The organism is Paraliobacillus quinghaiensis, from assembly GCF_003426025.1.
Taxonomy (GTDB): Bacteria; Bacillota; Bacilli; order Bacillales; family Amphibacillaceae; genus Paraliobacillus_A; species Paraliobacillus_A quinghaiensis.
In genome coordinates, this window is the sequence record NZ_QJSH01000006.1 from 1 (window position 1) to 57,671 (window position 57,671).

Consider the following 57,671-nt stretch of genomic DNA (forward strand, 5'->3'; position numbering starts at 1 on the left):
GAGTAACTAGGAACTTATAATTTAGTACATATCTTTAGATGGAACGCGGAGTGCTGGGAAACTAGCACGCTCCGTGTGGAGCAGGGGAAAAGCTGGAGATAACCTCAAATGCTTACCTATTGCTGACGATTGTTTAAGAAGACATTTTAAAATTTAGATAGATGGGTGTGATTAGTACGGGGACTAATATCGCAATTATTACTGATATTCATGGGAATAGTTCTGCATTAAAAGCTGTTTTAAATAGTATTGATAAAAATAAGCAAATAGAGCATATTTATTGTCTCGGTGACTTAATAGGTATTGGTCATGAAACAAATGAAGTTTTAGAATTATTGCTTTCCCGTAAAGAAATCTCTTTTGTGACGGGAAATCATGACGAAGCTGTTTTGAAAATTATTGAGGGAAAAGAAACAAACAGTGTTGGGGAGGAAAGGGTGCATCATGAATGGGTTGCATCAAGATTGGATGAAAAATTTATTCCCTTTTTGAAAAGTATTCCAAAGAAACAATGTGAGAGAATAAATGGAAAAGACTTTTTGTTTTTACATTATCACCTAAATGAGAAAGATGAATTTTTATCAATTGATAATGAACCTAATGTTAATAAACTTGACAAATTTTATGAAACCTCCAAAGCAGATGTTATCTGTTTCGGGCATCATCATATTGTTCATCATTTTAAATCAAAGGAAAAACTTTACCTTAATCCAAGTTCATTGGGATGTAGTTACAAACCTCTTGCTCCATATGCTGAAATGCATATTGGGGATTCAGGTCAAATAGACGTTGCTTTTATTGAAGTTCCTTATGATAACAAGGAATTTTTACTATCATATCAGAAGCTAAATGTTCCTGCTAAAGATTTTATTTTAAAGATTTTTCATGGTGAACAGCATTTAGATTATATTTAATTCCTTATTACGCTAACGGGAGCTTATTTTCAATAAGGATTTGCACCCTTGTTCAATTAAATGGCAGTTTAGTTGAAGAGTATTAAGAAGGAATAAACAAACTTAATTTTATTGGGGGAATGTCGAGGTGATGAATTATTTTAAAGATGTAAATCCAAATTGGATTGATGAAAGCTTTGATTTGCGTAAAAGAGAAGACCCTGATGCTAAATCAAAAAAGTTATATGAGGATTTAGTAAAATGGTTGTTGGATAAGAAGGAACTCCCTAATGGAAATATAATTAAAGTAGAAGACGAGGTTGTTTGGATAGATAAATATGGAACCTATGAAGTACGTATTGAGATTTTGAATGGGGGAAAGTCACTTTATCGAGTTGGATTGGGTTCGGATTATATTGGTGCGTCAGTATATTGGGCGATAAAAGCTAAGATTGGGAAAGAAGAAATTGTTGATTTTTTGAAAATATCGCGAACAATAGGTGGGCATATGTTTTTTCCAAGATGGATAAAGGATTATACAACAACTAATAATGAATTTCACCACAGTTTATCTATTAATAAAGCTAAAGGTGGTCGAAATGATTTTTATGATAGATTTGATTTGTTTTTATTCGATTTGAATTCTTGGTATTTAGGAAAGGAATCCAAATTGAAAGATGTTTATGATAAAAATAAGATTTGGTTAAATCAATTTGAGACTTTCCCCCAATTTATAAGTTTTTTTAAATTGGATGGTTTTACAAATGGTAATAAAAATGAAAATAAGATTTTAATTAAAAATCTGTTAACGTTTAATCCTGAAAAAAAAATAATTGCTTATTTGGATAATAATAATTCAACAATTCCTACTGAAAAGGTTGCTTACATAGATTATGCCAGACACTCTAATAGCGTAATATTACTTAGAAATAATAAGTAATAGCAATTTTATTTAGTGTGATTGCAGTGCTAATCTACATTAGTGGGTACATTTTTTATGATTTGTTGCAGGAAAATGCTTCCTTTTGTCGAAGTGTTTCGATGAGAGGGAGGTGAAACAAAATGGAAAAGTCACTAACAAAGAAAGAACGTCTAATATTAGCTAATCAATACGAAATATTATCTAAACTTACTGAAGATGAATACGAAAAAAAACAATACGAGAATATACGCGATGCTTTTCGTGAAGGTTTCACTTGGGGATATAGCTTAGCGACAGATGGTTTATCTGAAGAGGTAACCGGCCAAGAATGTTGTTTTGTACTTGATGTTCTTGACATGTACAGCTCTTTATATTTTTCAAGAGAAAAAAGCAAAGAAGCTAAGGATGCTATAAATGAAAAAGAAGTATTGTTTGTAGGATTTGATTTAAATGATCTTCAAGAATGTAGATATTTTTCATTTTATAAATTTTTAGTAGAGGATCTTGGCAGGTTTAATGAATACAAAGAGTGGATGGATATCGGTAAAATAGAAGGTTTTAATTCTCACGGTTCAGGTCCATCTATGGAAAAATTATTGCGAATGATACAAAAAGAAAAAGAACTAAAGCGTATTAGACATGAAAGACACGACTTATATTTTACGAAAGAAGAAATACAAGAGATCTTGAATGCATAAAAAGAAGCACCAATCGTGGTGCTTCTTTTATTTATGGGATACGTGAAGGGAATCGTAGCAATAGGCGGGGGTTGCTACATAATGTCGAAATAAACCACTTCTAAGCAGGAAAATTATTCTATAAGTTAGAATATAAAGTTAAGGGAGTGGATATTGATGACTAACACAATTTACTGTAAATTAGCTATTTTTGTTTTAGGTACAATAGGTGCTTTGGGAATTATAGGATCATTTGATTGGGATACTTGAAATGAATTTAATGAGCACAAAAATCTTTATGAAGCAGAAATTGAAATGTTAAAGCCACAATTAACAGATATGTGGATTAGGGCACTAAATCCTTTTGTAGGAAGTTTGGTACTAGGATCTGTACTAATGGCGCTAGGTAAAATTGTCGAGGTATTAGAAGATCAACTTAAAGCAACAAAAAATCTTCAAAAAACATTAAAAGATATAACATCCAAATAGGGTGTCTTTTTTATATGGAGTTGAATAAATGGAACTTCAAAAGATTATGTAGCTGATCAAAGAAGATAAACTCATTAAGTTTTATCAATGTAAGGCTTGGTATGGTAAAGATGGAATATGGATTAAAGCTTTAGAACGAGATAATTACGAATGCCAGGAGTGCAAACGAGAAGGTAAAGTTAGTTCAGCACAAAACGTTCACCATCTTAAAGAGTTAAGACACATCCAGAGTTAGCATTGGTATTAGATAACACAGAGTCTGTTTGTATTAGTTGTCATAATCATGAACACAAGCGCTTGGATAAATACATACGTAAGAAAAAAACAAAATGGAATGATGAGAGGTGGTGAATAGCTATGCTTGATTTAAGACAAAGATTTTTGGAAGAAGGATTTGGCAAATATATTGGAACACCAGTGAAAAACATTGATTTAGTTTTTACGGCTGTAAAACTTCCAAACGGAGCTATTGAAACTATAACTAACTATCAAGGTATTGAACAAAGTTAGAGTACTTACGAGATGCTTATGACGATATGTTTTGTCTGAAAGCTAACATTATTTCTGCATCGATATTTCCGATTCCCTCTGGCCAGCGTAACTGTCTTCCTATGTGTTCAGCCATTAACCGCATTAACTAGCGTCCAGCATCGTAAAAGTACACTTTAATCACAATCACTTTACCATTGTTTGTTACGTCCATTTTAACCTCTTCCTTGAATAAAATCTTTAAACGTTAAATTTTATTTTTTTGTGATCTTTTATTATAAGATGCTCATGTTTTGCTCATGTTTATGTTTGAAATGAGCAATCTGTAATGAATTCATAAAGATAGAAGTATTGTTCTTATAGGCTTTTTAGAACATATTTTTATATATTTCCCCCATTATTACACGGGCGGCATGATGTAAGTTTAGGAAGCGGAAAGGGCTTGTCAGGCGCGACACGCATAAGCAGAGCGCCGTAAATGACCTTTACTTTGGTCATTGAAGGTGAACTGCTTATGACGTGAGCGACTAGCCCTTATAACTAGACTGTCGTTCAAACCCCTTGATAAGTAAGGGTTTTATGTAAGACTAGATTGAAATGCTAACATTGAGTTTTTCTGGAGGCTTCTCATTAGTTCACTGAACTTTTGGGAAGCTTCTTTTTATATTTATTTAATTAAATGGAAAGAAAGGGCAGGTTTAAATTAATGAGGATGGGTAAAAAGTTATTCCAAGACTTTCTTATTAGCTTCAAAAAAGTTAAACAAGAGTCAACAGTTGATAATAGCCCTGTAGATGTGTTAAAGCTTCGTTATGTACAAGGAGAAATGAACAAATTTTAAAGAACTTATAGGTGAAAAAGTCGTCTGATTTATTTCAGCGGTTTTTTGATTTGATAATGTCTCTCAAAAGTCTCTGTCTAAATCGTCGTTTCTAAAGAGCTTACAACATATGAGACCAATATAAAGTAATTTTACGTCACACTATTCAGTCATGTTCATAATCCTTTAAGTCTTTAAGTGGGTTGGAAAAGTCATGGTTCTCCTCTCCATGACCATCATGTTGATTAACATTGTCTCTAGGGAATACTGGTCCTAGTTGATTAAAAGTAACAAAAAAGGTAACTATTAAAATGGCCATTACCACGTGATTGTGCAGAATAGATTTATGGTTGATACCTAGTTCTTGATTTAGAATATAAAATACAATTAAGAGAGTAAATACAAATAACAAGAACATGAGCTTAACTAATATGTCTCTATAATCAGATAACACCATTACTCCTAGCATTGCTCCCATCATTCCACCCATTGCACCGGAAAGTAGCCCATCTAAAACCGCCATCATACTTATAGTTAACCCGGGTAATACACCCGCAATAATACCTATTAACATTCCAAGTACAGTCGATGTAAATATATTGCTAGAATAATTTATTCCAAATATTATTCCAATTATTATTCCTATACTCATTCCTAATGCCATCGAAATCATCATGCCCGTCATACAAGTGATTCTCTTTCTATGTTTAATTGTTTTTAACAAAAATATCAGATAAAGAACAGATATTGTTAGTAACATAACTGTTAAAGAAGTAGTCAATTAAATCCCTCCTAACCTTGTCCATTAATATATGTTGGTCTGTATTTAGATATGATTGGAATTAATTAAGTATTTTATTTATAACTGTATTTTCTTTTAAAGTTGATAATTACCAATTGCACAAATGCTGATAGCCTATTTTAGGTTTTTACACATGAAAATAAATTACAATTGAATAAAATATGTATAAAATTCTAGTTCCAGTAAAAAATAGAGTTATAGATTAATAGGAGGTGTCCGCATGATAAAAAAACTTAACATGAAAAATTGGATAGTTGTTTTTATTTCTATGTTAATACTAATTTGTTTCTATGGAGATAATAAAGTAAATGCTGAAGAATATAAACAAGATGGATTATTACTATTAGATGCATTTGAAGGCAGCAACATTAAAGTAGATAAAACCATTTTGAATTATAATGATGTTCTTAAAACTTATAATCAATATAGTGAATTAACAGGATTGAAAACAGAATTGGAGAGACTCTTTTCAATAGATTTAATTTTAACCTCTGAGACTGATAACAGAGAGGTAGTTAAATACGAAGGAAAAATTAATATTAAAAACTTACCAGAAACAGCTATACAAGTGGGTTTAGTTGGAGTTTATCATGAAAATGACACATATCAGGCGCATATTATTATCTTTTTAATGAGTGATCATTCAAATAAGGAAACGTACATTAGAAGCTTTAATTATTTAATGAACAGACTAAAAAAAATAACTATTGAACCTGAAATACAAGTGAATATACAAGGTGCCATTAATAAAAATTTGAATCACAAACAACAAGAAAACGTAATGCAAGGTATATTTGAGCAATTAGGTGGAACTACTGCATCTGGAGGAGTGAAAGAAAAGAATATGATAAGTCTTACTGGATATTCTAGTCAACTTCATTCTAAAATACAAAGTAATGAGCCAATAAATATACAAATTGCAAGTCGTTATTCGTCATGGAACGATAGAACAACTTTCACCATAGGTTCACCAATTATTTCAGCTGAATATTAATGGTTTTGCTGCCTCTTTTAACATTCGTTTTATTAGAGAATAATTAAATTTTAAAATGCATAGAATCTTGACAATTATAGAGTATTATTCTAATAAACTAGTGAAATTTTATATGAACTAGAAAAATTAGAAGCGAGGGTAAAAGTTGAAACCATTAATTAGTTTAGGACCATTTAACCTTTATTTTTTTGGATTCATGATAGCTATAGGCGCGGCAGTCGGTATATTCTTATTTATTAGAGAAGCAAAAAAACAAGGGATGAATCATAATCAATTATTAGATGTTGCAATTTATTCCTTGATAGGTGGGGTAGTCGGAGCAAGATTAATTTTTGTTCTTATTTATAATCCCTCTTTCTACTTCTCAAATCCATTAGAAATATTTTTTGTTCACAATGGTGGACTTTCAATTCATGGAGGATTATTAGGTGGATTATTGACAGGTTACTTACTCCTAAAACACTATAAAATTCCTATTTGGAAAACACTAGATTTAGTTGCTCCTTTTCTTATATTAGCACAAGGAATAGCTAGAATAGGATGTGATGTGTTTGGAGGTCCAATCTCATCAAGTTTACCTTGGGGGATGGATGTAAATGATCAATATTTACATCCGGCTCAAGCGTATGAGTTTATACTGGATTACATATTATTTGGGTATTTATGGTTGAGATTAAAACGTGTTACGTATACAGGTCAGGTATTTCTACACTACATAATAGGTTATATGATTATTAGAGCAATTGTAGAATTTTCAAGGATTAATCCGGTGGTTTATGGTCCATTTACTGTAAGTCATCTTATGAGCCTATTAGGAATAATTATTGGAATTATTTTAATCAAGTTTCGTAAAAAATCAGGGTTGATAAAAAAACAGGAGTTAATTAACTTAAAGCAAAGTGATTTTATAAAGATTACTTTAATCGTACTGGCTTTAATAGCAGCATCAATACTTATCTATAATGGTGTACAGGGCTAAGTTACACTTCTATTAGTAAACAGAGTGAGGAGTGGAGATTTGAGGAAAATAGCATTTTTGATAATGTTTGTTGGTATTATATTTTTGAGTATAGGTGGTTATCAGTTGATCAATATGAAAGTTGGTGAACAAGCAAGCTTACTTGAAGCAAAAAGTATTCTAGATAGTCAAACTCCTGTTGCTAATGTAGAAGATACTGAACTCCAAATTGATAAAGCTAAGTCTTTTGCTCCTGAACAAGGTGATACGGTGGGAATATTAGAGATTCCTAGCATAGATGCAGAATTTCCAATTATTGAGGGGACTGAAACGAAGCAGTTAGACAAAGGAGTTGGGCATTATATTAGTAGCGCATATCCAGAACAAAGCGACCAGATTGTATTGTCTGGGCATCGTGATACAGTTTTTCGTAATTTGGGAAAAGTAGAGATTGGTGAACAAATTGTAATTAAACTTCCATATGGAGAATTTACTTATGAGATGGTAGATTATCAAATTGTAGAAGCGGATGATCGCACGGTAATTAAGTCTACCGCACCAGAAGAAGTGTTAATCTTAACAACTTGTTATCCGTTTGGTTATGTTGGTGAAGCACCACAAAGATACATCTTAAATGCCAAGCCTTTGGTAGAAGGTTAACTGGTACATTATATCTTAAATATGAGATGAAAAGTGAATAGCGAACAATATCTTGTCCTCTATGGTCAAACTCAAGAAAGAGCGTAAATTTATGTTCTTTACAGTTTAACTTTAGGGGACTTTGTTCTCTTTTAGGATGAAGTATATTATTCTCTATGATTTATGCAGAGATAATTACATTGTAAGTATACATTGGTTGTATACTACTAATGTCCAAAATTCAAGGGATATGAAGGGAATACTGCAATAAATCGAAGAATTTGTATTAAATATTTTTACATATAGATTACAAATTAACAAGCATATTACACTAACAAAACTTCATAGTTTTTGCACATTTCTAAGGTAATATCAGTAAATAGATATAAAAGCTAATTTAGAAAGGTGAAGTCATGAATAAATTCCTCGTTTTTTCTTTATCTATTGTTCTATTCATTCAATTTAATATTCCGAAAGTAGAGGCACAACAAGAAGTCGTTCTACCAAACATACTAAGTGAGTCTGCAATTTTAATAGATGCTACGACAGGTGAAGTACTATTAGAAAAAAAACCTAAGAAAGTAATGTATCCTGCTAGCTTGACCAAAGTAGCTACTGCCATTTATGCAATTGAAAGAGGTAACTTGGATGATATTGTTACAGTTAGTCAAAATTCAAATGGAACAGGGGGCTCAAGTGTTTATTTAGAAGAAGGTGAACAGGTGAAGTTAAAAACTTTAATACAAGGGTTATTGGTTAACTCGGGTAATGATGCTGGAGTAGCTATTGCTGAACACCTTGATGGAAGTGTTGAAAAATTTTCTTCTAACATAAACCAATACTTAAAAAATACTATAGGCATAAATACCACAAATTTCATGAACCCACATGGTTTGTTTGACCCTAAACACACAACAACTGCATCTGATTTAGCAAAAATAACGCAGTATGCAATGCAAAATGGAATCTTTAAAGATATTTTTGGAATGAAACAATTAGAATGGAACGGTCTGTCATGGAACACAACATTATATACACATCATAAATTAATGAGAGAAGTACCATATGATGGAATAAATGGAGGAAAAACAGGTTATGTTAATGAATCGGGATTCACCTTAATTACAACAGCTGAACGTGAAAATATAAGCTTAATAGCTGTTGTATTAAAAGGATCACAACCGACCGCTTATAACGATACAACAAAACTATTAGACTATGGTTTTAAAAACTTTGAAACGAGTAAAATTGCAAAAGGCAAGGAATATGTGAATGTGTTAGGAGAAAGGTATGAAGTCCCAAATGATCTTTTTTTTACAAATAGGATAGGAGAAGAAATTGTTCCAGATATATTAACCAATGGTAAATTGGTTATAAATCAACAGAAATCAAAATTTAATAGTACCTTTGAGTTAAAAAAGAAAATAGAAGAAGTGGAGGAAATTCAACCGGAACTATTAGTAGAAGAAACGGTTGCTGAATCAGATAATGATGGAAATTTCCTAATTAAGTTAATAAAAAAAGTGATAAGTTACATTTTTAATTTAGGGGAAAAAGTTGAATCTGTTCTAAACTCGTAATAAAGAGTAGAAGTATAAATAAGAATATGACAAAATGATATATTTCCAAAAAGTAATGTCAATATTGATTTGGGGAATTAGTATGCATGGTGAACAACAGGTTGCCTATGGATTGTGGATCTAAGACCGGATAATTCTGACCTAGAACGGATGTTAGAATATATATAGTTAAAGGAAAACCAAAGATCTCGCTAAATAATGCCACTAAGAAAGCCGTAAAAGCTCCAAAAGTTCGCCAATCTCTACGTCATCCTCAATATAGCGGCTTTATGTTGGCAATTATAGGATTTCTAGTCCAGTGGCCAACTATAGTAACATTACTAATGTCACCGATATTAATGTTTATTTATGTAAGACTAGCGAAACAAGAAGAAAAAATGTTGATTGAAATGTTTGGAAGCGAGTATATACAGTATATGGATCTTGTACCTCGATTTTTACCGAAACTTAAAAAAAGTAATTATCAATATTCATAATTAGTTAAAGTTGTTACATAAGGAAGTAGTGAAAAAGTTTTTTGAGGAGATAAACGATGAACAAGAAACTGATATCTTTTCAATTAGAAGAAGTAGAATTTCAATTAAATAATTTGCAAAAAAAGGTAATGTGCGAAGAAGATGGCAAAGAAGAGTGGTTGAACGAGTTAACAATTGCTCAATTTAAAATGGGAAAAATATCAGGGTTATTAATAGAAAGTTATATTAGACAATACATGGATGAAGCAGTAAAAACAAGAAACAAAGAAGTTGCAAAAGAGATATCAAAACTTCTGAAGTATATATAGTATAAATCTCCTGAAAATGATGTTGATATAGATATTTATACTATTTTATAAAGGAGCGAGTCAATGCTTAATATATTAAAAAAATACAAGTTAGAATTAATACTGCTAACAGTTGTTGTTGGGGCTATCATACCAATTACATTAAACTTTGTTGCTGCTGGAGAGCAAGATTCAACCATAGGGAAATCTGTAGAAATATCAATGTCAGGGTATAATCCATCGACCATTAATGCAAATGTAGGAGAAGAAATAACGATTAAATTAATAAATCCAGACAATTCCGCACACTTGGATGGAGGTGGATGGCATCAATTTGCAAGTGATGAATTAGATTTTGATTATAGATTAAGTCCTAAATCAACAGAGGTAATCACACTAAAAGTTAACAAGCCTGGAGAGTACGAATTTTATTGTGATATTTGTTGTGGTGGCCGTGAAAACCCATCGATGCAAGGTAAATTAATTATTTCATAGATTAGGATTGATCACTTTGAAAGTATCATTACTAAAGTTAATGACTAGTTTATTTCTTTTTTTCTTAGTTTTCTTCATTTCTTTTTTTGTTGATCAAAATATAATTGCAGACAACGTAGCTACAACATCTATTATACTTTTAATTGCAATTATATTTCTTGCAGGTATATTGGATGGGTTTAATCCATGTGCTTTTAGTACCCTGCTTTTATGGAGTGGTTTTCTGTTACATCGTTTTGGTGCAGGAATAGATGGCGAATTAACTGTAGAAAAACAACGAAAAAAAATATTAAGTTACGCATTCTTTTATGCGTTAGGTATTTTCTTTATTTATTTTTTATTAGGTGTTGGTATTTTAGAGTTGTTTCGACTCACTGCTATACAAACAAGACTATTACTGCAAATTGCTGGTTTCATCATAGTCGTTCTAGGTGTTTTGATGATTCGAGATGTTTTTGTCATACATAAAAAAGCAATCATAAAAATGCCTGCATTTCTTCATCCAATCTATAAGAAGTTCAGTGAACCAGTTTCTAAAATTGGCAGTTTTTTAAGTGGTATTGTCATTGGCCTCTGCAGTGTACCTTGTGGAGGTGCAATCTATATGGCAGTTTTATTAATCATCCAGGAAAAAACGTTTACTGTAAAATATCCGCTTTTATTCTTATATAATTTAGGGTTTGTTTTACCTGTATTCATATTAGCGTTTATTCTATCAAATAAGAAGTTATTAACCAGTTTAAGCAGAGATTTTATTTTATCTCGAGGGAAGCTGAAACTAATTATTGGAATAACAACTATATTATTGGGGTATTTATCAATTTTGTTGTCTTGATTATTGATTGGTGAATTAAACTATAATGTGGGTTTTATACTTTATAAATCGAAAATGGAGAGGTGATTCAATTGTTAGCAGTTAAGTTAAAAGGAAACCGAGCAATTATTGATGTTCGAGTACAAGCAGCAGCTGGGGAACATCCAGGTAATGATATTTTAAAATATGTTGAAAGTGCACCTAAGGATATTGAATTTGAAATTCATGTGCCTCATGAAGCAAAACCACTTGTCAAAAAATTAGAAGGCATCGGAATGAACGTTACTACAAATAAAGTTGATGAAAATCATTATTACTTAATCGCAAATCTTTAAGTGAGATAGTATTTATAGGCGATAATTTTTTAACGACTTCTTACTCATTCAGTAGGTTCTAAACTTAAATGTTTACTATTTGTAGAAAAGGCAATAAATAGTTGTAAACAAATTACTTGAGGAGGGTAAATTATGAAGCCATATTGGAAATTTGCAGGAATGGTAATTTCATCAACCATCATTATGTTCATCTTTAAGTATTGGAGCACTTTTAAAGTGGAACACATATTTTTCAGTGAAACAAGAGCCTATATGGCCTTATTAATGGGTGCAACTATGGCTGTCATCATGCTGCTTTTTATGACACATATGCTAAAGAATCGCAAAGTGAATATTGGGATTTTAACGGGAAGTATCGTAGTATTTGCCGTCTCGCTTTTCTTACTTCGAAGCCAAACATTTGTTGATGACGTAGATTATATGAAAGCCATGATTCCACACCATTCCATAGCTATCTTAACAAGTGAAAGGGCTGAAATTACTGATCCACGTGTTAGAGAACTGGCAGATCAAATTATAGAGGCGCAACGTGAAGAAATTGCAGAAATGAAGAAGTACATTGATGATTTAGAATAAGAATAGTGATTTAATATGGAGTCAAAAATATTGTTTATAAGAAAGAAAAACCTAAAAGGTGTGAATTAGTTTGCTAATTCACACCTTTTTAATTTTTTTAGGATTTAAATTAAAATTATGCACACTACCTAAAGATGTGACAGATTTATGAAATGGTTTTAATTTAGTTGACATTTAACGTTTACAATTGTAAACTAACATTAATCGATTACAAATGTAAACGAAAAAGAGGTGTTTAAATGGAAGATAAGTCACAAATAACCGATGCAGAATGGGAAGTTATGCGTGTAGTTTGGACGCTTCATCAAGCTACTAGTAAAGACATTATAGAGGTGTTACGTTCTAAGAAAAATTGGAAGCAAGCAACTGCAAAAACGTTAATAGGTCGATTAGTTCAAAAAGGGTTATTAGAAACAGAACAAGATGGAAAACGATACCTATATACTGCTGCTGTTGATGAAACCGAAAGTGTCAAAATGTTGGAGCAAAGGCTATTTGATCGTATCTGTAATAAAGAAGTAGGTAAAACCATAGCAAGCATGATTTCAGAATCCACTTTGAGTCATAATGATATCGAATTGTTAGAAGAAACTTTAAATAGGAAGAAAAGTGAAGCGGTAGAAGAAGTGAAATGCAATTGTGTACCAGGGCAATGTCAATGTAAAGGACATCACCACTAGAATTATTATTAATATAAGAGGAGTGTTTAAGAAATGAAAAAAGTAACTTTAGATATTACAGGTATGAGTTGTGGACACTGTGTAAATAAAATTGAAACAGCATTAAAAGAGCAAAATGGTGTGGAGAAAGCTAAAGTTAATGTAAAAAAAGGTACAGCTGATATTAAATATAATGAATCCATACTAACCTTGGATAAAATAACAGATGTGATAAGTGAAGTAGGGTATAGTGCAAAATTAGTTAATTAATGAGAGGGTGAGTAAGATGGTGACAAAAACATTAAAGATAGAAGGAATGACTTGTGCATCGTGTGCACAAACGGTGGAAAAAGGCACGAAAAAGTTACAAGGGGTTGCATCGTCGAGTGTAAATTTAGCAACTGAAAAATTAAGTGTTGAGTTTGATGAGAATGAAGCTTCTATAAAAGACATTCAAGCAGCAGTTGACAAGGCAGGGTACAAGGCAATCTCAGATGCAGAAAAGAAAACTTTCTCTATTTCAGGAATGACTTGTGCATCTTGTGCCCAAACGATTGAAAGAGCAACTAGTAAGTTAGATGGCGTGATTGAATCAGATGTAAATTTGGCAACTGAAAAAATGAATGTCCAGTATGATTCTTCTACTGTTACAGTTTCAGATATTGCCGATGCAGTAGCAAGTGCGGGATATGAAGCGCGTGAAGATGTCGGCTCATCATCAGAATCAATAGATGAAGATCGTGTGAAGAAGGAAATGGAAATTAAAAGTCTTTGGAAGAGGTTCTTGATTTCTGCAATCTTTGCTGCACCATTACTCTATATTGCCATGGGGCATTTAGTCGGTGCACCATTGCCACGATTAATTGATCCCGAATTTAATCCTGAAGCATTCGCGCTTATTCAAGCAATATTGACTTTACCAGTAGTTATTGTAAATAGGAGTATCTATTCAGTAGGTTTCAAAACATTATTTCGCGGTCACCCAAACATGGACTCTTTAATTGCAATCGGAACAAGTGCAGCTGCGCTTTATGGCGTATTTGCCACTGTTATGATTTACTCTGGAGATACTAGTTATGCCAACGATCTATACTTTGAGACAGCAGCAGTTATTCTAGCGTTAATAACGCTAGGAAAGTATCTAGAAACATTGACCAAAGGCAAAACATCTGAGGCAATCAAAAAATTAATGGGTCTCGCTCCAAAAACAGCTAAGGTTATTAGAAATGGGCAAGAAGTAGAAATATCGATTGATGAAGTAGAGGTAGATGATATTGTAGTTGTCAAGCCAGGAGAGAAACTGCCTGTTGATGGTGTGGTAGTAGAAGGTATGACAGCAATTGATGAATCTATGCTAACTGGCGAGAGTATCCCTGTTGAAAAGAATATAGGAGATAATGTAATCGGCGCAAGTATCAATAAAAATGGGACAATTCAATATCGAGCAACAAAAGTTGGAAAAGACACTGCACTCTCACAAATTATTAAATTAGTGGAAGACGCTCAAGGTTCCAAAGCACCTATTGCTAAAATGGCTGATGTGATTTCTGGTTACTTTGTTCCGATTGTAATTGGGATTGCTATTCTTTCTGGATTAGCTTGGTATATCGGTGGCCAATCTGTAGTTTTCTCACTTACGATTTTAATTTCTGTTCTTGTAATCGCATGTCCTTGTGCTTTAGGGTTAGCCACTCCCACAGCAATTATGATTGGAACTGGAAAAGGGGCAGAGAACGGTGTATTAATAAAAAGTGGTGTTGCACTTGAAACCACTCACAAATTGCAAACTATTGTATTTGATAAGACAGGAACGATAACAGAAGGAAAACCAATCGTAACAGATATTGTTACCGCTAATGGTATATCAGAAGATGAATTATTATCATTAGCAGCTTCTGCTGAAAAGGGATCAGAACATCAATTAGGTGAAGCAATTGTAAAAGGTGCTACCGAAAAACAACTGAAATTAATGAAGACAACGGCTTTTAATGCCATCCCTGGTCATGGTATTGAGGTAACAATAGATGATAAAAACTTATTGTTAGGTAATAAGAAATTAATGGATGATCGTAATATCTCATTAGGTGAACTAATGGAAAATTCTGATCAATTAGCAAATGAAGGTAAAACCCCGATGTATATTGCGATGAATGGTCAAATTGCTGGAATAATAGCTGTAGCAGATACGGTTAAGGAAAATAGTGTGAAAGCAATCGAAAAGCTACACCAAATGGGGATCGAAGTAGCGATGATTACTGGTGATAATAAACGAACAGCTGAAGCAATTGCTAAACAAGTGGGAATTGATCGTGTACTAAGTGAAGTGTTACCAGAAGACAAAGCTAGTGAAGTGAAAAAACTTCAAGAGGAAGGTAAGAAAGTAGCAATGGTAGGAGATGGAATAAATGATGCCCCAGCACTGGCTCAATCTGATGTTGGAATTGCAATTGGGTCTGGTACAGATGTAGCTATGGAATCAGCAGATATTGTTCTGATGCGGAGCGATTTAATGGATGTACCAACAGCTGTCCAATTAAGTAAATCTACACTTAGAAATATTAAACAAAATCTATTCTGGGCATTTGCGTATAACACAGCAGGTATTCCGGTAGCAATGGGGATCTTATTCCTATTTGGAGGTCCGTTATTAAGTCCAATGTTTGCAGCTGCGGCGATGACTTTTAGTTCTTTATCCGTGTTATTAAATGCATTAAGATTGAAACGATTTAAGCCTTCTACTTTAAACTAACATTCAAGGTTGGAGTAGTGAAAATGATTTGATGTTCACATTGTTGACAAGGTATTTGCTTTTTTTCTGCACATTAAGGTTCTAATATAAGATTTGGAAATTAAATTCTGTTTTTAGACATGTTAGGCATGTGTTCTGGTTTGTATAAATAATCTAAAATTTAATTAATTAGGAGAGGATAAGATGGAAACTATTATTTTTAATGTTGAAGGTATGTCATGCGGTCATTGTGTCAATTCCATTAAAGAGGCTTTAAATGAATTAGAAGGAGTATGTCATTCAAATGTTAGTTTAGATGACAAAACAGTGGAGGTTAAGTACGACACCTCAGTAATCGATGTAAGTAAGGTAAGGGAAGCAATAGTTGATACAGGATATCAAGTCATAGCATAGAGGAATTAATAATCAGTGATTGTGGAGGTGTTTATTTTGGATTGGGTATTGCTTTTAGTTCTTCTTATCTGTCCACTGATGATGTTATTTATGCATGGTGGTCACAGAGGGCACAAACATAGTGGTGGAAAACACGGTAGTCATAATCACTCACAGCAACATGGTCACGGAGACCATAGTCACCATTCAAGCTTACAGGATAATAATTCTAGTAGCGTTGAAAGGATGGATAGTTATAAGTTAAACCAATTAGAGGGAGAAATCGAATTATTAAAAGAAAAAAATGAATTACTACAAAAGAAGGTAGAAAACTTTTCGCAGGGTGTTACTCATAAATCGTAATAAATAAATCAAAAGAGGGTGTCACTAAAAGTAACTTTTGGTAACACTCTCTTTTTAAATATAAGTAAATGTGACACAAGTTAGCTATATTTTCTGATTAGACTTGTAATATTCTAATAGTAGAGTCACTATTAAGTGAGAGGAAGTTTACAAAATGAAAAAACTAATGACATTGATTTTTTCTATACTTCTGTTAGTTCTCTCAGGTTGTAATAATGAGGATCAAACAAAGGAAAACGGCCTTTTTTACGTTGCTAATGCGGGTGAAGGAACGATATCTATCATAGATCCAACAACTAACAAAGAAGTCGATAAAATTGAGTTAGGAACGAAACAAGCTTCGCATGGCATTGCATTGAGTCCGGATGGACAGACAATATATTCTGGAACGGGTTTTGAAGGTATGTCGTTAATAGCAATAAATGCAACAACAAAAGAGGTTGAAAACGAAATCTCGTTTGACCAAGGTGTCCATGGCATTGATATTGGACCAGATGGCAAATATGTATACGTTTCTTTAAATCCGGGTTTGGGTGTAAACGGCGGTAGCTTGGCCACTATGGATACAGAAAGCTTTGAACTAGTAGAGAATGTTGACACTGGAAATGGTCCAGCGCATGTTGCGGTTTCCTCTAGTGGTAAACAAGTGTGGGTAGCAAACGTCAATGATAATAGTGTTTCTGTAATTGATACAGCTACGAATAATGTTTTGAAAACAATAGAAGTTGGAGAAGTACCAAATGAAGTAGCAATTACTCCAGACGAAAAGTTTGTATTTGTTGCGAATGTCGAATCTGATTTATTATCTGTTATAGGTACAGGCTCTTTAGAAGTGATAAAAACCATCGAAGCTGGTGATGGCCCACATGGTGTTACGGTTTCTCCAGACGGAACAGAGGTATGGGTATCAAATAATAATTCAAATGATATTTATGTTATTGATACTAGTACATTGACAATTAAGACAATTATCCCTACGGGGTCTTATGCAAATCACACGGCATTTTCTGAAGATGGAAAATGGGTTTATGTCACAAATCGCGAATCAAATGATCTAGTGAAAATTGATCAAGTTACAAAAGAGGTCACCGAAAGAATCCTTGTAGGTGCGGAGCCACACGAGATTTCTCTAGAAAACAATGTGAGCACTAACTCTAATTCAATAGAGTATACCTTTCTTGATGAATTTGCAGTAGAAGAAGAAAGTTCTGATTCTTCACATGAAAGAATTGAGATGGTAGATTCTGTTTCTATAGAAGCAAGTCATATAACTAAAGAAGAAGAATTAAAAGAATTAAATATTGTTTCAAAAGAAAACATTGTATTTCGATTATCTTTAACAACCCACTCTGGCAACCTTTCTGAACTAGGCTTAGAAAAAGCTATTTCGTTAATTGATGTGGAAGATAATGCGTATAACCCAACTGAATGGATAGTGGAAAGCGCTGATGCGCATCATCCATCGTATATTATTTCCTTCCCCCAAGTGGATAAATTAAAAAGCCTTAATATTGATAACTTAAATAATAAAAAGGTAGTATTAGATTTTTCCTCCATGTAATGATCACCAAAAACAGTGCCAGCTAATACAAAACTGGTGCTGTTTTTCTACTTATAATTTTCCATTTGTAGGCCAAATTTGCTGTGCTTTAACTGTGCTTTAATTAAATTCGATAGGCTCTATTTTAATAACTAATTTACGGTAATTGCAAACAATTATTACATGCAAATTGATCTGTACTATTTCTTTTAAGGGGTTGTAGACATGACAAAAATATTACTAGTAGATGATGAAGTTAGAATGCTTGATTTGCTAGAACTATATCTAGAACCAATTGGATTTTCATGTGACAAAGTAAATTCAGGTGAAGCAGCTTTGGAAAAGATTGAAAAAAATAAGTATGAAGTTGTTTTGCTTGATATCATGATGCCTGTAATTAGTGGTTTTCAAGTTTGTAAAAAAGTTCGTACATTCTCTACTGTACCGATTATTATGTTAACGGCAAGAGAAGCGAAAGAAGATGTTGTCAAAGGTTTGAAATTAGGAGCAGATGATTATATAACAAAACCATTTAATGAAGAAGAACTTTTAGCAAGAATACATTCTGTATTACGTAGGTCCGGTCAAGAAAGTTCAATTGAAATCAACCGATTAGTTTGGGATGAATCAACCCATGAATTAAAATACATAGGTAGAACAATCCCGCTTACACTTAAGGAGTTTTCCATCATTGGTTACTTGATGAAAAATCCAAATCGAGTATATTCAAGAGAATCTCTAATTGATTTAATTTGGGGCATGAATGCGGAGACAGAAAGAAGAACTATTGATTCTCACGTACGTAATATGCGGGGAAAAGTAAGGAGCTCAGGTTTTCCTATTGATACCCATCTGAAAACGGTGTGGGGTGTTGGGTATAAATGGGTTAATGAGTGAATCCAAACCCCTGAAACAGATAAGGTTATATTGATGCCATACATTCTTTTGTCAGAAGGGAGGTAATTCTGTTTGAAAAAAATTTCATTTAAGTTAGGTATCTCTTTTTTAATAGTAGTATTAATATTAGAAAGTCTACTATTTTTCTTTTTATACCTATTTATTGTAAAGGAAAGAGTAGAGAGTGAAACGGATAATCTCTTAGGACGTGGTATGAATCATCGGGATGTTTTAGAAAAAAATTTCAATATAGATACGATTGAACATGTGGCTTTAATGGAGTCGGAGGCAGAGACAAAAGTGGTCATCGCGAATGAGAAATTTAAAATTATTGATGCCTCCCATGATATAAATCAAAATATGAAACAGCTTATAAGTAAAGGAAGGTCAATGGATTTTTCCCATCATGGTATATTAGTTGAATCTAGGTGGGCGTCGGAACCGTATTTAGCTACAATAAGTCCAATTATAATAGATGGTTCTAATGAAGGGTATGTCTATATGTTTGCAGATACTAACCCCATCCGTACCATGATAAAAAATATTACGCTTGTTTTTGTTGTAATCGATGGAATTGCTATTATCATTTCGATTATAACTATCTTTTTCTTATCACAATTTATTACACAGCCTTTGATTAAAATGAAAGAAGCAACTGAAAAAATTACAAAGAGAGACAATGATGTAATCTTAGACATTCATCGCGATGATGAATTAGGTGAGCTTGCAAGAGCAATTTATACACTTTCTAATGAATTAGAATACCTGAAAAATGAACGTACGGAATTTTTGTCTAGTGTTTCTCATGAACTGAGAACACCACTTACCTACTTAAAAGGATATGCAGACATCTTAAATAGGTCCAATCTTCCTGCTAAAGACCGTGAGAAATTTGCATCCATTATTCAGGAAGAAGCAACACATCTAGCTGAGATGGTAAAAGAGCTATTTCTACTTGCTAAAATGGATAAAAATCAATTTTTAATTCATAAAAAAACAATTCCATTATGTTACTTCCTTCAGGATATTATTAGTAAATTAAAGCCAGCATTTACTGAGAAGAATATTCGTTTACAATTAACGTGTGCTAAGGACGTAAATGTGAACATAGATCCAATACGTTTTAGACAAGTAATAAATAATTTGCTAGACAATGCAAGGAAATACGCCTCCGAATATACAAGTGTCAAAGTTTCTGCTTATGAACAAGAGGATAATGTTGTGATAGAAATTACTGATCAAGGAGAAGGAATTCCAGAAAAAGATATTCCCTACATATGGGAAAGACTATATCGTGTAGATAAATCTCGTTCTCGTGCATTGGGTGGAAGAGGATTAGGACTTGCGATTGTTAAAGAAATTATTGAAAGGCATGGTGGTACTGTAAATGTAAAAAGTTTATATGGAGAAGGTACTACGTTTACTATTAAGATAAAAAAATGGAATTGATGTGGTAATCTGCACAAATTTTGCATTATTTATGGGTATTACTATTTTAAAGTGGTAAAGAATACTTAAAAATGAGGTGAATAAAATGAAAGATCACGAACATCACAACCATCCTAAAAGTGATGAACATGAACAAGGAAGCAAGCATCATCATGATCATGAGACAAACCACCATGATCATAATCATATGGATAAAGGCAATCACGACCATCATCATGGTCATGATCATAGTCATATGATTGATGACTTTAAAAAGCGATTTTACATTTCCTTAATTGTAACTATTCCAATTTTAATCTTATCCCCTATGATTCAATCGTTCCTAGGTGTAGATTGGCGTTTTGAGGGAGATATGTATCTCTTATTTGTACTTTCCACGTTTATTTTCTTTTATGGCGGAATGCCATTTCTCAAAGGATCACTTGATGAGTTGAAACAAAAAAATCCAGGCATGATGACATTAATAGCGTTAGCGATTGTTGTTGCATATGTCTATAGCTCATTGACTGTGTTTGGACTCTCGGGCAATAACTTCTTTTGGGAATTAGCCACATTAATCGATATTATGTTGTTAGGTCATTGGATTGAAATGCGTTCTGTTATGGGTGCCTCCAATGCACTTGAAGAATTAGTGAAAATGATGCCATCAGAAGCTCACCTAGTCGATGAGAACGGGGATATCACCGATATATCCATTGAAGAACTAACCCAAGGCAATCGGGTTTTGGTTAAACCAGGTGAGAAAATTCCGGTGGATGGGAAGATTGTTAAAGGACAATCCACAATTGACGAATCGATGCTTACTGGTGAATCTGTCCCAGTAGAAAAAGAAGTAGATGATGAAGTAATTGGAGGAGCCATTAACGGCGAAGGTTCGTTAATAGTTTCTGTGGTGAAGACAGGTGAAGAAAGTTACTTATCTCAAGTAGTTACGATGGTAAAGGAAGCGCAGGAATCTAAGTCGAAAACACAGGATCTATCCAATCGTGCGGCAAAATGGTTGTTTTATATAGCGTTAGCAGCTGGATTAATCACATTAATAGTCTGGCTTTTGTTAGGATATAGCTTTAATTATGCATTGGAGCGGATGGTAACGGTCATGGTGATCGCATGTCCACATGCATTAGGACTTGCAGCTCCATTAGTAGTTGCGAGATCCACAGCACTTGCTGCAAAACGAGGTTTATTAATTCGTAATCGAACCAGTTTTGAAGAGGCAAGAAAGCTACAGTCCGTAGTATTTGATAAAACAGGTACATTAACGGAAGGAAAGTTTGGCATTACGGATATTCAATTAGAGCAAGGCTTTGAAGAAAATGAGGTGCTCTTGTTAGCAGGATCATTGGAAATGCAGTCAGAGCATCCAATTGCACGTGGGATTGTGGAAGATGTAAAGGAAAGAGGGATTTCTTTTCAGAGTCCAGAAACATTTGAATCACTAACAGGTAAAGGACTTCAAGGAAAAGTAAACGATAAAGAGGTTAAAGTAGTTAGTCCTGGTTACGTGAACGAAAAACAAATTTCTTATGATCAAGATGTGTTTGAACAATTGTCCAGCCAGGGTAAAACGGTAGTTTTTGTCATAGTTAATGAAAAACTAGCTGGAATGATTGCTTTGGCAGATAAAATCAGGGAAAGTGCAAAACAAGCAATTACTGATTTAAATGACTTACAAGTACAATCGATGATGCTAACAGGTGACAATAAACAAGTTGCTCATTGGGTTGCTAATCAATTAGGATTGGATGATGTATTTGCTGAAGTATTGCCACACGAAAAAGCAGATAAAATTAAAGAAATAAAACAAAAAGGATTAAAAGTTGCTATGACCGGTGATGGTGTGAATGATGCTCCAGCACTCGCAAATGCGGATCTTGGGATTGCGATCGGAGCGGGGACAGATGTTGCAATGGAAACAGCCGATGTCGTGCTAGTTAAAAGTAATCCGAACGATGTTGTTTCAATTCTATCGCTGTCTAAAGCTACGTATCGTAAAATGATTCAAAACCTCTGGTGGGCAGCTGGTTACAATATTGTAACTATACCTCTAGCGGCTGGAATTCTGGCACCAATTGGCATTGTACTCAGTCCTGCTGTAGGTGCAGTATTAATGTCGCTAAGTACTGTAATTGTAGCAATAAATGCACGACTCCTAAAAGGATAATTGGAAAAGGCACATCATAAAAACTTGTGATGTGCCTTTGCTTTATTCAAGAGGATGTTCAAAAAGCCGCCAAATGATAAGCGGCACATCTATTTGTTGGTTCTTCCGGTCATCATGTAGGGAAAGCCTACATTCTGGTCCTCAGAAACTTTGCCGCCTCGACCTGCTTGCTTCTAACTTATCGACTTTTTGAACACGCACTTCTAGATTGTGTTATTATCAATAAGTTAATATGTCTAATTCCTCACCCATTTGTTAACCATTGCCTCCTATTCTTTCCTGTAAATAGTAAAAATCATTTTTAGTAATATTAATGTTATTTATTTGTTATATACTTGCCTCTGATTTTGCACCCTTTCTGCAAACCTTAATTTTATACTATGTTTGGAGTCTTACATAACGACATATAAATAAAAATTAAAAGATTTAGCATGTGAAGGAGAATGATTCATGCAAATTTATAAATCAATTAAACTTAATACCGGCCTAGTGATGATTGTAGCTATTACTATCATTATACCTTTAAATCAACAAGTGTTAGCCAGTAGTTCTCATAGTCGTAAAAGTTATGAAGAAGTAGAAGAGGAAATAGATTCAAAAAAGGAAAAAATGGAAATTCATCAAAATGAATCTACAAATATAAGTAATGAATTAATAGATATTCAGACTCAATTAATGGAGAAAGAAAAGGAAATTGCTTCAACAGATCTACTTTTAAAGAAGACTGAGTATGATATGGTTAAGATTGAATCAGAAATGGATATCTTACAAAAAGATATTGAAGAATTAATAAATAAAATTAAAAAGCGAGAAGAAATACTAAAACGAAGACTTCGTTCATATCAACAAAATGGTGGGGATATGGGCTATTTAGATGTTATATTTGGAGCCAAGAACTTTGTTGATTTTATAACTAGAATATCCGTAGTTACTAAAATTATGGAACAAGACCAAAGCATTTTGGAAGCGCAGAAATCAGATAAAAGTAATCTTGAAGAAACAAAGCAAAAACTATCAAGTAAACAAAAAGATTTAGAAATAGAAATTAAAGACAACGAAGAGAAAAAAGCATTTCTCGTTGATCAAAAAGATGAAATGAAACAACTGGAAGAAACGTTAGAAATTAAATTAAAAGAAACTAAAATTACAATGGCTGACTTAAAAAATCATACTCAAAAATTAGAAAGGGAAAAAGAATTGTTGATGCAAGAAAGTGAATCAAAAAATCAATCTATTCCTAGTTCAAGTGACACTTCAAATAATAATAAAAATATTGAACAATTTTCTGGAAAAGATGCTACCAAATTTATTTGGCCGACAAATGGTGGAATAATCACATCGTATCAAGGAATGAGATGGGGAAAGTTTCATAAAGGGATTGACATAGCTGGACCTAGCAACTATTCTATTCTTGCTTCAGATGGTGGTAAAATAGAATTTGCTGGTTGGATAAATGGCTATGGTAAAACGATAAAAATTAATCATTTAAATGGATACAAAACTCAATATGCACATTTAAAAAGTATAGATGTAAATGTTGGTGATAACGTAAGCAAAGGTAACAAAATTGGTGTTATGGGAAGTACTGGTCGTTCTACAGGAATTCACTTGGATTTCGAAGTTTACTTAAATGGAAAACTTCTTAATCCTGTTGATGTGTTACCTTAAATCCACGTATACATTTTGGGATGTAATCAATAATATTTTCGTATTATAAGTTAGATGATGTTTAAAATTGAATCCTTTCTTTATACTTCTTAGTTAACATTCTTAGTTAACATAACAAAATGCTAACATTTTGCTAACGCAATCCTATGAAAAACTGTAATATTCCGTTAAAGATGTTACAATAATAATTTAGTGGAACCTTAATATACCGCACTCTTTGCGCACTAGGTTAAAGATATTACACTCTCTCACATTACGGGCGGCATGATGTAATCTAAAAAAGTGCAACATGCGTGCCCAGGATAACTATTAGTATCATTATTTTACACATTCTTATCCTACTCCACACAATTCATAAATCCGTAGCAGATAGTTCATATATATAACAAAAATCCAGCCTTTGCGAGGCTGGATTTTTTAATAACTAAAAGAACCAAATAATATTAAGATCAAATTTATGACGACTGGTGTTATCACTGTTGTTGAAACGGTGAGTAAACGTTATTGTAATCAACAATGGTTACCATGCCCATCTCCGCATGGTTATTGTCATGACAATGGAATAGCCATTGGCCTTTATTATCCGCTTTGAAGTAAATGGTAAACGACTCTCCTGGCTTCACATGAATAATATCTTTAACGACAGGTGATTTTAGCGCGGAATCATTTTTCTCGGCGACCTGGAACTTGTGACCGTGTAAATGCATTGGGTGGTTCATTCTACCATTGTTCGTCATCGTAACTTTCACAATATCGCCTTTACTGACTTTGATTGGAGGCGTGTCAGGGAATGTTTCACCATTGATTTGAAATCCCATACCTTGCCCCATATTCATCCCCATGCTTAAATTCATTTCATAGGATACATCGACTTTAGGCTCATCTTCAAAAATTAGTTTCGCACTACCATATGATGTTCCGTCTGCTACGGTGTCTGTACCAACCGAAACTAATAGGCGTTCAGAACCAATATCATCTTGTTTCTTTGTGACGACAGGGATTATCATTTCTACGGCATGTTCAACTTGAGGATTTTCCCCGATCACTTCCATATCACTTGACTGTTTCGTAAACGCAACGTCGATACGTTCACCTGGAGCAATCTCAAGAATATTGGAATCCCCTCTAGAACCGATCACGTCTTCTGCATCATTTGCAATCACTTCCATTGATCCTTTCGGAAAAACGAGTTGATGTTGCTGATATCCTGCGTTAATAAAACGAAGTCTCGCTGTTTTCCCTTTTTCCATCACAAGAGATTCAATTGAGGTACCTGACTTCCCGTTTACACTGAAGGTATCATACATTTGAATGGTATCTCCTTCACCATTACCAGCGATACCGTCGTTCATCATACCACCCATCATATTGGACATATCCCACTTATTCTGATTAACTGCCCATTCGTCTATAATGAAAACTTCATCTTGTTCATACTGTTCATCATCTTCTTCGATAATAAGTGGAGCATACAGTCCCATATCAACTTGATCAGCACTGTTTTGATGAGAGTGATACCAGTAGGTTCCAGGGTTATTTGCAACAAATTCGTACGTGAACGTTTCACCAGGCTGAACGGCATCTTGAGTCAGCCCTGGTACACCGTCCATTCGATTGGGTAACACGACTCCGTGCCAATGTATGCTGACTGGTACTTCAAGTTCATTAGTTAAATTTACTTGAAGGAAATCTCCCTCTGTCACACGAATTGTCTCTCCCGGCACAGTCCCATTATAGGTCCACGCTTCCACACTTTTAGTATCACTGAGTTTCCATGTTGTTTTCTCTGCAGTCAGATTGACCGTCTTTACAGGACGACCTTCTGCACTTACAGTATCTAAGTCTAAAATACTTTCACTGTTTTCCGTTGCCGGTATCGAGACCCCATCACTACTCTCACTGTAAAAAGGTGATTTCAAGTACGACGATCCCCATACAACTAACAATAAAAGAATAATAATTGATCCTGTTATTTTTTTGTTCATCATCGTTCACCTCCAATTCCAAGACTTCATAAGCATCCTGTTTTTCTTTGAGTGTTATTCTTGAAGCTTCTTTTTTAAACGTTCATATTCTTCTTCTGAAATCTCTCCATTTGCTAATCTTCTCTTCAAGATCTCAAATGAGTTACTCTCTGTTCGATTATGAGACGACGACGTTCCACGATTGTTGAACATCCAGAAAATCACAGCAACAATCGCAATAATAATGAAAATACTGAAAAAGCCAAATCCAAAAAATCCTCCGCCCATTCCACTTCCGTTCATCATTTATATCTCTCTCCTTTGCATTATGTCTATAAAACCATATATACCACATTAGGTATATGTTTAAACTAAGAGGTTAAAGTTTTATAGCTAATATAAATTCAGCTTAAATTAGAAATGTTGAGAATTTGCGAAGATTAGTAAACTGATTTAACTTCTCGATAATTAGATGTTTTAGGGTGTGTTGAAGAAAATCAACGAGACTATAGGGGATAGGAAGAACGCTTAGATACGTTTATCAATCCTCTAAAAGTATATATCTACTATAAATCAGGAATTAAGATGTATAAATAACAATAAACGTAGGATAATAACTTTGACTAGACTTTATTGGAGGTTTTTATAATGGGTGTATTATCAACATCAGCAACAACCATGGATAATTGTATTGAGTTATGTGTAAAGTGTGCAAGAGCTTGTGAGGAATGTGCAACAGCTTGTTTACAAGAACAAGATCTACAAGCAAGAGTAAAGTGTCTTCAAATATTAAATGATTGTGCACAAATCTGTTTACAGGCAACTGCTTATATGGCTCGTAATAGTACATTTTCAAAACAGCATTGTCAACTATGCGCTGAAATATGTGAAGCTTGTGCAGTAGAATGTGAGAAATTTAAAGATACTCATTGCCAGGAATGTGCAAAAATTTGTCGTGAGTGTGCAGAAGCTTGTAGAAATATGGCTTCTTAAATTAGTAAAATGGTGGAGCTAACCTTAATTGGAATTAGCTCCTTTTTATTGCCTCTTTAAAATGTTTATTCTCACTAGTCTCATCTGTCCAAAATTAAGAATGTTATTTCCACTTTCATTTGAGTGTGCAAATGAATAGACTGCTGTCCCTCCTAGTATGACTGCTCCACTCACTAAACTAAATATAAGCTTTTTCATTTTACTTCAATTCCTTCTTTAATTACCATTATAGTACTAATTAGATATGTAGTTTTTATGTTTTAGTTGTGTGGAACTTATGAATATTATCTTTTTTCATAAAGAAGATGATAATATCATATAAGAGGTGATTTTTTATGACAAAAATTCTTGTAGTTGATGATGAAAAAGTAATACTTGAAGTGCTGGAAGCTTATTTTGAAAAAGAAGGATGGGAAATTCTATTTGCTTCGAATGGAATTGAAGCACTAAAAGAAGTAAAAGAACAGAGCCCTGACCTTATTATATTAGATTTGATGCTACCTGATATATCTGGAGAAGAAGTGTGTAGGTTAGTAAGAAAGGATAGTAATACACCCATTATCATGCTAACTGCTAAGTCTGCAGAAGATGATTTAATTAATGGGATTGTAATTGGTGCTGATGATTATGTTACAAAACCTTTTAGTCCAAGAGAAGTGGTTGTGAGAGTAAAAGCCTTATTAAGAAGAACGCAGCAGATGGCAAACGGGAATCAAATGACTTTTAACAATTATAAACTCATGATTGATCATGTTAAAAAGGAAGTAAAGCTTAATAATGAGATTCTTACTCTGACTCCAAATGAGCATAAGCTGTTAATAACGATGGCGAGTTATCCAGGGCGTGTGTATAGTAGGTCTGATTTATTAGAAAAATTACAGGAAGATGGTGCCTATTTTGAAGGATATGAAAGGAATATTGATACCCATATAAAAAATTTGCGTAAAAAAATGGAAGATGACTCGCGCCGACCTGAATTCATTATAACTGTGTTCGGGATGGGATATAAGTTTGGAGGAGAAAAGGATGAATCTAACACTTAGGTCAAGGATATTAATTTATCTTTTAGTGGTCTCTTTAAGTGGTGTTTTCATTACTAGTTTTACGATCTTTTTTGGTGTTGAAAATCAATTTACCGATTATCTCGAAAAAAATAGAGAAGAACGGATCGAGACAATTAAAGAGGAAGTATTTCAACAATATGATGATACTGGTGAGTTAACTAACGAACAGCTAAATAATATGCTGCATCAGCATGCAATGGCAGAGAACTTATACTTTAAACTTTATGATGGTAACGGTAATTTATTAATTGACACAACATCGCTGCGCTCCATGATGGGAATGATGAACGGAATGCAATCCCAGGTGGATTCTACTGATTATCGATCATCTGATTACCAATTAACAAAGGGTAATCAAGTAATTGGGAACCTGATCGTATTTTACCCAGAACAATTAATGGGTGAGGATTTTATCTTTTTAAAAACCATAAAACAAAACATTCTTCTTGCAGTATTGGTTACTGTTATTCTATCAATCGTATTTAGCTTGTTATTTTCAAAGCGCTTAACTTCAGGGTTTAAGAAGCTAATTAATGGGGTTGTTGAGCTACGTAATCATCAATGGCGAACCCGAGTCCCTGTTGAAGAATTGACAGAGGAAATGAGGCCATTAGGTGATTCGTTTAATCAGCTTGCAGAGTCCTTATCAAAAGAAGAAATACTACGAAAACAGTTTACAGCAAACTTTGCACATGAACTTAGAACACCTCTTGCAACATTAAGAAGTCATATTGAAGCTTTTCAAGATGGTATATGGGAGCCGGATTCAAAGAGGCTAGAGCAGTGTCATGAAGAACTAATGCGCTTAGTTAGGTTAGTAAATGAATTAGAAAAGTTAATTGCAGCCGAAAATCCTCAAATTAAATTGGATAAGACAAAGTTGGAAACCGGAAAAATAGTGTCGTTCATAAAAGAGCAATTCAACCCATTATTTATGAAAAAAGGAGTAGAGTTAGAAGTACAAGTTAATGAAGAACCACAATGGTTTTTAGGAGATCGTGATAAAATCATTCAAATCTTAACGAATATTGTTAATAATGCCTTACAATATACACCTCAAGGGAATAAAGTATCTATTCATGTAGAAGAAAAAGGCGATCAGATTACATTCATCGTTCAAGATGAAGGCGAAGGAATAAGTGAAGAAGATCTGCCATTATTGTTTCAAAGATTCTATCGAGGTGATAAATCACGTGACAGAAAAACAGGGGGATCAGGAATTGGCTTGTCGATTGTAAAGGCACTTGTAGAAGCACATCAAGGAGAAATCAAGATAGAAAGTCAATTAAATGTTGGGACAACTATAAAAGTGCAATTGCCAAAGAAATAAGGATAATGAGTTAATTATTTTGTTTGGTTTTCATTTGTCTTTAGTATATGAATTAACAATGTATTTGTAGGAGAGATTCGATATGAATGAGAAATTAACTGAAAAGATTAAGAAGCGGTATAATCGGGTGTCAGGGATATACGATTCCATGGATAAGATGATAAAAGAAAGCTGGAGGAAAGACTTGCTTGATAATGTAGAAGGATATATTCTTGAAGTCGGTGTAGGTACTGGTGCAAATTTGCCATTTTATCCTGATGATATTCATTTGACGGGCATTGATTTTAGTTCAGGTATGCTAAAGCATGCAAGGGAAAAGGTAAATAATCTAACTTTACCTTATCAAATAAATCTTATTGAAATGGATGCGCAACAAATGGACTTTCCTGATAATACTTTTGATTATGTCGTAGCCACTTGTGTTTATTGCTCCGTACCTGATCCTGTAAAAGGACTAAAAGAAATGGGAAGAGTTTGTAAACCGGATGGGAAAATCATTCTGTTGGAACATATGAGAAGTGATAAAGAAGTAGTAGGAAAATTGATGGATCTATTAAACCCCATTTCGGTTAATATATGGGGAGCAAATATTAACCGTAAAACATTGGATAATATAAAACAGGCAGGCTTATTGATTGAACAAAATGAGGATTTGTTTTATAGCATTGTAAGAAAGTTGGTAGTTAAACCAAAGAAATAAGCTTTAAGAGACTGCTTATTATAATTACTTAGGTGCGAGTAGGTTTGGAAAAGAGTCACTTAAATATGTTTCTAGTATAGAAGAAAGAGGTTAAGTCATTAAACTTAATCTCTTTTTTGTTGTCGCTTTTTTTAATCCACATAACTTCCACACAATTTATCGACAAATTCTATATAAATTTTGCTTATGATAAGGGAAAGTAAGAAAACAAATTAAACTTTACAAGTGAAAATTAGGAGGCGATAAATGTTTCATTAGTTTCAAATTGCACTCATTGGATTTATCTTTCAAATAAAAAATCTAATGATACAGATTGAGATGCAAGTAAATGAAGTGTTGGTCTCGAGGTAACTAAATTAATGGTTAAAAGTCGATAAATTGTTTCTACACAACATGCACATAAGTTACTCATAAAATCCCCATTAGTAAAATGTATTATTGAATTAAGAAAGGAGAGATAAAGTAATGATGGGATTAGGACATGGTTTTGGAATGTTTGGATTTGGAGGTGGATCATTCATGATGGTATTGGTATTGTTACTCATCGGCTACTTAGTCTATTTAGGGATTAATAGTCAAAGTACAGGTGCTGTAAATAAAGCGCAACCGGTAGCAAGTTCAGATGCAATAGAAATTGCCAAGTCTAGACTTGCAAAAGGAGAAATATCTTTTGAAGAGTATGAGCAAATCAAAAAAAATATAATGTAAGGATAATATATGTCTAATAAAAAAATTAAAAGGAGATTGATTAGATATGAATATACTTAATGGAATTATAGCGGCAGCATTAGCTTTTACAGGTGGAGCAGGATTATCTCTATTTTCTGAGGAAGATACAAACAATCCGAATACAACGATTCAAGAGCGGGATGTTAGAAATGATGAAGTAAGAGATATGATGGGTACACGCGATTTGGAAAGTATGCAAACATTCATGGAAGAAGACAATGTGAATTTCGATGAGATGCAAAGGTTCATGGAAGAAGAAAACGTGGATTTTGATGAGATGCAAAGGTTCATAGAAGAAGAAAACGTGGATTTTGATGAGATGCAAAGGTTCATGGAAGAAGGCAATGTGGATTTTGATGAGATGCAAAAGTTTATGGAAGAAGGTAATGTGAACTTTGGACAAATGAAACCATATATGAGTGAAATGCACCCTAATCTAGATGACCAAGAATTAAATGAATGGTACAAGGGAATGCATGGGACTGGCGGTTCATCTCAAAGTAGTAATTTTAGAGGAATGGGAAGTATGCATTAAAAAATAATGAGCGGGTCAATTCACTTTGGCCTGCTACCATAAAAAATCAAAGATAGTATGAATGGAGGAGTAAAGTTATGTTTTTATTACTGATTGTTTTAGCCATTGGTTTTTATCTGTATAAAACAGGTGAATTGCAAAAGTGGTTTGGCAATAATCAAACAGAAGTCAATAATACAAATGGACTTAAAGAAGTGATCGATTATAGATATGCATCTGGTCAAATTTCTATTGAAGAATATAACAAACTAAAAGCATTATTATAAAACTAAATTTAATTAAAAATAGAAGGGAGAAATTATCATGATGAGTGGAGGACATATGGGTTATTTCGGTAATGGTGGATTTAATGGATACAATGGCATGCAGCAAGGATTTAATTCATTTGATATGATGGCAGGTGGTTCTGTAATGACTGTGCTTGTTTTTGGGCTTATTGCCTTAGCGCTTTATCTCATTTTTAGAAATAAGAACCAACAAACATCAGTCTCAACGTTAAATACGGGTAATGCTACAGTTATTGAGGCAGAAGAAATTGCAAAATTACGCTACGCTCGTGGCGAAATAACACATGAAGAATTTCAATCGATATTAAAGACAATAAAGCTGTAATGAGGTGAAATAGCCGTGCTAAACTTAATACTACTCATAATAATATTTTATTATCTAGTAAGAACCCGAGACCTTTATAAATTAATAAGGATGGGAAAAAAGTTATTCGAAGACTTTCTTACTAGCTTAAAAAAAGAGAAGCATGAATCAACAGTTGATAATAATCCTGTAGAGGTATTAAAGCTCCGTTATGTACAAGGTGAAATTGATAAAGGACAGTATGAACAAATTTTAAAGAACTTATAGGTGAAAAAGTCGTCTGAATTTATTTCAGCGGCTTTTTGACTTTATAATGTCTTTCAAAAATCCCTGGTTAATTCGTGGTTTTCTAAAGAGCTTACAATGGATTCTATGAGACCAATATTACGTTACAGTGTTCATTCATGTTCATAATCCTTTAAGTCTTTAAGTGGGTTGGATAAATCATGGCTCTCCTCTCCATGACCATCATGTTGATTAACATTATCTCCAGGGAATACTGGTCCTAGTTGATTAAAAATAACAAAAAAGGCGACTATTAAAAAGGCCATTACCACGTGATTGTGCAGAATAGATTTATGGTCGATATCTAGTTCTTCATTTAGAATATAAAATACAATTAAGAGAGTGAATACAAATAACAAGAACATTAGTTTAACTATTATGTCTCTATACTCAGATGATACCATTACTCCTAGCATTGCTCCCATCATACCACCCATTGCTCCAGAAAGTAGCCCATCTAATACCGCCATCATACTTATGGTTAACCCGGGCAATACACCCGCAATAATGCCTATTAACATTCCAAGTACTGTTGATGTAAATATATTGCTAGAATAAATTATTCCTAATATTATTCCAATTATTATCCCTATACTCATTCCTAATGCCATCGAAATCATCATGCCCGTCATACAAGTGATTTTCTTTCTATGTTTAATTGTTTTAAACAAAAATATTAAGTAAAGAACACATATTATTAGTAACATAACTGTTAAAGAAGTAGTCAATTAAATCCCTCCATACCTTGTCCATTAATATATGTTGGTCTGTATTTAGATATGATTTGACCATTCAGATAAGCTCTAATTTCCTGTTTGATGTTTTTGCATTCTATTATTATTTACATATGGAACAGAATCAAAAAATATACTCTTAAAAAATAAACGATAAAAAATTAATAGTATAATTTCATGGACACACCCCCAGTTAAGTTTCTATAGAATAATACTGTTAAGTAGCAACATTCTTGGCTAAACTAGAGTTAAAGATTTTAACGATTGGGGTAGCCTTATGGATATTCAACAACAGCTCAGTTCTGCTTTAAAAGAGATCGATAGACTTAAAAAAGAAAATATACAACTAAAAAGAGACCTCTATAAAGCAAAGAGTCATAATACATCTTATAACCGACCATCTAATATAAAGAAAACAACAACTGATTTTACTCCTAAAGAAAAAGCAGCAATCTTACTATTTATGAATCTTTTTCAAGGGAGAACTGATGTATTTGCACAAAGGTGGGAATCGAGTACTACGGGTAAATCTGGTTATTCACCTGTATGTGGAAACGAGTGGGATAAAGAGCTTTCTCTAAAACCTAAAATCAAATGCCAGGATTACTCTAATCGATTATTCCATACCTTGACTCCTCAAGTTATTTATGAGCACTTACGTGGCATAAAAACTGTAGGAATATATCCGTTACTTGAAGATAATACGTGTCATTTTCTCGCTTTGGATTTTGATAAAAAACAATGGCAAGATGATGTACGTGCATTTATTGAAACCTGCAAGGATTTAGAATTGCCATATCACATTGAACGCTCCCGCTCAGGAGAAGGTGCTCACGTTTGGTTCTTTTTTGAAAAGGCAATAAGTGCTTCGTTAGCTAGAAAGTTCGGTATAATTTTATTATCGAAAACAAGTGAAAAACGTTTTGAAGTTGGGATGGATTCCTTTGATCGAATGTTCCCAAACCAAGATCTATTACCTAAAGGTGGTTTTGGTAATTTAATAGCTCTACCATTGCAGAAACAAGCAAAAACGAAGGGGAATAGTGTGTTTGTAAATGATTCATTTCAAGAAATTACGGATCAATGGCAATACCTTTCATCAGTTAACAAGATATCTGAGAAAGACACTTTACAAATAGTATCTAACTTTTCAAAGGAATCACACCCAATTATGGTAAAAGAGGAAGTTGATAATATTGACTTGCCAAAAGAAATTACGATCGAATTGAAGCGGGGTATTCAAATTCCTAAGATTTTACTACCTAGTAAAGTACTTAATGAATTAAAAAAGCTTGCGACGCTTGGAAATCCAGAGTTTTTTAAAGCACAAGCAAAGCGTTATTCTACTTATCGAATACCTAGAATGATTGATTGTACAGAGATAAATGATAATATGCTTATACTGCCAAGAGGGTTGTTAGAAAAAGTGGAGGAAATTTTCTTCAACTATAATATATCTCTTAAAATCCAAAACAATCAATTTAATGGAAAGTCTATTAATACTAAATTTCTTGGTCGACTTACTAACCAACAAGAAGACGCTGTTTCTTCTTTAGCTAATTATGATAATGGAGTGTTAGCAGCAGATACTGGTTTTGGGAAAACAGTTGCAGCTGCAGCATTAATTGATAGAAATGAAACGAATACACTCATAATTGTTCATCGAATACAGTTAGTGGAACAATGGAAAGAGAGATTATCAACTTTTTTAAACATTTCAGTAAATGAAATTGGTCAAATTGGTGGTGGAAAAAATAAACCAACCTATCACATAGATATATCTACGATTCAATCGCTTAATCATAACGGTGTAATAAAACCCTATTTACATCAGTATGGACAAATATTCGTGGATGAATGTCATCACATCTCCGCCGTCAGTTTTGAAAAGGTATTAAGAGCAGTCCAAGCTAAAAAAGTTTATGGATTAACAGCAACGCCAATTAGGAAAGATGGACTGCATCCGATAATATTTATGCAGTGTGGACCTATAAGATACAAAACGAATAGTAAACAGCAAGCTAATATCCGGCCCTTTAAACAAACTCTAATTAAAGAGAACATTAATGAAAACGGATGATACTGATATACAAGCTATCTATTCTTTGTTAGCTAATAATAAAGAACGAAACGACATGATTTTTAATGATGTGCTACAAGCTCTAGATGAAAAACGGTCACCTATAGTGTTAACAGAACGTTTAGACCATGTTAATGAGCTATATAACCTTTTTAAGGGATTTGCCAAAAATATTATTATTCTATCTGGAGCCAGTAACAAGAAAGAGCGACAACAAAAGCTTGAAAAGTTAATTCAATTACCTGATAGTGAAGAGAGATTGTTAATTGCAACAGGGAAATATGTTGGAGAGGGGTTTGATGATGCTAGATTAGATACACTCTTTCTAACAATGCCAATCTCTTGGAAAGGAACATTACAACAATATGTAGGGCGGCTTCACCGCGATCATGGTGATAAAGATGAAGTAAAAGTGTTTGATTATGTTGATTCGAATGTCGATGTTTTACAGACGATGTTTGAAAAGCGCCTAAAAGGATATAAAAATATTGGTTATAGTCTTTATGGTGAAAACAAAGCGAAAAGTCAACAAATTCAATTGTTCTAGTGAAATATGTTGAGTTATATAAAAATACTTTGTGAGATATCCAATTGAGTTGTAAGCTTAAGATAAATACACCTAGATAGATATCTTACAGTACGAATTTAGTAAAACCAATAACAGTAATACAAAATAGGATTTCACAAAAAAGACTCAAGCCAAATTGCTTGAGTCTTACTTCATATTTTGAGATTTGATTAAATCTTTAATTTCAGCTAATTCGCGTCTCATTTCTTTAATTTCACTTGTATCCTCTTTTATTTCAGTAGTGTCTTCTTTAATCTCATCTGTTTCTCCTTCAATACCCTCAGAAATCTTTTGTGCATTATTGACGATTTCACCAACAATTAAATTAATCATAATAAAGGTTGTTACTACGATAAAGGAAATAAAATAAAGCCATGACCATGGGGCCTCAGCAAATATTGGGCGAAAAATTCCACTTGCCCACGATTCCAGCGTAAAAATCTGAAATAAAGTAATAAAAGTAAGGTGGAGGTTTCCAAAAAAATCAGGTGATATGTCTCTGTAAAATGAAGTGCCCAAAATAGCGTATACGTAGAAAATAATAGCCATGATTAACATGACACTTGTGATCGTCGGTATGGCCATAAAAAGCGCTGTTACAACTCTTCTTAAAGATGGCACTGCAGTTATTGTCCGCATGATACGCAGTACACGGAAAATTCGTAAAACACTTACAAAAGGTGTGCTATATAAAATTATGCTACCTACGATAATAATAAAATCAAAAATATTCCAACCATTCATGAAATACCTTTTTTTATATACAATAATTTCTAAAACAACTTCAATAAGGAATATTAGCAGGATAATAATATCAATCCAAAAAAATAAACCTTCATATGGCGTATAGATAGAATCAAAGGTCTCTAATCCTATTAATATAGCATTAAAAACAATTAAGCCAGTAATAAAATATGTAAAACCATTACTTTTGACAAATGAAGCTAATATATTTTGATTATCCCGGGTCATATATTTATTATTCCTTTCTTGATCAAACTCACCTAAAAATATATTATAACATTTTAAATATAAAAAGAAGAAATGTTTCAAGAAACATATTATCTTGAAGTTGAGTTATAAGTGTCAAACAACGTTTTACCTATAGACCAGCTGCTTATCTACATGAAAAATGTTTATTAGTAAGATGTTATAATATAAAAAAGAAGTGAGCTTACTTGAAACGACATGAAGCATTATATCCACTTTCTCACCACCATCATCATACCTTGGTAATGGCCAATCAATTGAAAAAGGCTGATGAGAATAGTAGTATTCAACAGATGACAAGAGATGTGATTCATTTTAGGGAAACGGACGGCGAAGATCATTTTCGGGATGAGGAAGAGGTGCTTCTTCCACTGTATGCACAATACGAGTCGGTAGATATAGATGAAATTAAAGAAATGCTTATACAGCATGTGCAAATTAGAAGTTATGTTCAACAAGTTCGTTCTACTAAAAGAGCGGATCGATTGCTTTTCAACAAGCTCGGTCAGTTGATAGAAAAACAAGTCCGGCTAGAGGAGCGCATTATTTTCCCGATGATTGAAAAAGCAGTACCAGAAAACTATTTATATCAAGCAAATGGTCGTTTCACCGTGATTCCTATAGCGGATTTTAAAAAACTAAATAAAGGAAGAGAAACTATGGATATACTGAGATATCTGTAGTTTTTTATTGTTAAGGTGGGTGTTTTTTCAAAGAATGATAACCTCTCCTATTAAAAAAGCGCAACAATGTGCGCTTTAATCCTTCTCAAATATTTCCGTTGATTCAATTAATTTTAAATCTTCCACATAACCTGATTCAACAACAACATCACCACTCAAGTTTTCTCCCATTTCACCGTAGATCTCTTTTATTTCTTCTGGTTGCTTATATGGAATAAATGCGTTGTATACTTCATATTCACCAGGTTCATAATCACTAATATCAACTGTGTAAGAAAATGAGCCGTCTTGTACTTCGGTTGTACCTTCTTCTGGTATCTCGGTTTCTTTGTAGTTTGTTACTTGATAATTAATAACAGATCCATCTTCTAAGTTAGTGGTTCCTTCAATAGTGACGGTTTGATCATCAATACTCATTTCATCTTCATATTCAACTGCATCATTACTGCAAGCAGCCAAAAAGATTAACCCTAAAAATAATAAAACTTTTTTCATAATTGATCCTCCATAAAATTTTATTTTCCTCTATTAACCTACTCCAACGTGCTCAGATCTATATTTATTAATCAAAAAATTACTGCTAGATACTGATACGCTACTATCTTCAGAAGAAAAATTAATAGCATCTTGTTCTTTAAATGATACAGTATTTGATATCTAAAGGGAATAGTTTTTCCAATATTATAAAGGGTTTTGAGAGTATTAGAGTCCCTGGATTGATTAATATAGTGATTCTTAGACTAGTGAATGACTAATCTGGTAACCGAATCCAAAGATTAGTACGTTTAATACAAAAAAATTCTATTAGTATTGAAATGTGGTAGAGATGATTTGCAGAAGGTCTGTCGTAGGAAAATTTATACAGAAAACTAATTTATAAAATTAATGATAAATTTTAGGAGAGGTGGTAATATGACTAGCGATAATTGGATTACCTATAGGTGCTGTTAATGGACAAATTCTACACTTTATTCTCGAAAGTTCATATAAGAGGGGGGATTCACTGTCTTAAGGTAGAGCATCATTAGGGTTTTAATGTTTTTCGTAGGTAATTACAAAATCTAGGGATAAAAGTCTTGAATTAGATAATGCGCCCCTCACCCTGGCGGAAACATGATGTGATTTACGCCAAATTCTTGATACGAAAGGGTTTTATGTAGAGATCAGGAATACTTAACATTTTTATAACAATAGAATATTATTGAAGGCTTCTCATTAGTTTTGAGAAGCCTTTTAAATTAGTATATACACCTAGGAAAGAGCTTTAATTATAAGAAAATGTGATGATTCATTAATAGATAAAATTTTAAATCTATATTCTTATAATTTATTGTTTACGATTACTAGTTTACCCAAAGGTTTTCACCGATGGTATAACTCCTTCGAGCATGTCTTTTACCCTTTTTCCTATAAGCGGATTATATTTAGGGTGAGTCAAAATATAAAAACGTTCTTCTTCAATCGCTGTAAAGACACTTTGACCAATTGAATCAATTGGAATCCCTGTATTAATAACATGATGAGCACGTGCCAGCCCATCTTGATATGTTTTACTCTGGTAGTAAGGCTCATCTGGATCCATTTTAAATCTATCTGGACGCTGCCTGTCACATTCATGTAAATTAGTTTGGACAAAACCAGGACAAAATACAGACATTTTAACCTTTGCATTCATAGCCTGCATTCCATAATTCACGGATTCGCTCAATGCCACTGTAGCATGTTTGCTTGTATGATATGCTGCCATGCTTGGTGTTGTTAATAGACCTGCAACTGATGCAGTGTTGACGATATGGCAAGGAGTGTCCTGCTTTAACATAATAGGAATAAATGCTTTTAAGCCGTAGGCAATCCCATTAACATTAACACCCATAATCCAATCCCAATCATTTACAGGAAGTTCCCAAATAGGTCCTGGCACAACGACTCCAGCATTATTAAAGAGCAGATCAACACTTCCAAATCTTTCAATTGATTTACTTGCTAAATTTTCTACCTCTTCATATAGAGATACATCAGTAGGAATGGAGATAACCTCTGCACCCATATCTGATATTAAATTTTCAGTCCTTTTTAGATCTTCTTTATTTATATCAGCAATTACTACTTTCATTTCACGCAGTGCACATTCTTTAGCGAACTCTACACCAAAACCATTTCCTGCCCCGGTGATAACAGCTACCTTACCTGAAAAATCTTTCATAGATATATTCCTCCTTCAACATATATTTTCTTTATGTTGTTATTTCCCTCATAAGAATTTGGTGTTCTAAAGTTATAAAATATAAGATTGTTCAAATCCTTCTCTTACAGCATCAGATACTCTTCCTGACTTGTGTGCATCACCAATGACTATTACATTTTGGAATTCTTGCTTTAATTGTTCGAGAAGTCCAATTCTTGGTTTAACACCAATAGATAAAACAACATGATCGGCTTCAATTTGTTTTTGACTACCTAATTTTACTTCAGATAAGGTTACTTCTTCTTCGCCAATGGCGGTTATGCGATGTTCTGTCATAATATTGACTTGATATTTGTTTAGTTTTTGAGTTATATCAAACAAGATGGAGGGATAGATGCCATTTCCAATATTTTTCTGTATTTCTACGATAGTGACTTCATTACCATTTGCAGCAAGCATTTCGGCTGTTTCACAACCAGTCATTCCAGATCCAATCACAACGACTTTCTTATTAGTGACTTTCACTTTTTCATCTAGAATATCGTTAGCAGTACTTATATGTTTCTGATTTATACCTTCGATAGGTGGAATAATCCCTTCAGCTCCTGCTGCCCAGAATACTGCATGAGGTTCTAATTCCTTTATATCCTGAATTGTAGGTTTAGTACTAACACGAATATCTACATTTAGTCTTCTTAATTCATTTTCTTGATAATTGACAAACCAAGTCATTTTTTCTTTACCTGGTGGCTTTCCTGCTAATCTTAACGCTCCGCCTAATTGTGGTTCTTTTTCAAATATTACTGGCTTATATCCCTTCAAAGCCAATGTCCTTGCAGCTTCCATACCACCTGGACCACCACCAATTATAGCGATTACTCTGTTATCTCCGTCTTTAGCTAAATCATTAAATTCAAGTTCACGACCAACAATTGGATTTACAGCACATTTGATAGAACGTCCAGCGCTAACTTCTTCAATACAGTGAAGACAAGAGATGCAAGGTCTAATTTGATCATCTAACCCTTTAAAAGCTTTGTTACACCAAGATGGATCAGCTAATTGCGCACGACCCAATCCAACAAAGTCAACGATTTCATTTTCTAATAAGCTTTCAGCAAAATCAGGTTTTCGAACAACGTTTACAGCAATTACTGGAATTTTAACTGCGGCTTTAACCCCTTTAGCTAAGTGTTGTTTCCATCCCTGAGGATAAGAGCTTGGCTCTACAATTGTTACACCTGATTCATATGTCCCACTACTAATATTTAATGCATCAATACCAATACTCTCTAAATATCTTGAAATCTTAATTGTATCTTCTAGTTTCAGTCCGCCATCAACAAATTCATCAGCGCTTAAACGAACACTAATCGGAAATTCACTCCCACATATGTGTTTTATTCCAAGTATGATTTCTGTAATAAAACGCATTCGGTTCTCAAAATGGCCACCATATTTATCTACTCTTTTATTTGTATAAGGACTAATAAACTGATTAATTAAATAACCATGTGCTCCATGCAGTTCAATTCCATCCACACCTGCATTTTGTGCTAACTTAGCTCCTTTTACAAATTTTTTCACTAATCCTTCTACTTCGTCTGTTGTAAGTTCTCTAGGTTCCTCTTGTGTGCGCTTACACATTATTGCACTTGGAGCTACAATTTGTTTGCCATCAATTAAATGACTGTGTGTTTCTCTGCCAGGGTGGTGTAGTTGAACAAAGAGCTTCGTTCCATATTTGTGAACGGTTTTAGCCAAGCGCTCTAACTGTGGTATATATTTTGGGCTTGTGGCTGTTAATTGTGTAGGTAGACCCGCACCATATTCTTCATCAATTTTTGTAATTTCAGTTATAATCAATCCACAACCACCTTTAGCCCGCTCTTCATAGTATTGGATTAGTTCTTGTGATGCTTCCCCTGAAGCTTTTGCTAAGGAAGTTCCGATTGCAGGCATAACCGCGCGATTTTTTAATACTACAGAACCGATTGAACCTTGAGAAAATAATAAAGGATATTTCATCAATACATTGCCTCCATTCTCTTTTTGTGAAATAATGAACAAAAAATACAGTTTAAAAGTATCATAGATATAAGGTAGCTACAATATAACTAATAAACAGTGTTTGGCTTTCACGTTGTTCATGATAAACAGTCAAACATTTTATAATTAACATTACTTTGTTATTACTTAAAATCTACTTTTAGGAGGAAGACATGGTTACATTTTCAGATCTCTATAGTAGTTTAAAGTCATATCAACCGACATTGATTTTATCGAATAAGGACACTAATATTGAAGATTTCACGTATTTAACTGCATTAAAAGATATTGATAATAAGTATGTGTATATTTCAGATGTCAGCGCATTGGAGAATCAAATAGAAAAACTTATTGATACCACCCTTATAGTTATTATTGAGGAACCACTAAATACTGAGTTGATCCAAATATTAGATAATAATTCATGTAATGTTATAACTTGTGAGAAAGTTAATTCACCAATAGAATTGTTTGATACGGTAAGGAATATCTTCAATCAAGAAGTAGATTATTTGCAACAGGTAAAGAAATTATACGATTATGTTATTACACAAAGTAGCTTACAAGAAGTTCTAACGTTCGCCGAAGAGTTGCTAGGGAATCCTGTGTTAATTATTGATGAGAGCTTTAAAATTATCGACTATTCAAAACAAATTCCGATTATTGATCATATATGGAAAGTCAATTCTGAGAAGGGATATTGTTCTTATGAATTTATAAAAGAAGTAACGAAATATAAGGCTATTCAAGAAGCTCCACTTTCTGAAGAGCCGTTTTGTGTAACTTGTAAACAAAGTAATAATAATAAAATAGTTAGTAAGATATTCATTGGTAAGAAATTGCGTGGGTATATTGTTGTTTTGGAATGCAATCGAAAAGTACCTAAGCATCAGATTAAAATAATCCCTGAAATCAGTAAGGTCATTGGGCATTATTTAACACATCAGCTCACTTCTTATCTTAATTTGGAAGAAAAGCTTATTATTGATTTAATTGAAAAAAAGATAGATTTAAAAAATGAATTAGAAGAGAGAAAAAAAGCATGTGGTAATGCATTTAGTAAGGATAATTATCTCTTAGCTATAAAAGCAAAGGAATCTAATATAAGCAAAAAATATAATTCTAAGATCCAGTTGCAATTAGCAAAACTCTTTCCGCAGAGTAAGCAATTTATTTATAAAAACTATATAGTAGTTCTTATATCTTTTCGCGATGCAATACATTTTGATACATCTAATCGTGAGCAATTAACACTAGCATTAGAAAAAGATGAATTAATTGGGATAATAAGTGATCACTTTAAGGAGATAAAAAGTATAGGTGTTATATTCGATTATTTAGTCAGTAGTTTAGAAATAGGGGAAATTATTTATAAGGATAAACACTATCTCGAATCTTCTGAGATGAAGTTCTTTAATCTTTTAAGGAAAATGGATTCAAAAGAGGATCTTCTTAGCTGTTGTCATCCAGCAATTATAACGATCTATGAATATGATCAGAAGCACCACACTGATTATTATCATACTTTGTTTGTTTACCTATTGAACAACCAAAATATTCATGATGCCGCTGAATCCTTATATATTCATAGAAATACAATGAAGAATAGATTAAAAAAAATTAATAAATTAGTAAATATAGATTTATTAAAGGGTGAAGTTTCTTTTCAATTATTTTACTCTTATAAAATATTAACCTACATACACTGCTTAAATTAAATGATTAAACTAAATTAACAATACAAATCTAATCTTGTTTTCACCTATTGGTGGAGACAAGTTTTTTTGAATTGACGCCCTATTAATGCGGTATCAGTATATAACTTATTTCAATGTACTTTAATAGTAGATTGTTCATTTTGACAGATAATTAATTCTGTCCGTTTACGATAAAGCGCTTTCATTGTAACGTAATTAATGAGCATACTATATAGAATGATATAGCGTCATTCTAAAAACATTTACTTGGAGGAATTCTCATGGATAAACTATTTATTAGCCCGGGTCGTTATGTACAAGGAAAAGATTTATTAACACATTGTAGTCAGTACATGGAACATTTAGGTGAAAAATTTCTTGTGTTAGCTGATGAAACAGTACAAAAAATATGTGCAGATGAGTTAGTAGAACATTTAAGTGATTCATTTGAAGTTGAACAAGTTACTTTTAATGGTGAATGTTCAATGAATGAAATAAATCGGGTAAGTGAAATTGGGAAGGAAAAAGGTGTTGACGTTATTGTTGGTGTTGGTGGTGGAAAAGCCTTAGATGCAGCAAAAGCAGTTGCTGATCGTTTATCAAGTCCAATTGTTATCTTTCCTACACTCGCATCTGCTGATGCACCTACTTCTGGTTTATCTGTTGTGTACACTGAGGATGGTGCATTTGAGCAATACCTATTTTATAAGAAAAATCCAGATCTAGTGTTAATGGATACTAGAATTATCTCTAAAGCACCTAGTCGTATGCTTGCTTCGGGTATATCTGATGCTCTGGCAACCCTAATCGAAGCGCGTGCTGCTAAACAGGGAAATGGAAATACAATGGGTGGTGGTAAGGCAACAATTACCGGCCTTGCAATTGCTGAAGAATGTGAAAGAACGTTATTTAAATATGGTTTACAAGCATATGCTGCCAACAAAGAGAAAGTGGTAACGCCAGCATTGGAAGCAATTGTTGAAGCAAATACATTACTTAGTGGGCTTGGTTTTGAAGATGGTGGTTTAGCCGCTGCTCATGCTATTCATAATGGTTTCACCGCAATTTCAGGTGATATACACCACTTGACACACGGAGAAAAAGTTGCCTATGGAACAATGACACAGCTTGTACTTGAAAATCGTCCATTGGATGAACTTGAACGTTATATTGAATTTTATCTGCAATTAGATTTACCTATTACACTAGAAGGAATTCACTTAGATAAAGCGTCAGATGAAGATTTATATAAAATTGGTGAACTAGCAACTGCGCCAACAGAGACAATGGTTAACATGCCATTTGATGTAACAGCAGACGATGTGGTTCAGGCAATAAAGGCAGTTGATATTTATGTGAGAGACTATAAAGCAAGACACAAGATATAACTCTACAACTAACAACTAATGGACTGCAAGAAGTTCGAATATGTAATTAGAATTCTTGCAGTCTTTCCAATTAATTAGAGAAGGAGAAAAAGTGATGAAAAAGATCATAAATGACACAAAAAATATCCTTGATGAGATGTTGAATGGTTTTGTTTACACAAATAAGGATATCGTTAATCGAATAGATGATACTGGTGTTATCTATCGAAATTTTGAAGATGAAGGAAAAGTTGCTTTAGTAAGTGGTGGTGGAAGTGGCCATGAACCAAGTCATGCAGGTTTTGTTGGAAAGGGTATGCTTTCAGCTGCTGTTTGTGGGGAAGTTTTTACTTCACCAACGCCTGATCAAATTGTTGAGGCAATAAGGAAAGCTGATCAAGGAGCTGGTGTATTACTTATTGTTAAGAATTATTCAGGTGACATAATGAACTTTGAGATGGCACAAGAAATAGCTGAAATGGAAGATATTAAAGTTGAGACTGTAGTAGTCGACGATGATATATCGGTTGAAGATAGCAGTTCTACTGCAGGGAAACGGGGTGTTGCAGGCGCTGTTTTCGTTCATAAGATATTGGGTGCTGCTGCTGAAAAGGGAGCATCCCTTGATGAATTGAAAAAAATTGGAGATGAGCTAGTTGATCATATTAATACAATTGGTGTAGCTATTACACCTGCTACTGTACCAGCTGTTGGAAGTCCAGGGTTTGATTTGAAAGCAGATGAAATGGAATATGGTGTTGGAATACATGGCGAAAGGGGGTATCGTAGGGAAAACCTCAAACCATCCAAAGATATTGCTTATGAGTTAGTAATGCAGCTGAAGAAGGTGTTCAAATTTGAAAAAGGTGATCGTTACGGTGTTTTGGTAAATGGTCTTGGTGCTACCCCGTTAATGGAACAATATATCTTTATGAATGATGTAAAGAATATTTTGGAAGAAGAAGAATTGGTTATCGATTTTAAAAAAGTAGATGCACTAATGACTTCAATTGATATGGCTGGTGTATCACTAACGTTAATAAAACTAGTTGATGAAAACTGGTCAGATTACCTAAATTATCCTGTCAACACAGTAGCCTGGAAGTGAAAGGAGCAATTCATCCATGTTAACACACATTAAAACAATTAAATGGTTGACTACATTTGCCGAAAAAATTAATGAACAGCAAGGTTATTTGAATGAACTTGATAATGCAATTGGTGATGGGGATCATGGTTCAAATATGGTACGTGGAACAGAAGCTATGAAAGAAAGTCTAAATGAAGGCGATTATTCAAGTGTAGAAGAAGTCTTCAAGGCCGCTTCCATGTCTTTGCTAAGTAAGATTGGAGGAGCTTCTGGACCTCTTTATGGAACTGCATTTATTTCTATGGCTAAACAAGCAAGTCAAGATAATCAGGATGTCATTGCTGTTTTAAAAGCTGGACTGGAAGGTATCAAAAAACGTGGTAAAGCTCAGTTAGGTGAAAAAACGATGCTGGACTTTTGGGAACCTGCTATTGAAATGTTAGAACAAAAGAATCTAACATATGAAAAAATAAGGGATATTGTTGAACAAACAAAAGATATAAAGGCAACAAAAGGACGTGCATCGTACCTTGGTGACCACTCTATTGGGCACATTGATCCTGGTTCCGCATCAAGTGCTTGTCTCTTTGAGGCTTTATTAGAAGGAGATATAATCGATGAGTAATAAAGCTTATGGTATTGTCATAGTTTCTCATATAGATAGTTTAGTAGAAGGTTTGGTGAAGTTATTAAGAGAAGCAGCTACAGAGGTTTCTATAACATACGCTGGTGGAACAAATGAAGGAGAAGTTGGAACAAGTTTTGAAAAGATTAACCAAGCAATCTTAGAGAATGAAGCAGACGAGATTTTTGCCTTTTATGATTTAGGTAGTGCGAAAATGAATTTAGAAATGGTAATAGAAATGACAGATAAAAAGATTCATCTAATGGATACTGCTATGGTTGAAGGTGCGTATACAGCAGCTGCACTTACACAGACTGGTATGTCACTTGAGGAAATCATGGATCAACTTAATCCATTGCTTATAAAGTGAACCTTCAATCAGTGGGGGTTTTACGGACGATTACACCGGGATAAAATAGTCAAAGTAAATGAAGGTCATCAAATTTTGTAACTAATTACTGCTAAGCCATTCCTTTTACAAAGCTTTTAGCAATCTATCTTATCAAGTAAAAAAGATATGCAACAGAATGACATCTGATTAAAAAAACGGAGGTTGATGAACTTGAAAAAACGGACATTATTGTTATTAATTACATCATTATTGCTGATTTTTGTAGGTAGTTTTATTGCTTCTATAAGCAATAGTTCAGGTGGAGATGTTGATGTATCGCGGGTAAGTTTTGAAACAAAAAATGGTGAACTCTCTGGGTTGTTATACTTACCAGATGGAGCAGAAGATGAGCCGCGTCCAACTATTGTTACGACACACGGTTACCTGAATTCTGCTGAAATGCAGGCACCACAAGCGATAGAAATGTCTAAAAGAGGCTATGTCGTGTTAGCTCTTGATCAATACGATCATGGTCACTCGGTAGGAACAATGGATAAATCTATACCATTCTTCTCTTTCTGGCCAAATTCAATCTATGATGCAGTTAATTATATGTATGAACAAGATTTTGTTTTAAAAGATGAAGAAGGTAATGGAGTTATCGCTGTTTCAGGTCACTCAATGGGAGGGTTTTCTACCACTCATGCTGTGATTTTAGATGAAATGTTCTATGAAGAAGCAGGTATTAGAAAGATTAATAGTTCCCTAACTATGGGGTCTGACTTCCAATGGGTTTATGCATTAGGATATGAAATTGGTGATATAACTAATGCTTATGGACCTAGAACAGCTGGTAAAATTGCAGCAACTTATGATGAATTTTTCTTTGATCCGCAAGCTACAGCCCAAGGGAAAACAGTTGTAGAAAAAAACTATATTTCAACAGATGAAGCACAAGCATTTTTAGGAAACCCTGATAATCCAGAGGTTGGTGAATTTTACGAAGTTGATGGCGGAGAAAGAATTATTTATCAACCAGAAGAAACGCACCCGTGGAACCATGTTTCTATGACGACAACTGACCACTTAATTGGCTTTTATGATGAAGCGTTTGCTGATTATTCTGGTGTGGTAGATACAGGGGATTCGAGTCAATCTTGGATGTACAAAGAATGGTTTTCATTTATTGCTTTAATTGGATTCTTCCTACTCTTTGTACCAATTATTAAATTGTTAGTTAAAGTTCCGTTCCTGTCAAATACAATTGTAGAAAAGCCAGATGCATTGCCAGTTCCAAAAACATATAGTGAGAAGACATCAAACTTGATCATGATTTTATTTGGTGCTTTCTTCCCAGCCCTTTTATTCCCAGCATTCTATAGCGGTGATGAGAGTGGTATAATGATTGTGACTCAAATAATCTTTATCATTATCCTGACAAGTTTAATTACGTTAATTGTATCTTATGTCAAAAATAAAGATGCGGATATCAAAAAAGTTTCACTTTCCTTATTTATAATTAGCATCGTTCAACTTTTGATTATCAGAAATCAAAGTACTTTAATAGAAGTTAGTGAATTTTTCGGTGCGCCAACTGGTAATACAATCGCATACTGGGCAGTTAATGTAGCTATCATTACACTAATGGTATTAGTAGGTAGTTATTATGTTTCACAAAAACCAAAAGGCGCTAGTATAGATAACTATGGATTAAAAATCAATCTTAAATCTGTTTGCGCTTCCTTAGCTGTTGCTGTTCTTTCAATTGTCGTTGGCTATATGATGCTATTTATCGTTGATGCAATATTTAAAACTGACTTTAGATTATGGACACTGGCTGTTAAAACATTTGAAATGCATCATGTTGTTGCACTATTGCAATATGCGCCATTGTTCTTTGTTTTCTATTTCGTCGTGGGCTTATCGATCAATATGAATACAGCGGATGAACGTTTTGAAGGTATTAAAGGCTACTTAGTTTCTATCTTCATGTTCGCAGGTGGGTTAATATTCTATCTAGCTTACCAGTATGGCTCGTTATTTGTAACAGGTGAAGCGGCATTCCCATCTGAAACACTTTCATCGATTATTGTTATCGGATTGGTACCTGTTCTTATCATTGCAGCTATTTTTAATCGATACTTCTATATATTAACAGGGAATATCTATCTTGGAGCATTTCTAAATACGCTACTGATGACGTTAATATTATTAGCTAACACAGCATTGTACGCAACTTTATAATCGTTTATCTAATGATATTTAAAAAATAAACAGAGCGATTGAAAATAATAAAATGACGTTGGTGAGTAAACTTGATGTGTTCCTTCTAAAAGGAGCTGATCAAAACTCGCTGACGTCATTTTTTTGTAAAATATAAGAAAAGAGTAAGTGTTCCTGTAGAATTAAAGTCAATAAAAACCAATCCAGGAACGGAACTCGCTTGTATATGTCAAATGATATAAGGATAGGCATATGAACATTGCAAATTTATCGATCATAAGAACCGAATCCTATTACACTTCAATTTAAAAGTTTTAGAAACAAAATAATCAATTCAAAATAAATCACGCTCCAAAGCAGATTAACTACTTTGGAGCGTGATTTTCATAAATTTCAAGTTAATTATAACTTTTTCTTTACCGTCGTTTGTCAAAAAGCAAGTATTTAGCATACTACCAACTAGATACAGTTACATCTGATTTTAACCATTTTTCCCATTCTGGGTCTTCTATCTTTAATAAACTTATCGATATCCCTTTCATATCAATGGAAGTGAGATGTGTTCCGACTTTAACAAATCGAACATCTATGTTTTCAAGTTGCATTAAACGCCGAATGTCGTTTGCGAAAATGTATTGTTCCATTAATGGTGTGGCACCTAACCCATTAATCAATATGGCAAACTTATCCCCTTGTTTCCAACGATAAAGGCTTTTAAGCTTGTTAATTAACTCTATTGCTAATTTCTCAGAAGAACAGAATTCCTCTTTGCGATATCCTTTCTCTCCGTGAATCCCCACACCATAATAAACTTCATTATCGTTTAGCGTAAAGGAAGGTTCTGTTTGGTTTGGATTATTCGCAGGAGAAAGTGCAACCCCCAATGTATGCAAATTTTTAATAACTGAACTCCCAAGGTTTTTTAATTGTTGTAAAGAATAGCCTTCAGCTGCTGCAGCGCCCAAAATTTTATGAACAAGTATTGTTCCAGCTACACCTCGTTTTCTTTTACTATAAGAGACAGCATCTTCGACGGAAACATCGTCATTAACAATTACGTGATCAATAGAGCGCCCTTCTTCTTTTGCAAGAGATTCAGCACTTAAGAAGTTTTGTACATCTGCTTGAAAGTTCTTGATAATTAAAAGAACAGCTTGTTTTTTATCTGTTAAACGAATTGCAGCCAAAATCTGTTCAGGTGTTGGGGGAACGAAAATATTACCATTTATAGATATAGAAAGCATTCCCTCGCCAACGTATCCAAAATCGGCAGGTTCATGACCGCTTCCGCCACCGCTTATGATTGCTACATTTTGCTGTGCAAGATCTTTTCGATAAATAATGTTATGTTTTGAGTTGTAACAAACTCTATCATTATTCTCAAATTGAAACCCTTGTAACATATCACGAATAATATGTTGAACATTGTTAGTAATTTTTTTCATATTTTTTCTCCACCCTATTATTTGATGATTGTTGGAGTGAAAGTAATAACTGACCGTTAATCATATTTTTCATTAGGGATGACATGATAGATGGTTCAACATTACAATTATGTTCAATCCAGTCCTTAATTATTCCCACAAACCCATGACTGTAAAATGACGCAATTAAGTCCTTATCTTCATCAGAAACTACTATTTCACTTTCAATTAATAGTTCATTTATAATTTTAAAATATAAGTTTTTTGTATGCTCAAATAGATATTGATTAAATGAATTTTGCTCATATACTTGAAATGCATTTCGGTAAAATCGTTGATTTTGATAAAAATACTCAAACAGTTGATTAAATATATTCTCCCATTTTTCATATTCAATAAAGTCTGTTATATTCTCTTTCGTTTCTTCTTTATAAATCCAGCCTAATAGTTCGTATTTATCTTTAAAATGATAGTAAAAAGTCTGCCTTCTCATTTCACAATGAATCATAATATCACGTACGGATATTTTAGTGAAAGATTCGTTCTCCATTAGCCTTTTAATTGAATTTGCAATTATTTTTTTTGTAATTAAAGAAGAGGTCATCCTAATCATCCTCATCAAAATATTAACTCTATGTTATCAAAGTATGCATAAAATTGATACGTTATGTTGTTAGACATATATTTAGTTCTGTCCGTCTACTGTATAACGCTTTCATTTTAACGTTTGGATGAAAAAACGAATCATATGGAGGTATTATGGAAGTGAAAAAATTAATAGGAACATGTGATGAGCATATTTTTGGTTATTCTAATGCATAATCTATGCACTTGTCGTGATTTTCGCTAAACTATCTCTTATAGTGAACGTTATGCCACTGAGTTATAATTATTAAATTTAACCTAGAAAGTAGTCTTAGCTTTCATACTATTAATTTTGGAAATTAAAAATCTATAGCAACACTAGCTTCTGCAAGAAGTTAACTATGTGTATATTGTATAAAATCAGCTTTATTTTTTTGTCTTGAAAGCTGACTAATCTCTTTTATTAATCGGAATAAAATCAAATATTTCCTTTGTTTCAAAACTCTTAATTAGTCTGTTCAGCCAATCATAATAATCAAGCCAATTTTGAAGCTTCTTAATATCAACTTGTGCCTGTTCACGAATTTCCTTAGAAGCTTCTGAATCAGTCAGAATTTCCTCTAATTCAGTAATAGATTTCTCGATCGCTTTCATATTCGTATTATTAGCTGGTCGCCATTTTGTTATAAAGTAATCAAAAAAGCGTTGATAAGAATCATCATCAACTACGTATAAATCTTTTCTTACTCCCTTTATCCAAGCTTTCTCAACCATATTTAAATCAAGCAAGGTTCTAACTGCAAGACTCATACTTGCTTTACTCATGCCGAGCTCTTCTTTCATTTCATCAAGTGTAAGTGGTTTATCTGAAAAGAAAAGAAGGCAGTATAACCGGCCAATGGAGGGTGTGACTCCATAAAGCCCCATATTTTGTGAAATTGCCTCAATAACTCTAGATCTGGGTTGTTTTAATGATTCGAATTCTTTCATCTAATCACATCCTAAATAGTATGCTTGCAGTATGTATATTTTAGATTACATGGCTATCAAAGAAATGTAAAGATCAGAAAAATGGATTATAAGAGAGTATTTTTACATTATTGCAATATATTATTCGTTTAATACATATTAAACGAATAATATGAATGATAAGCATTATATATTGGGTTTGTGTAATAATTTATAATAAGGATATAATAAATAGCGTTAGTTTAGTGAAAAATAATAGTAGCTTAAACTTTGCATTGTTTATTTTTTTACTAGTGCTTATTAAGAAAATATAAAATTTCTGTTCTTTAAATAAATAATAATGCAGAAAGAAAAAAACTAAAGGAGTGGTTAATAACATGTTTAACTCAAATTGGAAGAAAATTGGAATGGTTGCTGGTTTATCATTATCACTTGTAGCAGCTGGTTGTGGCCAAGATGATTCTCAAGAATCACAAAGTGTTAGTGAACAATTAGATTACACTATTACTGGTATAGAAGCTGGTGCTGGAATAACAAAGGCAACTGACAGAGCTCTAACTGACTATGAAAACCTTGCTGGTTGGGAACAAACAAACTCATCAACTGGTGCAATGTTAACAGAATTAGAAAAAGCTATTGATAATGAAGAGCCAATTGTTGTTGCTGGCTGGACACCTCACTTTATGTTTGCTGAGTGGGACCTAAAATACTTAGAAGACCCTGAAGGCTCATTTGGTGGAGAAGAATATCTTGCAACAATTGCAAGAGAAGGACTAGAAGAGGATATGCCTGAGGCTTATACGATTCTTGACCGAATTTACTGGGAACCTGCTGATATGGAAAGCGTTATGCTAGCAGCACAAGAGACGGATTTTGCAGAGGCTGCCCAACAATGGGTAGATGATAACCAGGAAACAGTTTCAGAATGGACAGAAGGTGTAGAGGATGTAGATGGTACTGCTATAGAATTAGTACATACTCCTTGGGATTCTGAGCGTGCTTCAGGTCATGTTGCTAGAATTGCTCTAGAACAAAAAGGCTATGACGTTAAACTTACACCTGTTGACCCAGCAATTGTATTCCAATCAATTGCAGAAGGAGACGCTGATGCTTCTCTAGCTCCATGGATGCCTGCAACACATGGTCCTTTCTGGGATGAACATGAAGGTGAGTTTTTAGATCTAGGAGCAAACTTAGATGGTGCTAAAATTGGATTAGTTGTACCATCTTATATGGAAGTTGATTCTATTGAGGATTTTGAACCAGCTGAATAATTAATTAGATCTATACAACCATAAACTGTATTACCAATCCCCCTTAGAATATTTAAGGGGGATTTTTAATTGCGATATGTCTTCGATAGGTTTAAATTTCTGGTAGCCTCTTTTTTGTTGTGATAAAATTTATGAGAAAGCCGAGAACACCCGTGACTTCAGTCGTGGGATGAATCGGCTTCGGTTTTTGTTTTTTTTGAAATTGATACTGACTTAGCGAAAGGATGAATATTATTGCATTTAAAATCCCTTAATAACGATTGGTCCACATTATTACAAGAAGAATTTGAGAAGTCTTATTTTATAAAACTACAGAACTTTTTATCAGAAGAATATAAACAACACACGGTTTATCCGATCAAAGATGATATATTCAATGCGCTTCACTATACTTCTTTTAAAGATGTGAAAGTAGTCATCCTTGGACAAGATCCGTATCATGGGCCAAATCAAGCACATGGGCTTAGTTTTTCGGTGAAACCTGAAGTAACTATCCCCCCATCCCTGAGAAATATCTTTAAAGAATTACATCATGATATTGGTTGTGGCATACCTAACCATGGATACTTAGTTAAGTGGGCTGAAGAAGGTGTGTTACTTCTAAATACTGTATTGACTGTTAGGCATGGAGAACCTCATTCTCATAAAGGTTTAGGATGGGAAACCTTTACGAATCGAATAATTGAGTTATTAAATGAGAAGGATACGCCAATTATTTATATTTTATGGGGAGCGGCTGCTCAGAAGAAACAATCAATCATTGATACTAAAAAGCACTACTTAATTAAATCACCCCACCCAAGCCCATTATCAGCTTATCGAGGTTTTTTTAGTAGTAAGCCGTTTTCTAGAACCAATCAGCTATTGAGAGAGTTAAGGAAGCCAGAGATTGACTGGGAGCTTCCATATAAAAGGTTGCCTTAACACATATGGTTAGGACAACCTTTTTCATCTATTAATTTAAATCTACTAAGGCATCTTTTACGGTTCTATATGTTCTCAATTCCTTTAATTTTTCTCCGATATCAATTGTTTTAATGGCTAATTCTGGCCGAATTCCAGTGATAACAAGATTTGTACCGATTAAGGTTGTTAAATCATGTAGTTTTAAGATAGATGATGCGACATATGTATCTACTTCATACAAGCCTGATAAATCTAGAATTAAATAATCATCTTTAGACTTGGTTAAGTAATTCGATATGGTAGAGGTTAGGTTTTCAAGCCGTGAATGATGAATTGAACCAATTAGTGGCAAAACAGAAATATCTTCACTTATTGGTACAATAGGCGTCGAAAGTTGCTCCATTTCGTTCAATGCTTCCGTTAGTAACCTCCCCTTTTCTTTCTCAGAAGTTATATCTTTTTGTACGCCAACAAAATATGTTTTTTGTTCCTCTTCAATCCACATGGAATCAATAGACAGTTCATTCCAAAACCCTGTTCCATTTTTCTTATAATTGTATAATTCTAAGGTAATAGATTCTTCCTGTCCAAGTGCTGCACGAATTTTATCAATGCTTGACTTGCTAGTGTCTTCTCCTTGTAAGAAGCGACAGTTTTGACCTATTATTTCATCTTTTTCATAACCAGTCATATTTGTAAATCCTTGGTTGGCATATATGATTGGGTTGTCTGGTAGTGATGGATCAGTTATGAGTAAGCCAACTTTTGTATGATCCAATGCCATTTTAAATAAATGATTCTTATTTTTTAGATTCTCAATCACGTAAGTGTTCCCCCTTTACTTACTTAAATTATCGCATTACTAATATACAAAAGCAATTGAGCTTGGAAACTTTGAAGATTAACAGAAACAAAAATGGGTATATGTTAATATCAATCTTAAATGCAAAGGAGGGGTATTTTGCAAGAAGTTTCAATTGGTTTAATAGCTGCTCCTGAGTTACCAGAGAAGATCGCGAATGATATTGTTAATGAACTGCCACGTATCTTTTCTAGCCAGATTGATGATATAAATTGGAAGATTGAAATAGAAATTAATCCACTGACCGGAGCGGCAGAAACGCAACAAGAAATTAGTGATGAAGCACACAATATTATGGTAAGAAAAAATTGGGATTATACTCTGTGCTTAACTGATTTACCTTTGTTTTCACAAAAACAAATCGTATTAGCTGATGTCAATTACCAACTGAAAATTGCTCGCATCTCACTTCCCGCCTTTGGCTTTACTCCGGTGCGGTATCGTGTGAAAAAAGCGATGATTGAAATTATTGGTGATTTATACTACCAAGGTTTAAAAAAAGAACAGTATAACGTAGAAAAGGAAGGAAAAAGTGATGTTGATAAAAAGACTGGAGATCATGTAAAAAAATATTTTCGCTTTTCGCCAATTAGAAGGATTATTTCACCTGATGGGATGAATGAAAGCAATGTACGTTATATTGTTATCCCTAAAATTAATGGACGTTTAAGATTGCTATTAGGTATGACACATGCAAATCGTCCATGGACGATCGTTTCTTCCTTTAAACCAATTATTGCGGTTGCTTTTGCTACTGGTGCTTATGTATTGATATTTCCTACTCTTTGGAAGTTAAGTGTATCCTTTTCAGTATATCGACTGATTGGCTTAATGAGTGTAGCAGTAGTAAGTATGGTGATATGGATGGTTGTTTCCCATCACCTTTGGGAGAAGCAATCAGAGAAAAGTAAGAAGAAACTAAGACGATTGTATAATTACGCAACAATTACGACGCTTACCATTGCTGTATGTAGTTATTATGTAATGCTATTTATTATTTTTTTAGTTGCAATAATGTTCTTCGTCCCACCAGATTTGTTTAGTTCGACAACGAACATAGAGGGAACAGTTGATCTAACAACATTTGTGAAATTAGCGTGGTTGGCTACGTCGGTAGCTACAATAGCGGGTTCAATAGGTGCAAGTGTAGAAAATGAAGAATTAGTACGAAATGTTGCTTATGGTTATAGACAAAATCGACGTTATCGGGAGATGAAACAGACTGAATCTAGAAAATAAGTGAAGGTTAAAACTCTAATAAGTTATTACTCCAAACACTTTGTGATAACAATCACAGCGTAACGTGATTATAAACGATACACTTACGATGTAATAAATGAAGGAGGAATACATAATGGAAAAGAAACATTTAATCGACGAATTAAATATGCAATTGGCAAACTGGAATGTGCTGTATACCAAGCTTCATAACTATCATTGGTATGTCACTGGACCAGACTTCTTCACTTTACATGAAAAATTCGAGGAATTATATACAGAGGCTGCTGGATATGTAGATGAGATTGCTGAGAGAATATTAACTATTGGTGGCAAGCCTTTGGCAACATTACAGGATTATTTAGCACAAACTTCAGTTGACGAAGCTTTTAACAAAGAACAACCAAAAGAAATGGTAGAAACTCTTGTGAAAGACTTTCAGTTGATTGTTTCAGAGTCTAAAGAAGTTATTGTAATTGCAGAAGAAAATAATGATGATGTAACTGCAGATCTATTCACTGGAATCATTGTTTCACTTGAAAAACATGGCTGGATGTTGCAAGCTTATTTGAAATAACGAAACAAAAGAGTGCCTTGAATCGTGTCTAATGATTATTAGATAATGATTCAAGGTGTTTTTTTTAGGGTTAAGGGCAAACTGAAGAAAAAACAGGAAGTTTTTATTGAAACCTAGTTTCAAGCTTCCAATAGTATGATACACTAACAAATAGTTTTGTTATTATCGTTTAAGGAGCTTTATCATGCCGTTATTCTCTAAACAATTTAAAATAAGTAAACAACTTTCAACTGTACAAATGATTGTCCTATTTTATGTGTCGGCAGTTGTGTTTTCTACCGTTTTACTGAGTATGCCTTTTTTCAAGGAGGCGGGTGCTTCGTTGTCTTTCCTTGATACAGTATTTACAGCGATTAGTGCCATTAGTGTAACAGGTTTAACTGTCGTTTCAACTGCAGAAACGTTTAATACGGCAGGGCATATTGCATTGGCATTTATCCTTCAATTTGGTGGAATTGGGATTATGACGTTAGGTACTTTCGTTTATATTCTTTTTGGGAAAAAAATTGGTTTACGTGGTAGGCAGTTAATTAGAATTGACCAAAATAGAACTACTCTATCTGGTTTGGTTAAATTGATGTTAAAGATCTTACAAATTATTATTATTATTGAATTAATTGGTACAATTATCTTAAGTACCTATTTTTTAACTTACTTTGATACATGGCAGGAAGCTCTGATTCAAGGTTTCTTTGGAGCTGTCAGTGCGACTACAAATGCAGGGTTTGACATTACAGGGAATTCTTTAATACCGTTTGCTGATGATTATTTTGTTCAATTTATTAATATGGTATTACTAATTTTGGGTGCGATAGGGTTCCCGGTGTTGATCGAAATCCAGGAATTGCTAGGTGGAAAGCATAAAGATGTTCATGAGCGAAATACTTTTTCTTTATTTACTAAATTAACAACAATCACATTTTTCTCACTTGTAGT

At 33.6% G+C, this 57,671-nt stretch carries 60 protein-coding genes (1 of these 60 running past the window's edge); 48 read left to right on the forward strand and 12 right to left on the reverse strand.

The features are described from left to right. Positions 1-167 precede the first annotated feature (167 nt). From D2K40_RS05590 to D2K40_RS16700, 6 genes are all read left to right on the forward strand, one after another. Positions 168-914: a metallophosphoesterase family protein gene (locus D2K40_RS05590; protein ID WP_229666657.1), complete on the forward strand. Its 747-nt coding sequence runs from the start codon at positions 168-170 to the stop codon at positions 912-914. 130 nt (positions 915-1,044) lie between these two features. Further along, positions 1,045-1,833, forward strand: a complete 789-nt coding sequence (locus tag D2K40_RS05595) for a DUF6994 family protein (protein WP_373285562.1) — start codon at positions 1,045-1,047, stop codon at positions 1,831-1,833. Positions 1,834-1,955: 122 nt separating this feature from the next. Then, the gene (locus D2K40_RS05600) at positions 1,956-2,513 is read left to right on the forward strand and encodes a YfbU family protein (RefSeq protein ID WP_117153817.1); all 558 of its coding nucleotides are present in this window, start codon (positions 1,956-1,958) and stop codon (positions 2,511-2,513) included. 294 nt (positions 2,514-2,807) lie between these two features. Further along, positions 2,808-2,981, forward strand: a complete 174-nt coding sequence (locus D2K40_RS16350; protein WP_162879145.1) for a hypothetical protein — start codon at positions 2,808-2,810, stop codon at positions 2,979-2,981. Positions 2,982-3,338: 357 nt separating this feature from the next. Next, positions 3,339-3,491, forward strand: a complete 153-nt coding sequence (locus D2K40_RS05610; protein ID WP_188618797.1) for a hypothetical protein — start codon at positions 3,339-3,341, stop codon at positions 3,489-3,491. A gap of 685 nt (positions 3,492-4,176) precedes the next feature. Then, on the forward strand, positions 4,177-4,311 hold the full coding sequence (locus D2K40_RS16700; RefSeq protein WP_268237311.1) for a hypothetical protein: 135 nt from the start codon (positions 4,177-4,179) through the stop codon (positions 4,309-4,311). A 145-nt stretch (positions 4,312-4,456) separates the two neighbouring features. Here the strand turns inward: D2K40_RS16700 and D2K40_RS05615 are convergent, their stop codons facing one another. Then, entirely contained in the window at positions 4,457-5,071 is a 615-nt protein-coding gene (locus tag D2K40_RS05615; protein ID WP_117153819.1) for a hypothetical protein, read from the reverse strand. Positions 5,072-5,312: 241 nt separating this feature from the next. On the opposite strand from D2K40_RS05615, the gene D2K40_RS05620 reads away from it, so the two are divergent. The 19 genes from D2K40_RS05620 (at position 5,313) to D2K40_RS05720 (ending at position 24,107) form a co-directional block, all read left to right on the forward strand. Then, positions 5,313-6,086, forward strand: a complete 774-nt coding sequence (locus tag D2K40_RS05620; protein WP_117153821.1) for a YwmB family TATA-box binding protein — start codon at positions 5,313-5,315, stop codon at positions 6,084-6,086. Positions 6,087-6,231: 145 nt separating this feature from the next. After that, positions 6,232-7,065 carry a prolipoprotein diacylglyceryl transferase gene (gene lgt / locus D2K40_RS05625; RefSeq protein ID WP_117153823.1) on the forward strand — a complete coding sequence of 278 codons (834 nt, stop codon included), beginning with the start codon at positions 6,232-6,234 and terminating at the stop codon, positions 7,063-7,065. Positions 7,066-7,104: 39 nt separating this feature from the next. Next, positions 7,105-7,704, forward strand: a complete 600-nt coding sequence (locus D2K40_RS05630) for a class D sortase (RefSeq protein WP_117153825.1) — start codon at positions 7,105-7,107, stop codon at positions 7,702-7,704. 392 nt (positions 7,705-8,096) lie between these two features. Further along, a complete protein-coding gene (locus D2K40_RS05635) occupies positions 8,097-9,263 on the forward strand; it encodes a D-alanyl-D-alanine carboxypeptidase family protein (protein WP_117153827.1) in 1,167 nt (388 codons plus the stop codon). Between the two features lie 532 nt (positions 9,264-9,795). Continuing rightward, positions 9,796-10,047 carry a hypothetical protein gene (locus tag D2K40_RS05650; protein ID WP_117153831.1) on the forward strand — a complete coding sequence of 84 codons (252 nt, stop codon included), beginning with the start codon at positions 9,796-9,798 and terminating at the stop codon, positions 10,045-10,047. A gap of 63 nt (positions 10,048-10,110) precedes the next feature. Beyond that, on the forward strand, positions 10,111-10,521 hold the full coding sequence (locus tag D2K40_RS05655) for a cupredoxin domain-containing protein (protein WP_117153833.1): 411 nt from the start codon (positions 10,111-10,113) through the stop codon (positions 10,519-10,521). Positions 10,522-10,537: 16 nt separating this feature from the next. Further along, a complete protein-coding gene (locus tag D2K40_RS05660; protein ID WP_117153835.1) occupies positions 10,538-11,356 on the forward strand; it encodes a cytochrome c biogenesis CcdA family protein in 819 nt (272 codons plus the stop codon). Between the two features lie 71 nt (positions 11,357-11,427). Next, complete coding sequence (locus tag D2K40_RS05665; protein WP_117153837.1) at positions 11,428-11,670, forward strand: amino acid decarboxylase; 243 nt, start codon at positions 11,428-11,430, stop codon at positions 11,668-11,670. Positions 11,671-11,802: 132 nt separating this feature from the next. Further along, on the forward strand, positions 11,803-12,246 hold the full coding sequence (locus tag D2K40_RS05670) for a DUF305 domain-containing protein (protein ID WP_117153839.1): 444 nt from the start codon (positions 11,803-11,805) through the stop codon (positions 12,244-12,246). A gap of 239 nt (positions 12,247-12,485) precedes the next feature. Beyond that, entirely contained in the window at positions 12,486-12,926 is a 441-nt protein-coding gene (locus tag D2K40_RS05675) for a CopY/TcrY family copper transport repressor (protein ID WP_117153841.1), read from the forward strand. 33 nt (positions 12,927-12,959) lie between these two features. Continuing rightward, positions 12,960-13,175: a copper ion binding protein gene (locus D2K40_RS05680; RefSeq protein ID WP_117153843.1), complete on the forward strand. Its 216-nt coding sequence runs from the start codon at positions 12,960-12,962 to the stop codon at positions 13,173-13,175. A gap of 16 nt (positions 13,176-13,191) precedes the next feature. Then, on the forward strand, positions 13,192-15,654 hold the full coding sequence (locus D2K40_RS05685) for a heavy metal translocating P-type ATPase (protein ID WP_117153845.1): 2,463 nt from the start codon (positions 13,192-13,194) through the stop codon (positions 15,652-15,654). 183 nt (positions 15,655-15,837) lie between these two features. Next, on the forward strand, positions 15,838-16,047 hold the full coding sequence (locus tag D2K40_RS05690) for a heavy-metal-associated domain-containing protein (protein ID WP_117153847.1): 210 nt from the start codon (positions 15,838-15,840) through the stop codon (positions 16,045-16,047). Between the two features lie 36 nt (positions 16,048-16,083). Beyond that, complete coding sequence (locus D2K40_RS16535) at positions 16,084-16,389, forward strand: DUF2933 domain-containing protein (protein WP_188618796.1); 306 nt, start codon at positions 16,084-16,086, stop codon at positions 16,387-16,389. 154 nt (positions 16,390-16,543) lie between these two features. Next, positions 16,544-17,950 carry a YncE family protein gene (locus tag D2K40_RS05700; protein WP_117153849.1) on the forward strand — a complete coding sequence of 469 codons (1,407 nt, stop codon included), beginning with the start codon at positions 16,544-16,546 and terminating at the stop codon, positions 17,948-17,950. A gap of 204 nt (positions 17,951-18,154) precedes the next feature. Further along, positions 18,155-18,826 carry a response regulator transcription factor gene (locus D2K40_RS05705; RefSeq protein ID WP_117153851.1) on the forward strand — a complete coding sequence of 224 codons (672 nt, stop codon included), beginning with the start codon at positions 18,155-18,157 and terminating at the stop codon, positions 18,824-18,826. A 72-nt stretch (positions 18,827-18,898) separates the two neighbouring features. Next, positions 18,899-20,275, forward strand: coding sequence for a sensor histidine kinase (locus D2K40_RS05710; RefSeq protein WP_117153853.1), 1,377 nt, complete (start codon positions 18,899-18,901; stop codon positions 20,273-20,275). An 85-nt stretch (positions 20,276-20,360) separates the two neighbouring features. Next, positions 20,361-22,439 (forward strand): heavy metal translocating P-type ATPase, encoded by a 2,079-nt coding sequence (locus D2K40_RS05715; RefSeq protein ID WP_117153855.1) that lies wholly within the window; start codon positions 20,361-20,363, stop codon positions 22,437-22,439. A 450-nt stretch (positions 22,440-22,889) separates the two neighbouring features. Continuing rightward, positions 22,890-24,107: a murein hydrolase activator EnvC family protein gene (locus D2K40_RS05720; RefSeq protein WP_117153857.1), complete on the forward strand. Its 1,218-nt coding sequence runs from the start codon at positions 22,890-22,892 to the stop codon at positions 24,105-24,107. 473 nt (positions 24,108-24,580) lie between these two features. Here D2K40_RS05720 and D2K40_RS05725 read toward each other — a convergent pair whose 3' ends face one another. Then, positions 24,581-26,095, reverse strand: coding sequence for a multicopper oxidase family protein (locus tag D2K40_RS05725; RefSeq protein ID WP_117153859.1), 1,515 nt, complete (start codon positions 26,093-26,095; stop codon positions 24,581-24,583). 51 nt (positions 26,096-26,146) lie between these two features. Continuing rightward, positions 26,147-26,377 carry an SHOCT domain-containing protein gene (locus D2K40_RS05730; RefSeq protein WP_117153861.1) on the reverse strand — a complete coding sequence of 77 codons (231 nt, stop codon included), beginning with the start codon at positions 26,375-26,377 and terminating at the stop codon, positions 26,147-26,149. A 342-nt stretch (positions 26,378-26,719) separates the two neighbouring features. Between D2K40_RS05730 and D2K40_RS05735 the strand changes: the two genes are divergently transcribed. From D2K40_RS05735 to D2K40_RS05775, 9 genes are all read left to right on the forward strand, one after another. Then, positions 26,720-27,064, forward strand: a complete 345-nt coding sequence (locus tag D2K40_RS05735) for a four-helix bundle copper-binding protein (RefSeq protein ID WP_117153863.1) — start codon at positions 26,720-26,722, stop codon at positions 27,062-27,064. A gap of 335 nt (positions 27,065-27,399) precedes the next feature. Continuing rightward, entirely contained in the window at positions 27,400-28,107 is a 708-nt protein-coding gene (locus D2K40_RS05740) for a response regulator transcription factor (protein WP_117153865.1), read from the forward strand. Further along, positions 28,091-29,458 (forward strand): sensor histidine kinase, encoded by a 1,368-nt coding sequence (locus D2K40_RS05745; RefSeq protein WP_117153867.1) that lies wholly within the window; start codon positions 28,091-28,093, stop codon positions 29,456-29,458. Before D2K40_RS05740 ends, D2K40_RS05745 begins: the two co-directional genes overlap by 17 nt. 82 nt (positions 29,459-29,540) lie before the next feature. Then, positions 29,541-30,158, forward strand: a complete 618-nt coding sequence (locus tag D2K40_RS05750) for a class I SAM-dependent methyltransferase (RefSeq protein WP_117153869.1) — start codon at positions 29,541-29,543, stop codon at positions 30,156-30,158. A 465-nt stretch (positions 30,159-30,623) separates the two neighbouring features. Further along, positions 30,624-30,866 carry an SHOCT domain-containing protein gene (locus D2K40_RS05755; protein WP_188618795.1) on the forward strand — a complete coding sequence of 81 codons (243 nt, stop codon included), beginning with the start codon at positions 30,624-30,626 and terminating at the stop codon, positions 30,864-30,866. A 46-nt stretch (positions 30,867-30,912) separates the two neighbouring features. Next, positions 30,913-31,422, forward strand: coding sequence for a hypothetical protein (locus D2K40_RS05760; protein ID WP_117153871.1), 510 nt, complete (start codon positions 30,913-30,915; stop codon positions 31,420-31,422). Positions 31,423-31,499: 77 nt separating this feature from the next. After that, positions 31,500-31,688 (forward strand): SHOCT domain-containing protein, encoded by a 189-nt coding sequence (locus D2K40_RS05765; protein WP_117153873.1) that lies wholly within the window; start codon positions 31,500-31,502, stop codon positions 31,686-31,688. A 37-nt stretch (positions 31,689-31,725) separates the two neighbouring features. Further along, positions 31,726-32,034 (forward strand): SHOCT domain-containing protein, encoded by a 309-nt coding sequence (locus D2K40_RS05770; RefSeq protein WP_117153875.1) that lies wholly within the window; start codon positions 31,726-31,728, stop codon positions 32,032-32,034. Between the two features lie 15 nt (positions 32,035-32,049). Then, positions 32,050-32,280 (forward strand): SHOCT domain-containing protein, encoded by a 231-nt coding sequence (locus D2K40_RS05775; RefSeq protein WP_117153877.1) that lies wholly within the window; start codon positions 32,050-32,052, stop codon positions 32,278-32,280. A gap of 131 nt (positions 32,281-32,411) precedes the next feature. On the opposite strand, the gene D2K40_RS05780 is transcribed toward D2K40_RS05775, so the two are convergent. Next, complete coding sequence (locus tag D2K40_RS05780) at positions 32,412-33,026, reverse strand: hypothetical protein (protein ID WP_117153879.1); 615 nt, start codon at positions 33,024-33,026, stop codon at positions 32,412-32,414. A gap of 283 nt (positions 33,027-33,309) precedes the next feature. Between D2K40_RS05780 and D2K40_RS05785 the strand changes: the two genes are divergently transcribed. Beyond that, complete coding sequence (locus D2K40_RS05785) at positions 33,310-35,112, forward strand: TOTE conflict system archaeo-eukaryotic primase domain-containing protein (protein ID WP_229666655.1); 1,803 nt, start codon at positions 33,310-33,312, stop codon at positions 35,110-35,112. Next, positions 35,099-35,659, forward strand: coding sequence for a DEAD/DEAH box helicase (locus D2K40_RS16625; protein ID WP_229666653.1), 561 nt, complete (start codon positions 35,099-35,101; stop codon positions 35,657-35,659). The genes D2K40_RS05785 and D2K40_RS16625 overlap by 14 nt, the downstream gene beginning before the upstream one ends. Positions 35,660-35,827: 168 nt before the next feature. Here the strand turns inward: D2K40_RS16625 and D2K40_RS05790 are convergent, their stop codons facing one another. Then, positions 35,828-36,652 carry an ion transporter gene (locus D2K40_RS05790; protein WP_117153881.1) on the reverse strand — a complete coding sequence of 275 codons (825 nt, stop codon included), beginning with the start codon at positions 36,650-36,652 and terminating at the stop codon, positions 35,828-35,830. A 206-nt stretch (positions 36,653-36,858) separates the two neighbouring features. Here D2K40_RS05790 and D2K40_RS05795 point away from each other — a divergent pair, with 206 nt between their 5' ends. After that, entirely contained in the window at positions 36,859-37,353 is a 495-nt protein-coding gene (locus D2K40_RS05795) for a hemerythrin domain-containing protein (RefSeq protein WP_229666652.1), read from the forward strand. 75 nt (positions 37,354-37,428) lie between these two features. Here the strand turns inward: D2K40_RS05795 and D2K40_RS05800 are convergent, their stop codons facing one another. The 3 genes from D2K40_RS05800 to D2K40_RS05810 form a co-directional block, all read right to left on the reverse strand. Continuing rightward, positions 37,429-37,848, reverse strand: a complete 420-nt coding sequence (locus D2K40_RS05800; protein WP_117153883.1) for a hypothetical protein — start codon at positions 37,846-37,848, stop codon at positions 37,429-37,431. Between the two features lie 853 nt (positions 37,849-38,701). Continuing rightward, positions 38,702-39,556 (reverse strand): SDR family NAD(P)-dependent oxidoreductase, encoded by an 855-nt coding sequence (locus tag D2K40_RS05805; RefSeq protein WP_117153885.1) that lies wholly within the window; start codon positions 39,554-39,556, stop codon positions 38,702-38,704. A 72-nt stretch (positions 39,557-39,628) separates the two neighbouring features. Further along, a complete protein-coding gene (locus D2K40_RS05810) occupies positions 39,629-41,566 on the reverse strand; it encodes an oxidoreductase (protein WP_240324909.1) in 1,938 nt (645 codons plus the stop codon). Positions 41,567-41,760: 194 nt separating this feature from the next. On the opposite strand from D2K40_RS05810, the gene D2K40_RS05815 reads away from it, so the two are divergent. From D2K40_RS05815 to D2K40_RS05840, 6 genes are all read left to right on the forward strand, one after another. Beyond that, complete coding sequence (locus D2K40_RS05815; protein WP_117153888.1) at positions 41,761-43,305, forward strand: PucR family transcriptional regulator; 1,545 nt, start codon at positions 41,761-41,763, stop codon at positions 43,303-43,305. Positions 43,306-43,565: 260 nt separating this feature from the next. Continuing rightward, on the forward strand, positions 43,566-44,672 hold the full coding sequence (locus D2K40_RS05820) for a glycerol dehydrogenase (protein WP_117153889.1): 1,107 nt from the start codon (positions 43,566-43,568) through the stop codon (positions 44,670-44,672). A gap of 94 nt (positions 44,673-44,766) precedes the next feature. Beyond that, on the forward strand, positions 44,767-45,759 hold the full coding sequence (gene dhaK, locus D2K40_RS05825) for a dihydroxyacetone kinase subunit DhaK (protein ID WP_117153891.1): 993 nt from the start codon (positions 44,767-44,769) through the stop codon (positions 45,757-45,759). Positions 45,760-45,775: 16 nt separating this feature from the next. Beyond that, positions 45,776-46,366, forward strand: coding sequence for a dihydroxyacetone kinase subunit DhaL (gene dhaL, locus D2K40_RS05830; protein ID WP_117153893.1), 591 nt, complete (start codon positions 45,776-45,778; stop codon positions 46,364-46,366). Further along, complete coding sequence (gene dhaM / locus D2K40_RS05835) at positions 46,359-46,736, forward strand: dihydroxyacetone kinase phosphoryl donor subunit DhaM (protein ID WP_117153895.1); 378 nt, start codon at positions 46,359-46,361, stop codon at positions 46,734-46,736. Before dhaL ends, dhaM begins: the two co-directional genes overlap by 8 nt. A 186-nt stretch (positions 46,737-46,922) precedes the next feature. Next, a complete protein-coding gene (locus D2K40_RS05840) occupies positions 46,923-48,941 on the forward strand; it encodes an alpha/beta hydrolase (RefSeq protein WP_117153896.1) in 2,019 nt (672 codons plus the stop codon). Positions 48,942-49,372: 431 nt separating this feature from the next. On the opposite strand, the gene dhaQ is transcribed toward D2K40_RS05840, so the two are convergent. The 3 genes from dhaQ to D2K40_RS05855 form a co-directional block, all read right to left on the reverse strand. Continuing rightward, positions 49,373-50,365, reverse strand: coding sequence for a DhaKLM operon coactivator DhaQ (gene dhaQ / locus D2K40_RS05845; RefSeq protein ID WP_117153898.1), 993 nt, complete (start codon positions 50,363-50,365; stop codon positions 49,373-49,375). Then, the gene (dhaS, locus tag D2K40_RS05850; protein WP_117153900.1) at positions 50,349-50,948 is read right to left on the reverse strand and encodes a dihydroxyacetone kinase transcriptional activator DhaS; all 600 of its coding nucleotides are present in this window, start codon (positions 50,946-50,948) and stop codon (positions 50,349-50,351) included. Before dhaS ends, dhaQ begins: the two co-directional genes overlap by 17 nt. Before the next feature lie 431 nt (positions 50,949-51,379). Then, entirely contained in the window at positions 51,380-51,919 is a 540-nt protein-coding gene (locus D2K40_RS05855; protein ID WP_117153902.1) for a GbsR/MarR family transcriptional regulator, read from the reverse strand. A gap of 356 nt (positions 51,920-52,275) precedes the next feature. Between D2K40_RS05855 and D2K40_RS05860 the strand changes: the two genes are divergently transcribed. Both D2K40_RS05860 and D2K40_RS05865 read left to right on the forward strand, forming a co-directional pair. Then, positions 52,276-53,172 (forward strand): glycine betaine ABC transporter substrate-binding protein, encoded by an 897-nt coding sequence (locus D2K40_RS05860; RefSeq protein WP_117153904.1) that lies wholly within the window; start codon positions 52,276-52,278, stop codon positions 53,170-53,172. 234 nt (positions 53,173-53,406) lie between these two features. Beyond that, positions 53,407-54,096, forward strand: a complete 690-nt coding sequence (locus D2K40_RS05865; protein WP_117153906.1) for a uracil-DNA glycosylase — start codon at positions 53,407-53,409, stop codon at positions 54,094-54,096. A 31-nt stretch (positions 54,097-54,127) separates the two neighbouring features. Here D2K40_RS05865 and ytvA read toward each other — a convergent pair whose 3' ends face one another. Further along, positions 54,128-54,862, reverse strand: coding sequence for a YtvA family blue-light photoreceptor (ytvA, locus tag D2K40_RS05870; RefSeq protein ID WP_117154052.1), 735 nt, complete (start codon positions 54,860-54,862; stop codon positions 54,128-54,130). Between the two features lie 177 nt (positions 54,863-55,039). Here ytvA and D2K40_RS05875 point away from each other — a divergent pair, with 177 nt between their 5' ends. From D2K40_RS05875 to D2K40_RS05885, 3 genes are all read left to right on the forward strand, one after another. Beyond that, complete coding sequence (locus tag D2K40_RS05875) at positions 55,040-56,179, forward strand: hypothetical protein (protein WP_117153908.1); 1,140 nt, start codon at positions 55,040-55,042, stop codon at positions 56,177-56,179. Positions 56,180-56,291: 112 nt separating this feature from the next. After that, a complete protein-coding gene (locus tag D2K40_RS05880; RefSeq protein WP_275896214.1) occupies positions 56,292-56,735 on the forward strand; it encodes a Dps family protein in 444 nt (147 codons plus the stop codon). Positions 56,736-56,919: 184 nt separating this feature from the next. Then, positions 56,920-57,671 carry the 5' portion of a TrkH family potassium uptake protein gene (locus D2K40_RS05885; protein ID WP_117153912.1) on the forward strand. Its footprint extends 616 nt past the window's final position, so 752 of the gene's 1,368 nt are visible here — the first part of the coding sequence; the start codon lies at positions 56,920-56,922; its stop codon lies off the right edge, out of view.

Excerpts from the sequence above, each read along its gene's own strand:
- D2K40_RS05595 (WP_373285562.1), top strand. The coding sequence starts at position 1,045 with ATGAATTATTTTAAAGATGTAAATCCAAATTGGATTGATGAAAGCTTT.
- D2K40_RS05600 (WP_117153817.1), top strand. The coding sequence starts at position 1,956 with ATGGAAAAGTCACTAACAAAGAAAGAACGTCTAATATTAGCTAATCAA.
- D2K40_RS16350 (WP_162879145.1), top strand. The coding sequence starts at position 2,808 with ATGTTAAAGCCACAATTAACAGATATGTGGATTAGGGCACTAAATCCT.
- D2K40_RS05610 (WP_188618797.1), top strand. The coding sequence starts at position 3,339 with ATGCTTGATTTAAGACAAAGATTTTTGGAAGAAGGATTTGGCAAATAT.
- D2K40_RS16700 (WP_268237311.1), top strand. The coding sequence starts at position 4,177 with ATGAGGATGGGTAAAAAGTTATTCCAAGACTTTCTTATTAGCTTCAAA.
- D2K40_RS05620 (WP_117153821.1), top strand. The coding sequence starts at position 5,313 with ATGATAAAAAAACTTAACATGAAAAATTGGATAGTTGTTTTTATTTCT.
- D2K40_RS05635 (WP_117153827.1), top strand. The coding sequence starts at position 8,097 with ATGAATAAATTCCTCGTTTTTTCTTTATCTATTGTTCTATTCATTCAA.
- D2K40_RS05650 (WP_117153831.1), top strand. The coding sequence starts at position 9,796 with ATGAACAAGAAACTGATATCTTTTCAATTAGAAGAAGTAGAATTTCAA.
- D2K40_RS05655 (WP_117153833.1), top strand. The coding sequence starts at position 10,111 with ATGCTTAATATATTAAAAAAATACAAGTTAGAATTAATACTGCTAACA.
- D2K40_RS05670 (WP_117153839.1), top strand. The coding sequence starts at position 11,803 with ATGAAGCCATATTGGAAATTTGCAGGAATGGTAATTTCATCAACCATC.
- D2K40_RS05675 (WP_117153841.1), top strand. The coding sequence starts at position 12,486 with ATGGAAGATAAGTCACAAATAACCGATGCAGAATGGGAAGTTATGCGT.
- D2K40_RS05680 (WP_117153843.1), top strand. The coding sequence starts at position 12,960 with ATGAAAAAAGTAACTTTAGATATTACAGGTATGAGTTGTGGACACTGT.
- D2K40_RS05685 (WP_117153845.1), top strand. The coding sequence starts at position 13,192 with ATGGTGACAAAAACATTAAAGATAGAAGGAATGACTTGTGCATCGTGT.
- D2K40_RS05690 (WP_117153847.1), top strand. The coding sequence starts at position 15,838 with ATGGAAACTATTATTTTTAATGTTGAAGGTATGTCATGCGGTCATTGT.
- D2K40_RS05700 (WP_117153849.1), top strand. The coding sequence starts at position 16,544 with ATGAAAAAACTAATGACATTGATTTTTTCTATACTTCTGTTAGTTCTC.
- D2K40_RS05705 (WP_117153851.1), top strand. The coding sequence starts at position 18,155 with ATGACAAAAATATTACTAGTAGATGATGAAGTTAGAATGCTTGATTTG.
- D2K40_RS05715 (WP_117153855.1), top strand. The coding sequence starts at position 20,361 with ATGAAAGATCACGAACATCACAACCATCCTAAAAGTGATGAACATGAA.
- D2K40_RS05720 (WP_117153857.1), top strand. The coding sequence starts at position 22,890 with ATGCAAATTTATAAATCAATTAAACTTAATACCGGCCTAGTGATGATT.
- D2K40_RS05725 (WP_117153859.1), bottom strand. The coding sequence starts at position 26,095 with ATGATGAACAAAAAAATAACAGGATCAATTATTATTCTTTTATTGTTA.
- D2K40_RS05730 (WP_117153861.1), bottom strand. The coding sequence starts at position 26,377 with ATGATGAACGGAAGTGGAATGGGCGGAGGATTTTTTGGATTTGGCTTT.
- D2K40_RS05735 (WP_117153863.1), top strand. The coding sequence starts at position 26,720 with ATGGGTGTATTATCAACATCAGCAACAACCATGGATAATTGTATTGAG.
- D2K40_RS05740 (WP_117153865.1), top strand. The coding sequence starts at position 27,400 with ATGACAAAAATTCTTGTAGTTGATGATGAAAAAGTAATACTTGAAGTG.
- D2K40_RS05745 (WP_117153867.1), top strand. The coding sequence starts at position 28,091 with ATGAATCTAACACTTAGGTCAAGGATATTAATTTATCTTTTAGTGGTC.
- D2K40_RS05750 (WP_117153869.1), top strand. The coding sequence starts at position 29,541 with ATGAATGAGAAATTAACTGAAAAGATTAAGAAGCGGTATAATCGGGTG.
- D2K40_RS05755 (WP_188618795.1), top strand. The coding sequence starts at position 30,624 with ATGATGGGATTAGGACATGGTTTTGGAATGTTTGGATTTGGAGGTGGA.
- D2K40_RS05760 (WP_117153871.1), top strand. The coding sequence starts at position 30,913 with ATGAATATACTTAATGGAATTATAGCGGCAGCATTAGCTTTTACAGGT.
- D2K40_RS05765 (WP_117153873.1), top strand. The coding sequence starts at position 31,500 with ATGTTTTTATTACTGATTGTTTTAGCCATTGGTTTTTATCTGTATAAA.
- D2K40_RS05770 (WP_117153875.1), top strand. The coding sequence starts at position 31,726 with ATGATGAGTGGAGGACATATGGGTTATTTCGGTAATGGTGGATTTAAT.
- D2K40_RS05785 (WP_229666655.1), top strand. The coding sequence starts at position 33,310 with ATGGATATTCAACAACAGCTCAGTTCTGCTTTAAAAGAGATCGATAGA.
- D2K40_RS16625 (WP_229666653.1), top strand. The coding sequence starts at position 35,099 with ATGAAAACGGATGATACTGATATACAAGCTATCTATTCTTTGTTAGCT.
- D2K40_RS05790 (WP_117153881.1), bottom strand. The coding sequence starts at position 36,652 with ATGACCCGGGATAATCAAAATATATTAGCTTCATTTGTCAAAAGTAAT.
- D2K40_RS05800 (WP_117153883.1), bottom strand. The coding sequence starts at position 37,848 with ATGAAAAAAGTTTTATTATTTTTAGGGTTAATCTTTTTGGCTGCTTGC.
- D2K40_RS05805 (WP_117153885.1), bottom strand. The coding sequence starts at position 39,556 with ATGAAAGATTTTTCAGGTAAGGTAGCTGTTATCACCGGGGCAGGAAAT.
- D2K40_RS05810 (WP_240324909.1), bottom strand. The coding sequence starts at position 41,566 with ATGAAATATCCTTTATTATTTTCTCAAGGTTCAATCGGTTCTGTAGTA.
- D2K40_RS05815 (WP_117153888.1), top strand. The coding sequence starts at position 41,761 with ATGGTTACATTTTCAGATCTCTATAGTAGTTTAAAGTCATATCAACCG.
- D2K40_RS05820 (WP_117153889.1), top strand. The coding sequence starts at position 43,566 with ATGGATAAACTATTTATTAGCCCGGGTCGTTATGTACAAGGAAAAGAT.
- dhaK (WP_117153891.1), top strand. The coding sequence starts at position 44,767 with ATGAAAAAGATCATAAATGACACAAAAAATATCCTTGATGAGATGTTG.
- dhaL (WP_117153893.1), top strand. The coding sequence starts at position 45,776 with ATGTTAACACACATTAAAACAATTAAATGGTTGACTACATTTGCCGAA.
- dhaM (WP_117153895.1), top strand. The coding sequence starts at position 46,359 with ATGAGTAATAAAGCTTATGGTATTGTCATAGTTTCTCATATAGATAGT.
- D2K40_RS05840 (WP_117153896.1), top strand. The coding sequence starts at position 46,923 with ATGAACTTGAAAAAACGGACATTATTGTTATTAATTACATCATTATTG.
- dhaQ (WP_117153898.1), bottom strand. The coding sequence starts at position 50,365 with ATGAAAAAAATTACTAACAATGTTCAACATATTATTCGTGATATGTTA.
- dhaS (WP_117153900.1), bottom strand. The coding sequence starts at position 50,948 with ATGACCTCTTCTTTAATTACAAAAAAAATAATTGCAAATTCAATTAAA.
- D2K40_RS05855 (WP_117153902.1), bottom strand. The coding sequence starts at position 51,919 with ATGAAAGAATTCGAATCATTAAAACAACCCAGATCTAGAGTTATTGAG.
- D2K40_RS05860 (WP_117153904.1), top strand. The coding sequence starts at position 52,276 with ATGTTTAACTCAAATTGGAAGAAAATTGGAATGGTTGCTGGTTTATCA.
- ytvA (WP_117154052.1), bottom strand. The coding sequence starts at position 54,862 with ATGGCATTGGATCATACAAAAGTTGGCTTACTCATAACTGATCCATCA.